This window comes from Thermodesulfobacteriota bacterium (genome assembly GCA_040754335.1).
Lineage (GTDB): Bacteria > Desulfobacterota_D > UBA1144 > Nemesobacterales > UBA2774 > 2-12-FULL-53-21.
Genome location: JBFMCV010000002.1, coordinates 346,028 through 403,698, shown reverse-complemented (window position 1 = coordinate 403,698; position 57,671 = coordinate 346,028). Strand labels below are relative to the sequence as shown.

The 57,671-nt window shown below is 56.5% G+C and carries 53 protein-coding genes (2 of these 53 running past the window's edge); 15 read left to right on the top strand and 38 right to left on the bottom strand.

Going from position 1 to position 57,671, the window contains the following annotated elements:
* The 12 genes from AB1598_05255 to AB1598_05200 form a co-directional block, all read right to left on the bottom strand.
* On the bottom strand, positions 1 to 929 hold the 5' portion of the coding sequence (locus AB1598_05255; protein ID MEW6144408.1) for an MSMEG_0565 family glycosyltransferase. It extends 286 nt beyond the left edge of the window; the window shows 929 of its 1,215 coding nt (coding positions 1–929); the start codon lies at positions 927 to 929; the stop codon falls past the left edge of the window.
* Positions 916 to 1,914, bottom strand: coding sequence for a DUF2877 domain-containing protein (locus AB1598_05250; GenBank protein MEW6144407.1), 999 nt, complete (start codon positions 1,912 to 1,914; stop codon positions 916 to 918). Before AB1598_05250 ends, AB1598_05255 begins: the two co-directional genes overlap by 14 nt.
* A gap of 41 nt (positions 1,915 to 1,955) precedes the next feature.
* Complete coding sequence (locus AB1598_05245) at positions 1,956 to 2,204, bottom strand: hypothetical protein (protein MEW6144406.1); 249 nt, start codon at positions 2,202 to 2,204, stop codon at positions 1,956 to 1,958.
* A gap of 91 nt (positions 2,205 to 2,295) precedes the next feature.
* Positions 2,296 to 3,645, bottom strand: coding sequence for an FAD-dependent oxidoreductase (locus AB1598_05240; protein MEW6144405.1), 1,350 nt, complete (start codon positions 3,643 to 3,645; stop codon positions 2,296 to 2,298).
* A gap of 133 nt (positions 3,646 to 3,778) precedes the next feature.
* Positions 3,779 to 4,900 (bottom strand): MSMEG_0568 family radical SAM protein, encoded by a 1,122-nt coding sequence (locus AB1598_05235; GenBank protein ID MEW6144404.1) that lies wholly within the window; start codon positions 4,898 to 4,900, stop codon positions 3,779 to 3,781.
* A 131-nt stretch (positions 4,901 to 5,031) separates the two neighbouring features.
* A complete protein-coding gene (locus tag AB1598_05230; protein MEW6144403.1) occupies positions 5,032 to 5,523 on the bottom strand; it encodes an MSMEG_0572/Sll0783 family nitrogen starvation response protein in 492 nt (163 codons plus the stop codon).
* A 194-nt stretch (positions 5,524 to 5,717) separates the two neighbouring features.
* Positions 5,718 to 6,656 (bottom strand): carbamate kinase, encoded by a 939-nt coding sequence (arcC, locus tag AB1598_05225; protein ID MEW6144402.1) that lies wholly within the window; start codon positions 6,654 to 6,656, stop codon positions 5,718 to 5,720.
* Between the two features lie 12 nt (positions 6,657 to 6,668).
* The gene (fdrA, locus tag AB1598_05220) at positions 6,669 to 8,231 is read right to left on the bottom strand and encodes an acyl-CoA synthetase FdrA (protein ID MEW6144401.1); all 1,563 of its coding nucleotides are present in this window, start codon (positions 8,229 to 8,231) and stop codon (positions 6,669 to 6,671) included.
* 62 nt (positions 8,232 to 8,293) lie between these two features.
* Positions 8,294 to 9,586 (bottom strand): DUF1116 domain-containing protein, encoded by a 1,293-nt coding sequence (locus tag AB1598_05215; GenBank protein ID MEW6144400.1) that lies wholly within the window; start codon positions 9,584 to 9,586, stop codon positions 8,294 to 8,296.
* A gap of 24 nt (positions 9,587 to 9,610) precedes the next feature.
* Positions 9,611 to 10,198: an XRE family transcriptional regulator gene (locus AB1598_05210; protein ID MEW6144399.1), complete on the bottom strand. Its 588-nt coding sequence runs from the start codon at positions 10,196 to 10,198 to the stop codon at positions 9,611 to 9,613.
* Positions 10,188 to 11,174: a sll0787 family AIR synthase-like protein gene (locus AB1598_05205; GenBank protein MEW6144398.1), complete on the bottom strand. Its 987-nt coding sequence runs from the start codon at positions 11,172 to 11,174 to the stop codon at positions 10,188 to 10,190. Before AB1598_05205 ends, AB1598_05210 begins: the two co-directional genes overlap by 11 nt.
* Before the next feature lie 30 nt (positions 11,175 to 11,204).
* Positions 11,205 to 11,708 (bottom strand): MSMEG_0567/Sll0786 family nitrogen starvation N-acetyltransferase, encoded by a 504-nt coding sequence (locus tag AB1598_05200; protein ID MEW6144397.1) that lies wholly within the window; start codon positions 11,706 to 11,708, stop codon positions 11,205 to 11,207.
* Positions 11,709 to 11,979: 271 nt separating this feature from the next.
* Between AB1598_05200 and AB1598_05195 the strand changes: the two genes are divergently transcribed.
* The 4 genes from AB1598_05195 (at position 11,980) to AB1598_05180 (ending at position 15,072) form a co-directional block, all read left to right on the top strand.
* A complete protein-coding gene (locus AB1598_05195) occupies positions 11,980 to 12,357 on the top strand; it encodes a zinc ribbon domain-containing protein (GenBank protein ID MEW6144396.1) in 378 nt (125 codons plus the stop codon).
* 87 nt (positions 12,358 to 12,444) lie between these two features.
* A complete protein-coding gene (locus AB1598_05190) occupies positions 12,445 to 13,299 on the top strand; it encodes an amidohydrolase family protein (GenBank protein ID MEW6144395.1) in 855 nt (284 codons plus the stop codon).
* Positions 13,300 to 13,472: 173 nt separating this feature from the next.
* A complete protein-coding gene (locus AB1598_05185; GenBank protein ID MEW6144394.1) occupies positions 13,473 to 14,075 on the top strand; it encodes a 2OG-Fe(II) oxygenase in 603 nt (200 codons plus the stop codon).
* 397 nt (positions 14,076 to 14,472) lie between these two features.
* The gene (locus tag AB1598_05180) at positions 14,473 to 15,072 is read left to right on the top strand and encodes a hypothetical protein (GenBank protein ID MEW6144393.1); all 600 of its coding nucleotides are present in this window, start codon (positions 14,473 to 14,475) and stop codon (positions 15,070 to 15,072) included.
* A gap of 79 nt (positions 15,073 to 15,151) precedes the next feature.
* On the opposite strand, the gene AB1598_05175 is transcribed toward AB1598_05180, so the two are convergent.
* Positions 15,152 to 15,973 (bottom strand): O-antigen ligase family protein, encoded by an 822-nt coding sequence (locus AB1598_05175; protein ID MEW6144392.1) that lies wholly within the window; start codon positions 15,971 to 15,973, stop codon positions 15,152 to 15,154.
* 587 nt (positions 15,974 to 16,560) lie between these two features.
* Here AB1598_05175 and AB1598_05170 point away from each other — a divergent pair.
* Positions 16,561 to 17,787, top strand: a complete 1,227-nt coding sequence (locus tag AB1598_05170; protein ID MEW6144391.1) for a hypothetical protein — start codon at positions 16,561 to 16,563, stop codon at positions 17,785 to 17,787.
* Between the two features lie 168 nt (positions 17,788 to 17,955).
* On the opposite strand, the gene AB1598_05165 is transcribed toward AB1598_05170, so the two are convergent.
* On the bottom strand, positions 17,956 to 18,402 hold the full coding sequence (locus tag AB1598_05165; GenBank protein ID MEW6144390.1) for a carboxymuconolactone decarboxylase family protein: 447 nt from the start codon (positions 18,400 to 18,402) through the stop codon (positions 17,956 to 17,958).
* A gap of 251 nt (positions 18,403 to 18,653) precedes the next feature.
* On the opposite strand from AB1598_05165, the gene AB1598_05160 reads away from it, so the two are divergent.
* The 3 genes from AB1598_05160 to AB1598_05150 all read left to right on the top strand — a co-directional run bounded on the left by AB1598_05160 (position 18,654) and on the right by AB1598_05150 (position 22,302).
* Complete coding sequence (locus tag AB1598_05160) at positions 18,654 to 18,836, top strand: DUF1059 domain-containing protein (protein ID MEW6144389.1); 183 nt, start codon at positions 18,654 to 18,656, stop codon at positions 18,834 to 18,836.
* 321 nt (positions 18,837 to 19,157) lie between these two features.
* Entirely contained in the window at positions 19,158 to 20,720 is a 1,563-nt protein-coding gene (locus AB1598_05155; GenBank protein MEW6144388.1) for a choice-of-anchor tandem repeat NxxGxxAF-containing protein, read from the top strand.
* Between the two features lie 25 nt (positions 20,721 to 20,745).
* The gene (locus AB1598_05150) at positions 20,746 to 22,302 is read left to right on the top strand and encodes a choice-of-anchor tandem repeat NxxGxxAF-containing protein (protein MEW6144387.1); all 1,557 of its coding nucleotides are present in this window, start codon (positions 20,746 to 20,748) and stop codon (positions 22,300 to 22,302) included.
* Positions 22,303 to 22,359: 57 nt separating this feature from the next.
* Here the strand turns inward: AB1598_05150 and AB1598_05145 are convergent, their stop codons facing one another.
* Positions 22,360 to 22,599 (bottom strand): hypothetical protein, encoded by a 240-nt coding sequence (locus AB1598_05145; protein ID MEW6144386.1) that lies wholly within the window; start codon positions 22,597 to 22,599, stop codon positions 22,360 to 22,362.
* Positions 22,600 to 22,920: 321 nt separating this feature from the next.
* Here AB1598_05145 and AB1598_05140 point away from each other — a divergent pair, with 321 nt between their 5' ends.
* A complete protein-coding gene (locus tag AB1598_05140; protein ID MEW6144385.1) occupies positions 22,921 to 25,245 on the top strand; it encodes a heavy metal translocating P-type ATPase in 2,325 nt (774 codons plus the stop codon).
* Positions 25,246 to 25,254: 9 nt separating this feature from the next.
* Here the strand turns inward: AB1598_05140 and AB1598_05135 are convergent, their stop codons facing one another.
* The 3 genes from AB1598_05135 to AB1598_05125 form a co-directional block, all read right to left on the bottom strand.
* Positions 25,255 to 25,863: a hypothetical protein gene (locus tag AB1598_05135; GenBank protein ID MEW6144384.1), complete on the bottom strand. Its 609-nt coding sequence runs from the start codon at positions 25,861 to 25,863 to the stop codon at positions 25,255 to 25,257.
* A 375-nt stretch (positions 25,864 to 26,238) separates the two neighbouring features.
* Positions 26,239 to 26,493 (bottom strand): hypothetical protein, encoded by a 255-nt coding sequence (locus AB1598_05130; GenBank protein MEW6144383.1) that lies wholly within the window; start codon positions 26,491 to 26,493, stop codon positions 26,239 to 26,241.
* 340 nt (positions 26,494 to 26,833) lie between these two features.
* On the bottom strand, positions 26,834 to 27,187 hold the full coding sequence (locus AB1598_05125) for a hypothetical protein (GenBank protein MEW6144382.1): 354 nt from the start codon (positions 27,185 to 27,187) through the stop codon (positions 26,834 to 26,836).
* 333 nt (positions 27,188 to 27,520) lie between these two features.
* On the opposite strand from AB1598_05125, the gene AB1598_05120 reads away from it, so the two are divergent.
* Positions 27,521 to 29,599, top strand: a complete 2,079-nt coding sequence (locus AB1598_05120) for an ATP-binding protein (GenBank protein MEW6144381.1) — start codon at positions 27,521 to 27,523, stop codon at positions 29,597 to 29,599.
* A gap of 746 nt (positions 29,600 to 30,345) precedes the next feature.
* On the opposite strand, the gene AB1598_05115 is transcribed toward AB1598_05120, so the two are convergent.
* The 4 genes from AB1598_05115 to AB1598_05100 form a co-directional block, all read right to left on the bottom strand.
* Complete coding sequence (locus AB1598_05115) at positions 30,346 to 31,653, bottom strand: hypothetical protein (protein MEW6144380.1); 1,308 nt, start codon at positions 31,651 to 31,653, stop codon at positions 30,346 to 30,348.
* A 57-nt stretch (positions 31,654 to 31,710) separates the two neighbouring features.
* Entirely contained in the window at positions 31,711 to 32,046 is a 336-nt protein-coding gene (locus AB1598_05110) for an Hpt domain-containing protein (protein ID MEW6144379.1), read from the bottom strand.
* Positions 32,047 to 32,132: 86 nt separating this feature from the next.
* Entirely contained in the window at positions 32,133 to 33,746 is a 1,614-nt protein-coding gene (locus tag AB1598_05105; protein ID MEW6144378.1) for a DUF4301 family protein, read from the bottom strand.
* A 74-nt stretch (positions 33,747 to 33,820) separates the two neighbouring features.
* Positions 33,821 to 37,804, bottom strand: coding sequence for a PAS domain S-box protein (locus AB1598_05100; protein ID MEW6144377.1), 3,984 nt, complete (start codon positions 37,802 to 37,804; stop codon positions 33,821 to 33,823).
* 297 nt (positions 37,805 to 38,101) lie between these two features.
* On the opposite strand from AB1598_05100, the gene AB1598_05095 reads away from it, so the two are divergent.
* From AB1598_05095 to AB1598_05075, 5 genes are all read left to right on the top strand, one after another.
* Positions 38,102 to 38,602 (top strand): hypothetical protein, encoded by a 501-nt coding sequence (locus AB1598_05095; protein ID MEW6144376.1) that lies wholly within the window; start codon positions 38,102 to 38,104, stop codon positions 38,600 to 38,602.
* Positions 38,603 to 38,765: 163 nt separating this feature from the next.
* Positions 38,766 to 39,626 carry a neutral zinc metallopeptidase gene (locus AB1598_05090; GenBank protein ID MEW6144375.1) on the top strand — a complete coding sequence of 287 codons (861 nt, stop codon included), beginning with the start codon at positions 38,766 to 38,768 and terminating at the stop codon, positions 39,624 to 39,626.
* A 179-nt stretch (positions 39,627 to 39,805) separates the two neighbouring features.
* The gene (locus AB1598_05085; protein MEW6144374.1) at positions 39,806 to 40,096 is read left to right on the top strand and encodes a hypothetical protein; all 291 of its coding nucleotides are present in this window, start codon (positions 39,806 to 39,808) and stop codon (positions 40,094 to 40,096) included.
* Between the two features lie 312 nt (positions 40,097 to 40,408).
* Complete coding sequence (locus AB1598_05080) at positions 40,409 to 41,011, top strand: hypothetical protein (GenBank protein ID MEW6144373.1); 603 nt, start codon at positions 40,409 to 40,411, stop codon at positions 41,009 to 41,011.
* A gap of 159 nt (positions 41,012 to 41,170) precedes the next feature.
* Positions 41,171 to 41,521 (top strand): hypothetical protein, encoded by a 351-nt coding sequence (locus AB1598_05075; protein MEW6144372.1) that lies wholly within the window; start codon positions 41,171 to 41,173, stop codon positions 41,519 to 41,521.
* A gap of 19 nt (positions 41,522 to 41,540) precedes the next feature.
* Here AB1598_05075 and AB1598_05070 read toward each other — a convergent pair whose 3' ends face one another.
* From AB1598_05070 to AB1598_04995, 16 genes are all read right to left on the bottom strand, one after another.
* Complete coding sequence (locus AB1598_05070; GenBank protein ID MEW6144371.1) at positions 41,541 to 41,765, bottom strand: type II toxin-antitoxin system HicB family antitoxin; 225 nt, start codon at positions 41,763 to 41,765, stop codon at positions 41,541 to 41,543.
* 1 nt (position 41,766) lies between these two features.
* Positions 41,767 to 41,844: a hypothetical protein gene (locus AB1598_05065; GenBank protein ID MEW6144370.1), complete on the bottom strand. Its 78-nt coding sequence runs from the start codon at positions 41,842 to 41,844 to the stop codon at positions 41,767 to 41,769.
* Positions 41,845 to 41,875: 31 nt separating this feature from the next.
* A complete protein-coding gene (locus tag AB1598_05060) occupies positions 41,876 to 42,676 on the bottom strand; it encodes a hypothetical protein (protein ID MEW6144369.1) in 801 nt (266 codons plus the stop codon).
* Positions 42,677 to 42,842: 166 nt separating this feature from the next.
* Entirely contained in the window at positions 42,843 to 44,471 is a 1,629-nt protein-coding gene (locus tag AB1598_05055; GenBank protein MEW6144368.1) for an aminoglycoside phosphotransferase family protein, read from the bottom strand.
* Positions 44,472 to 44,751: 280 nt separating this feature from the next.
* Positions 44,752 to 45,861, bottom strand: a complete 1,110-nt coding sequence (locus AB1598_05050; protein MEW6144367.1) for a glycosyltransferase — start codon at positions 45,859 to 45,861, stop codon at positions 44,752 to 44,754.
* A gap of 112 nt (positions 45,862 to 45,973) precedes the next feature.
* The gene (locus AB1598_05045; protein MEW6144366.1) at positions 45,974 to 46,975 is read right to left on the bottom strand and encodes a hypothetical protein; all 1,002 of its coding nucleotides are present in this window, start codon (positions 46,973 to 46,975) and stop codon (positions 45,974 to 45,976) included.
* A gap of 184 nt (positions 46,976 to 47,159) precedes the next feature.
* Positions 47,160 to 48,164 (bottom strand): glycosyltransferase, encoded by a 1,005-nt coding sequence (locus AB1598_05040; protein MEW6144365.1) that lies wholly within the window; start codon positions 48,162 to 48,164, stop codon positions 47,160 to 47,162.
* Complete coding sequence (locus AB1598_05035) at positions 48,161 to 49,825, bottom strand: glycosyltransferase (protein ID MEW6144364.1); 1,665 nt, start codon at positions 49,823 to 49,825, stop codon at positions 48,161 to 48,163. The genes AB1598_05040 and AB1598_05035 overlap by 4 nt, the downstream gene beginning before the upstream one ends.
* A gap of 165 nt (positions 49,826 to 49,990) precedes the next feature.
* The gene (locus tag AB1598_05030) at positions 49,991 to 51,127 is read right to left on the bottom strand and encodes a hypothetical protein (protein ID MEW6144363.1); all 1,137 of its coding nucleotides are present in this window, start codon (positions 51,125 to 51,127) and stop codon (positions 49,991 to 49,993) included.
* Positions 51,128 to 51,298: 171 nt separating this feature from the next.
* Entirely contained in the window at positions 51,299 to 52,540 is a 1,242-nt protein-coding gene (locus tag AB1598_05025; protein ID MEW6144362.1) for a glycosyltransferase family 4 protein, read from the bottom strand.
* Between the two features lie 4 nt (positions 52,541 to 52,544).
* Positions 52,545 to 53,300 (bottom strand): polysaccharide deacetylase family protein, encoded by a 756-nt coding sequence (locus AB1598_05020; GenBank protein MEW6144361.1) that lies wholly within the window; start codon positions 53,298 to 53,300, stop codon positions 52,545 to 52,547.
* 105 nt (positions 53,301 to 53,405) lie between these two features.
* Positions 53,406 to 54,983: a hypothetical protein gene (locus AB1598_05015; GenBank protein MEW6144360.1), complete on the bottom strand. Its 1,578-nt coding sequence runs from the start codon at positions 54,981 to 54,983 to the stop codon at positions 53,406 to 53,408.
* A 172-nt stretch (positions 54,984 to 55,155) separates the two neighbouring features.
* Entirely contained in the window at positions 55,156 to 56,148 is a 993-nt protein-coding gene (locus AB1598_05010) for a phytanoyl-CoA dioxygenase family protein (GenBank protein MEW6144359.1), read from the bottom strand.
* A gap of 96 nt (positions 56,149 to 56,244) precedes the next feature.
* A complete protein-coding gene (locus tag AB1598_05005) occupies positions 56,245 to 56,595 on the bottom strand; it encodes a hypothetical protein (GenBank protein ID MEW6144358.1) in 351 nt (116 codons plus the stop codon).
* A gap of 9 nt (positions 56,596 to 56,604) precedes the next feature.
* Positions 56,605 to 57,492: an MqnA/MqnD/SBP family protein gene (locus AB1598_05000; GenBank protein MEW6144357.1), complete on the bottom strand. Its 888-nt coding sequence runs from the start codon at positions 57,490 to 57,492 to the stop codon at positions 56,605 to 56,607.
* 32 nt (positions 57,493 to 57,524) lie between these two features.
* Positions 57,525 to 57,671 carry the 3' end of a hypothetical protein gene (locus AB1598_04995; GenBank protein MEW6144356.1) on the bottom strand. 843 nt of this gene lie beyond the right edge of the window, so 147 of the gene's 990 nt are visible here — the last part of the coding sequence; the start codon falls outside the window, past its right edge; the stop codon is at positions 57,525 to 57,527.

Below are 57,671 nucleotides of genomic sequence, written 5' to 3'. Positions count from 1 at the left end.
CCGGAAGCGAGCGCCTCGAGAACGACGAGCCCCCAGCCCTCTTTAACGGAAGGGAATACGAAGACGTCGGCCGCGTTGTAGAGGGCAGGGATCGAGTCTTCGGAAACGCTGCCCGGGATCAATATATCCTCCCCCGTGACGAGGCCGAGCCTCCCCGCCTCCGAGAAAAACTCGTCCCTGTAAGACCTGTAGTCAAAGAGCGTCTCCCCGCCTCCTATCACCCACACGAGCGTTTCGCCTTTGCTGTGAAAGTGCTTCCTCGCCGCATAGAACGCTCTCAGCGACGTTAGCGTGTTCTTCCTCGGCTCTATGCCCCCTATGCTCAGCATCACCCTCTTGCCGGAGAGAGAGAATTTCTCCTTGCACGCGTCTTTCGATTCCCCGTCCGGGAGCGGGCGGTATTTACGCGTATCGACGCCGTTGTTGATGACGGTCGAGGGGACCGAATACGCGGACGAGAGCTCCCTCTCCCACGCCCTGCTCACCGTGATTACGTGGTCGGGCTCGAGGACGCTCTTAAGCTGGCACTCTACGAGCGATTCGGAGGTGAAGTCGTCAAGGTGGTGCACGGTCCTCACGAAGGAGTCGATAAGCCCGCTCTCTCTCAGGTTAAGGAGCGCGTTCGCCGAAATGCAGTCCTCCGCGTGGAATATGTCGTGTGCAGTGCGATGAGTTGAAAGATATTCCGTATAAATATTAATGTAGTCCCTTATCTTTTCGTCCATGCCTCCGTATTCCTTCTCAGGGCACGGTATGAGCGTATGGGGCACGTCCACGCGCCTGAAAAATTCGCTCCCCCCTGAGGAGAGCGAGTACACGCGCGCGCTGTGCCCGAGGCGGGCGAGGCTTTCGGCAAGCGACAGCGTATGGACGACCCCGCCCCTGGGCTTCGTCGAATACGTGAGGAGCGCCACGTCAAGCGGTCTCATAAAGCGCCTCCGCTTCGCGCAAGGAATTGAGAAACCTTACCCCGTAATAGATACCAACGGCGATGTCCGCCCCGGTCGTAGCTCCCATGCCAAGCAGTATTTTCGCCGACGCAGCGGTTTCTTCGGGCGAGCCCGTGAGGAGGCTTTTTATGAGGTCCGTCGCGGCCCGCGGCCCTTCCCCTCTCCGGGCGTCGCCGATCAGACAAACGCTGTAAACAGTCGTTTTTTTCTCGGCCATTTTCAGCATCTCGTCTCCGGCTTTTTTAAAGAACCGCGCGCGGCCGTCCCCGTTTCCGTAAAAAGATTTCCCCGCGAAACCGAGACTCAGAAAGAGACCCGCCAGGAAATCGTCGCACGAAGGGGTGAGCCCGGGCCCAAGGCCGAGTATCGCGCCCGCGTTATCGGCCACGGCCGCGGGGTCGCCCGCATATAACCCCCACATGAGCCTCTCTATGTGGGGCCTCGCCGTCTCCGCCACGCCGCCCCCGAGTGGCTCCAGAAAGAGCTTCATCGGCCCTCTAAGCTCGACGTTTTCGAGGAGCGGTACGAGCCCTTCCCTCCCTGGGTGAGTGTAAATGACGTCGCGCAGTATCCTCAGATTGAGCGCGGCCGATTCCACACCGGCTAGGGATTCTCTAAGTTTTTCCTTCCTGTATATATGCGCGCGGGAGAGGTCCACGCGCAAGGGGCCGTCGCCTGAGGCGAGACAGCCGCCGAGGTACGACACGCGCGCCCTCTTCTCGAAGCCGAAAGAGCTCATAGGCGCGGCTCCGTCCTGTTTAATGAGTATAGAATACGGGCTTAAGAAATCTTTATTTCGTATCAGTTTTACAAGTCTGTTCTTTCCGGCGGCAATATAGACCGCGTGGTCGAAAACACTGTGGATTTCAAGCCGTCCCCCTTTTTTCCCGAGGACCTTTAACGCCTTCTCCCCAATCGATTCCGCTTCGAGCGAAACTGTATCAATACTTTGCGACGTTCTCATTATATAATGCTGTAACGCTGTCCCGTACCCGCCGGCGCGCCTCAACCGAACTTCTTCCAGCTGGGCCGCTTCCCTCCGGGATAAGACGTAAAAAGAATAATTTTTCTCCTCACGGGCCAGGGTATCGCCAGGTAGACGGGGACGAACACGTTCTTCCAGAAGAAATGCGCGAGACCTTTCTCCCTGTAGGACTCGGCACAGTATTCGGGATAACGCCTGGCCACGCTTTCCTGAGCCGCCTCCATGAGATACTTTTCAGCGTTTTTCCTGAGCCACGATCCGAAAGCCATTTGAATCCCTCTCGTAAAATTCTATCAAATTATTATTCCGCGACACATAGCAGCTCCCCCCGCATGGAAATACGCGCCTGATATGCCGGACTCACTTATTCTTCGCGAGCTCCGCGAGGCCCGCCTGAGCAGCGAGCGCGATCGGCTCCATTAGGGCGCCGATCGGGGGAGAATATACGTTCTCCATCCATGCGAAGTCCTCGATCGTGGCCCCGCGCTTTATTGCGAACGCGAGGAAGTCGGCCCTTTCCTTTATCCCCTCCCCTCCCGACATCTGCGCTCCGAGAACCCTGTGCGTCACCGGGTCCGCTATCAGCTTCACCCTTATCCTGCTCACGCCGGGGTAATACCTCGCCCTCGATATGCCCGTTGCGGCCGCGACTATATGCGGTATGCCGAGCGCCTTGTGGAGCGTTTCCCCGAGCGACACCCCTCCCATCTGCACCTGCCCCCCGACCATCCCCCAGGGCACGAATACGGGGTCGTACGCGCGGTCGGCTCCCGCGGCGTTTGCTCCAGCCACCCGCCCCTGAGAATACGCGTGGCTCCCCGAAAGCCCCTGAATCGGTATGTCGGTCACTCCGTGTATGATCTCGCAGCAGTCCCCTGCCGCGTAAACGTCCTTGACCGAGGTGCGCATGTGGTCGTCGACCACGATGCCCCCGGTCGAGCCTATCTCGATCCCCGCTTCTCGCGATATGCGGTTGTTGGGCTTCTTGTGGGTCGCTATTATGGCCACGTCGCACTCTATCTCGCGGCCCGTCGTGACGACCGAGCTCACCTTCCCGTCCCTTCCCCTGAACTCGAGCACCTTCTCGCCGAAGTGGATTATGGTGCCGAATTCCTCGAGCGACTTCTGGACGGGCTCCATGATGTCGGGGTCGGCCACGTCGGACATCAGCCAGGCTCCCTCATCGACCAGATGCGTCTCGATCCCCCTGTGGGCGAGGTTGCCCGAGATCTCTATGCCTAGGGGAGTCGCAGCGACGACGACGACCTTCTTGACGCCGTCTAACAGCTTGTCGAACTCCATCGCGCGCCTTATGTTTTTTATGTAATGTAGGCCCTCCAGGTTTATTCCCGGTATGTCGGGCTTGTCGTATTCCCATCCCGTCGCTATGATGAGCCGGTCCCACGGATATTTCTCGGCGCCGACGCTCACGGTGCGGCCCTTGAGGTCGATACCGGTGACGGCCGTCCTGAGCCTTAGGTCTATTCCTATAGAAGCATAATGCTCCGGGGTCTGGAGGAAGAGGCGCTCGAAATCGGGAATCTCCTTCCCCAGCACGAACGGTATCCCGCACGGGCTGTAGGCCACGTCCTCGTATTCCGTGAACACCGTAACGGATGCGCCGGGAGCGACGGTCTTGGACGTCGACGCGGCCGATATGCCTCCCGCGCCGCCTCCAATGATTATGATCCGCAAATTATCGCTGCTCATCTGAAATCACCCCTTTGCATCTTGTCTGATATCCGTCCCGCGCGAGGCGCAGAACTGTTCTTCGCGCGGCGAAAGCCGCCTTGCCTGCGCCCTGTCCGCTTATGTTGAAGCCAACCCCTTCCAGTTCCTCGGTCTACTGTTTCGTAAACTTCGTGAGCCTGACCCTGCCCGCGCCCAGGGATTTTTCAAAATCGTGGAGCGCCGAGCACTCGCCGCAGCTCACGCACCCCGCCTTGCTGACCTTGTCGACTCCGATGTCGTACCCGGAGAGTATTTTCGCGGCCTCCCTGTAGACATATTCCATTATCTCGGGCTTCGGCGGAGCCGAGTTCTCCATGGGCGTGCCCGCGATAGGCCTGAAGGGGACTATGAACGGGTAAACGCCCAGCTCGGCGCAAAGAGAAGCTCCTTCGATAACGGTTTTGAGCCTTTCGCCGAGACCGACGAGTATGTACGTGCTGACCTGCCACCTCCCGAAGACCCTGACTGCTTCCTTCCAGGCGGCTATATATTTGTCGAGCCCGATCCCGGCCTTCCCCGGCGTGACCGTCCTGAACACGTCGGGGTCGAAAGTCTCTATGTGAACGCCGAGCGAATCGACGCCCGCCTCTTTCAGCCTCCCCAGCCACGAGAGGTCTTCGGGCGGTATAATCTGGAGCTGTATGGGGAGGCCTGTCGCCAGCTTCACCTCGCGGCATATCTCCGCGTATTTCGCGAGCGCCTTCTCCTCGTCGGGGGCAACGCCCGAGGTAAAAACCACGTTCGTTATACCGTCAAGCTCCTTTGCGAGAGTGAGCGTCTCGACAAGGCTCTTCGCGTTCTTGAATCCTACAGTGCTCCTGTCCTTGAGGGTGAGCTCGATGCCGCAGAACTTGCACCTCCTCTCGTCTTCCCAGAAATCGCACGTCTGCAGCAGTGTAGTCGCGAACGTCGTAGGGCAGTGGAGGAGCCCTATGCGCTGCATGGGGATGCCGGCCGACGTCTTGTGCTCGTGGAACCTGGGCCCGCCCATAAGCTCCACCTGCGCCACGGCGACGCCGTCCTTGAATATCCAGTACTCCCCGTTTATCCGGTCGAGATGGTAGGGAGACGAGCGGACGAAATCGCCGACGACCGGGATGTTCGCCTCGCCGCCGGACACGATCTTGAGATGGATACCGCCCGTAGGGCCGGCGCCCCCGCTCCTGACGTCCTTCGCATCGGGAATCCTCAACCCGTAACTCTGCAACTCCACCTTAAGGGTTATTGAATCCATAACGTGCCCCCTTTGATTGGTTAGACAAAAAACCGCTTGCAGGCCCGCCCTCGCTAACCTGTACGACTGCCGCCTCAAGGAATATAAAATAACTCCTCACAGGCGAATGGAAAGTATAAAGTCCGAAAACCTTATACCGTCCACGTGCTGAATATCAAAGCCCCCGCCCTGTGGTGCTCGATGACTATGTCGAGAATGTCGGTCGGGTGGATCGGCGTTACGCCCTCTATGAAGCTCGACTCGTTCTGACCGAGGAGAGCCGCGGCAGAGAAACGGCATGCGAGCACGTTAATGCCTTCGCTCAGCATCCTGTTGACGAGGTTCGGGTAGAGCTGTATGCCCGCGCCATAGCCGTCGTCCCCGACGTTCGGCCAGCCCCTGTAAACGGGGATGCCCGATGCAGGCCCGTAGAACAGCACCGTCGTATCGTAGCCCTTCTTCTTCGTCCTTATCGCAGTAAGCATGTTGATGCCTGCGACCGACCCCTCGTAAGGGACCGAGTGGATCAGGAACAAGGCTTTCTCCCCCGGCTTCGCCTTGTGGTCCGGATAGAGCTTCTCCTCGTAATTAACCAACGCTTTACCCTTCTCGGGCTTATCCGCTTTTACTCTGTCTACTGCCATGATAAATTACCTCCTGTAATTTATTTAGAATCAAACTCCGGGGTAAACACCCGGGCTTTATTCCCGATGTTATGAACAGCTTGTTGTCCCAAACCCCTCAACCCCATGATATTCTAAAAAACCGACATAATCAATCATTCGAGCGCATCTGAAGGCCTCCCGGCGCCGTGATCCGCCCGCCGTCAGCCGCCCGTTCAATGCGTGATCTCGGTCCCCCCCTTCCCGTTAAGCGCGGAGTCCATCTTCTCGGCGGACGTGATTATCGCCTTTTTTCCTCCCGCCCGGAGGAAGCTTATCGCGGCCTCGATCTTGGGCCCCATGCTCCCCGGCGGAAAATGCCCTTGGGCGTAATACCTCTCCGCCTCCTCGAGCGTTATCCTCGTCAGGTATCTCTCCTCGGGCTTGCCGAAATTCACGGCGACCCTGTCGACAGGGGTGATGAGGACGAGCATCTCGGCTCCTATCAGCGTCGCGAGTTTCTGCGCGGCGAAGTCCTTGTCTATGACCGCGGCCACCCCTTTCAACTTCCCCTTCCTGTCCCTGAGCACGGGGATGCCGCCCCCGCCGCATGCTATAACGACGTATCCCTTGTCCGCCATTTCCGATATCTCTCTCTTTTCCACGATGTCTATAGGCCTCGGCGAAGGGACTACGCGCCTGAAGCCGCGCCCCGAGTCCTCTTTCATTACCCAGCCTTCTTTCTTCCGGAGCTTATCACTCTCCTCCTCGTTGAAGAAGGGTCCTATGAATTTCGTCGGGTTCCTGAAGGCCGGGTCGTTTTCCGATACCACGACCTGCGTCACGAACGCGACGGTCGGGTTCGACATCTTCTTCTCCGTGAACAGGTTCCTGAGGCGCTGCTCTATCATGTATCCGATCTGCCCCTGGGTCATCGCGTTACAGACGTCGAGCGGCATCGGAGGTATCGACGATGAGAGAGACTCCTGCTGCATGAGGAAGTTCCCTACCTGAGGGCCGTTGCCGTGGGTTATCACTACCCTGTAGCCCATGTCGAATAGGCCCATCAGCTTCCTGCACATCTTGTCCGTCTTCATTATCTGCTCTACGTAAGTGCTTTTGCCTTTGTGGTCCATCAGCGCGTTACCGCCGAAGGCTACTACCGCTGCTTTCATGTGTTCCCCCTGTCAGTTTCCAATATCCTTGCCCCCGGCGGTTATCCATCCCGCCGCCTTCGCCGCAAGAGCGTTTGTCGGGAAGACCATAACGCCTTCCTTCCTTAGCTTCTCTTCCTGCTCATTGAGTCCCTGCGGGTCACCGTCCGTGCCGCACACGTGGGAGACGAAGGCCAACGGGCGCCCCTTCTTCTTCGCGAGTGCCCCGGCCGCCTTTATCGCCGGAAGGAGGTCGCCCGCGGGGTCGGGGCTCGCCACGTAGCCGAGCACGACGTCGAAGAGAATAACGGCGACGTCCGGCCTCCCGGCTTCGCTCAGCAGCCTTTCGTTCCTGAGCGTCGAGTCTATCATCGGGTGAGGGCGGCCTACCGTGAATTCCTCCTCCCCGAGGTCTACGCACGTGTTTCCGACGCTGACGTTCGAGTCTTTCAGCCTGTTCTTCCTGTCGAGAGGCGCGTTCGAGTATATGTCCCCGAGCGTCTCGGCGAGCACCTGCTGCGCCTCGTAGCAGAGAGTGCCGCCCGAAAAGAGCCCGCGGAGGTAACGCTGCCCGCGCTTCCGCGCTCGCAGGTATTTCCCCGCCTCCTTCTTCCAGCCGTCGTCAGCAGGCAGGGCTCTCTTCCTGCCCTTTCCGGCAGCCAGCGCGCACGCGGCGTACGCGGCTTCTTCGAGCGTGGAGACGAGCTTGATTTTTTCATCAGCGGGCGCGCGCATGCCGTGTCCGAGGAAGCAAACGACTGCGGGCTTCCCGGTCTCCCTTATCTCGTGGAGAACCTTTTCCGCAACTTTCCTGGAAGGAGGCTTCGAGACGACGAGCAAGACCCTGGTGCCTTCATCGCCGCCAAGAATCTTGAGAGCGTCGAGCGTCGTTATCCCGCCCACTTCCTCGGATAAGTCTCTGCCGCCGACTCCTATGGCGTGCGTTATGCCCGAGCCCAGATTATTTACGAGGCTCGTCACCTCCTGCATCCCCGTCCCGGCTGCGGCTATCACGCCTATGGGGCCTTTGTTCACCACGTTCGCGAACCCGAGCCCCGTGCCGTTTATTATCGCCGTGCCGCAGCCCGGGCCCATGACGAGGAGCCCGCGCCGGGACGCCCTTTTTTTCAGCTCGATCTCTTCCTCCATGGTCACGTTGTCGCTGAAGAGGAAAGTGTGAAGCCCGTTTTCTATCGCCTTCGCGCACTCGAGCTTCGCGTATTCCCCCGGCACGGAAACAAGAGCTATGTTCGCGCCCGGAAATACGCTAAGCGCCGCGTCGAGGCTCTTTACGGGCTCAGCCGCCCCGCCCTGCTTCTGCGCGGAGGGTGCGATGAGCGAATCCAGCATGCCTAACGCCTCCTCCGCCTCAGCACGAGACTCCGCCTCCACGGCGACTATGAGGTCGCCCGCTCCGGCCGGTTCCGGCATCTCCCCGATGAGCCCGGCTTCACGGAGCATTTTAAGGTTGGCCTCCGTCGCCATTATGGCCGAAGCCTTGCTCACGCCGGGGAGCAAGCCCAGTTTGCGGCTGAGCTGCATGAGCTTGAGCGAGTCCTGGTAGTGGTTCTTTTTTATTACGCTCGCTATCGCCATATTATTTCCTTGAGCGGCCGTCCGCCCGCGCGGTATCGATCCCTCTCTTTATATAAGCTCCGTTAAGCCGCAAGGTCATACCTTTCTCCGAATTCCTGTATAGCCTTCACGAAACATTCGTACGGCGCCCTCACTATCCCCGCCCCAATCTGTCCCGCGCCCGAGCTCTTGTGAACGACTGCGCTGTTGATGCTCGGCAGTATCCCGGTCTCGACGACCTTTCTTAAGTCGATCCCCGTGGGCGTCCCTTCGAAATCGAGTGAAGGTATGCCGAACTTGGGGTTCTTGAGCGAAGTGATGAGCTGCATTTTCCTCGTGATGCCTATCGACTCGGCGACTCCTCCCCCCGCGAAGGACGCCATGGATGGCGAGGCCGCTATGGCGAACCCGCCGAGTCCCATGGTCTCGATTATGGAGCTGTCCCCTATGTCGGGCGCTCCGTCCTGAGGGCCGTAGCCCGGGTTGTAGAGCGCGTCCAGCAGATAAGGAGCCGGGGCAGTGAACCACGAGTCCCCGAGGCCGCTTACTCTGATTCCGAAGTCGGTCCCGTTCCGTGACATGGCGGTGACTATCGTCGAATCCTCCATGCCGTCGGCCGCGTCCATCGCGAGCTTGCACGCCGTCATCGTTATGTTGAGGAAGAAATGGCTGTTCCCCGCTATGAACCTGTACGCATCGAGCGCGGTCTCACTGGGGAGATCAAGCTTGAGCAGGTTCTCGGCGATTATCTTGAGAAATATGTTAGTCGAGGCCGCATGCCTGTTGTGGCACTCGTCCCCCATCTGTATTCCCTGCGCGAGTATGCTCCACACCGGTATTCCGCCAGTCATGGCCAGAGCCCTCTTCATTATGGGCGCGAAAACTTCCTTCATCCACCTGAGGCGCTTTATCGTCTCCCCGCCTACCGAGCCGAACCAGAGCACCTTCCCGCCGCCCTCGTTGAAAGTCGAATAGGCCGCCCTTCCGCGCGTCAGGTCCTTCGTAACTATTACGGGCATCGACGCTGAGATTATCCCCGTCATCGGCCCTACGGAATCGTGGCGGTGGTTAGGTGAAAGTTTTATTTTCTTCGATTTGATCAGCGCTTCGGCGCTCTCGCCGTCAGCGGCCAGGCCCTCGAACACAAGCGCGCCCCTCACGGCCCTCTTCATCGGGTCGCACATCCTTTGCCACGTGATAGGAGGCCCCGCGTGGAGTATGGTATCAGGGGTCATCCCCGGTATGACGGAGAGCGCCGTGTCTATATCGGTGAGGACAGGCTCCGTCGCGAGCAATTTTTCCAACGCCCGGGAGTTCGCCTCCCTGATGCGGTCGCCCATGTATGCGCGGCCCTTCTGCAAGTTTTTCTCAGGCATCCCTGCGCCTGCTCCTTCCGCCCGTCATGAGGGCGGGACTGCGAGTATCCAGAGCAATCTGGCCTTGCTCTGGCCCACGTTTCTCCATTTATGCTCGAGGAGCGTCCTGAAATGTATGCTGTCCCCGGGGCCGAGCGTGTAGGTCCTGTCGTATACCTGGAACTCGACCTTCCCGCTGATGCAGTAGACGAGCTCCTCGCCCCTGTGCTTCATGGGAGTCTTGCCGCTCGACGCCCCGACCTCGAGCACCGAATAAGCGGCCGTCATCATGAAGTCCCCGTACTGCTTCGCCGATATGCCCTGAAGCTCGAGTCCCTTCTTGAACGTGAGAATCGGCTCCCTCTCTTTTGACGAAACGAAGACGACGTCGCTCAACTCGGCCTTCTCTTCTATAAAGTGGCTCACCTTCTTCCCGAGCGCGTCCGAGATCTTCATCATCGTAGTGATCGTGGGCGTTATGCCGTTTGATTCGATCTTGTGGATCGCCGCCGCCGATATGCCCGACTTGTGGGCGAGCTCCTTGAGCGAGAGCCCCCTTTCGGTCCTCATGTTCTTTATCTTCTCGCCGAGTCTCGATACTATGTGGTCTATCTGATTCTTCTCAGTCGCCATTTTCCACCTTTGCCGTGTAATCGGGGTTCACCCCTATCAAGGGCTCCCCGTTAAAATCCCAGAATATTTCTTTTTCGTTCCAACCCGCAAAGTAAACCCTGCTGTCGTCGGTCACACTTCCTATAGTCTCGCACGCGAGTCCCGCGTCCCTGAACCTGTCCTTTATGTATTGCGTCTTTCCGGGCCTCGAGGATATGACGAACCCGTAGCTCGGGAACGTAAGCAGCCATTTCTGAAGCGGCACGCCTTCGGGCGCGGGGATGCGGTCGACGAATATCTCGGCGCCTGTTTTCGAGCCCTCGAGCATCATGAGCGCGGAGCCTATCAGCCCGGCCATGCTCACGTCTCTCGCCGCGTCGGCCAAGCCCGATTCCGCAAGCCCTGGGAGTATCTCGAGCTGCCAGACGAGGTCGCTCGCCGATAGCCCGCTCGACGAGTCCCAGAAATTAAACGCCGGATAGAACTTTCCCTCAAGGGCCGTTGCCAGGAGAATGTCGTCGCCCGGCCGCGCATTAAACCCTGAAAGCAGCCTTTCGGCCCTTCCCAGTATGAATACGGACAGCGAGCCCGATTCGGCGTCGAGCGTCGTGTGACCGCCCACTACCGGGACGCCGTAGCGCTCCGCGTTGTCCCTTATGCCGCGGAGCACCTCCCCCGCGCTCTCTTCGTCCCTGGAAAAAAGCACGTCTACGAGCGCGACCGGTCTTCCGCCCATCGCATATATATCGTTCACGTTCGTAAGCACGGAAGTCCTGCCCGCGAGGTACGGGTTTGAGCCGAGGAGGGGCTGGTAAACGCCTTCCGCCGCGAGCAGCAGGTAGCCGTCACCCGATTTTATGGCCGCGGCGTCGTCGCCCAGCAGTATGTCGTTCCCGTCTATGCGCGGGGAAAGAGGGAAATACCGCCAGAGCCCCGCGAGGTACTGCTTCTGGAGGAGCCTGGTTGATGATTTGAGTGTCCGGATGAGATTCTTCACTCGATATTCCTTTACTCTTTTTCTCTATAGTTATGCGGACCCGAGGTCCGCTTCCATCAGCTGATGCGTTATGCCCTCGTATTCGACAGGCTCTCCCACCGGCTTCCAGTCGAGCCTCTTGAAAAAGTTCACGTTCTGGGGCTGGACGTAGGCGAGGAATTTCCTGCACCCCCTCGACTTCACGGTCTCTACGGCGAACCTTACGAGCCCCGAGCCAACGCGTCCGTTCCTGTAGCCGTTAGCCGCCGTGAGCCTCCCCCCGTACCACGTGCCGCCGCCCGTCGTGTAACACCTCACTCCCCCGACCATAACGCCTTCAGCGCCCTTGAGCGCGATTATATGTATGGCGCCACGGTCGCGCTCGTCGACGTCCGTGCCGCTGAATATCTTCTGCTCCTCGACGAAGACCGCGTGGCGGAGCCTGAAATACTCGTCGAGCTCCTCCGGGCTCTCCGCGATCTTGAACAGGTAGTCCCCGGATTTGCGGACGTGCGCCTCCCCGGTCTCTGTAGACGTATGTATCGGCAAGCTCATAACAAGCGCTCCTTCATATCTCCCGTATGTGCGCGCTTCCCGGCCTGTGCTGAACGTGCACGCCCCGCCGCGGGCGGGTGGAACGTACACTATACTTGACACTATATCTACTTTAGTAAATGTAGTCAAGATACTTTTACGGGGCTTGCGTCTTCGTACCCGCGTGATCCGGAAGGCCGTGTTTACCGCGCCTTACAAACGCGCCACCTTTCCTTGACTAGCGCCCGTAAATTTCCTATAATGTACGATGCGTATACTATAGGAAAATAAAATGCCCATCTACGAATACCATTGCACGCAGTGCCGTAAAGACGTAAGCATCTTTTTCCTGACTCTCTCCGAAGCGGCTGAAGATAGCCCCGCATGCCCCGAATGCGGGCGCAGGGAGCTCGTGCGCGTGATCTCGAATATATCGGCCGTATCGAAACCGGATAACACGGACAATAAACACATGCCCGAAAAGAGCCCGGCGGCAAGGGAAGACACGGCCGCCCTCGCGAGCGTCATGCGCGATGAGGGACGCAAGTCGAAGACGGGCTACGGGGAGCAGTTCAGGGAAGTGGCGGCGAGGCTTGAGAAAGGCGAGTCTTCGAAATCGATAGAGAGGTCGCTCAGAAAAAGGGCCGGCGAGCCGATGGATACGCCGTAACGGATAAACGATTATCAACCGGGGCGGCGGCATTAACTACAGGAATACCGGAGCAATGACAACCACAAAATTCAAGGAGGCGGTAAAATGAGCATAGTAAAGAGAAAAAAGATTTTCGATAACCACTCCCACATAGGGCCCGTGCCCGGATTCGCTTATTACGGACTGCCGCAGGCGGTAAAACCCACGACCGATTACGACAAGACCGATGACTATATAAAAGGCATGGACAAGCACGGCGTCGACCGCGCCCTCGTAATGTCCAACTACGGCTACCCGGATTCGGCGCAGCCCTTCACGCTTAACCCGCTCGTCACCGACAGCGTGCAGAAATCGGACAGGCTGCTCGGCGCCATATGGGTCTCGGCCCTGCCCAAAGACAAGGAGAGGACGACAGAGGCGCTCAAGCTCATCGGCGAGAAGGGGCTTGTCGCGCTCAAGACGACGTGTCTTCTCGGAGGCACCTTCAACCCCGAGCAGTGGGACAAGGACTCGACAGAGCTCTGGGAGATGATATTAAGCGCGGCCGCGGAGCACGACATGCCCTTCCACATACACACGAGCCCGGGCGGCGGGTCGGATATAGACGGCGCTCTCGCGCTCATCAGAAAATACGGGAAAAAGGTCAAGGTACACGTCGTTCACATGGGCGGCGGAGTCAGCGGACACATCAAATTCGTCCCGAGGTTCTTCGAGCTCGTCGAAGAGGGCTACCAGGTATACACGGACTCCTCGTGGGCCGTCGGGTTCGGCTCCACCTGGCTTCTCGAGGAGATAGAGAAGCGGGGCGTGGGCGGAGACCGATTCCTATTCGGCTCGGACATACCGTGGAGCGATTTCGCCGGCGAGTACTGGAAGATAGAAGGAGCCGATGTTTCCGAAAAACTGAAAGAGGATATATTCTGGAACAACGCCGAGAAGCTCTACGGCAAGTTCTGGTGATGTGAAAGTATCACGGGCCCTGCGGAACCCTTTGGCAGCGGCCGCGGTGAGCCCGAATCGTCAGGCGCAAGCGGCACCCCCGGAGACACCCGGTTGACTCGGGAAGGGCAATTCGCTACTATTTCATTTATGTCATACGCGCCTGCCCGAATGCGCTTCCCGTTTCACCGAGCATGACACCCGGCACTCACTCCTCTTTCGGCCTCTTTTCAATAAAGAATTTCCTGAGCGGTGAAGAATGCGCACGGATCGTGCGCGAGATGTCTTCCTCCGAAGGCAGCATGGCGTGCGTCGCAAAAGCAGACGAGCGGCGCCTCGACGAGAGTTACCGGCGCACCGTGACGAAAAATGTATCCGAAGAGACGCGCAGTCTGATAAGCGAAAAAATAGCCGGGCTGAGGGGCGATCTCGGGGCATATTTCGGCGTCGAGCTCTCTCGCCCCCAGAAGCCCGAGTTCCTTTACTACAGGACCGGGGACTTCTTCAGGTGCCACACGGATAAAGGCACCAGCTCCCAACACCCGGACGAAGTGAGAGACCGGCTCGTTTCGGCCGTCGTGTTCCTCAACGACGAGACTGACGAGCCCGGGGACGGCGCTTACACAGGGGGCTCCTTCATTATATACGGGCTGCTGAAGGACCCGCGCTTCGAGGGGCAAGGGTTCAAGGTGCGGGGAACGGCAGGAACATTGATAGCTTTCGGGTCGGAAATGTTCCACGAGGTAACTCCCGTTACGAGCGGGGTCAGATTAACCGTGGTCAGCTGGTTCGTTTGAGCACTACGGACGCTCGTATCACTGCTTTTCGCGTGTATCCCGACAGCCGTCGGGACCCCCGGCGCTTACCCGCTGGTATTATTGCATACTAATACTTTTTCAGTAACCCCGGCACCATCATACATACCTTGGTATGACAAATTATTTATACCGTCGTCCGATTGTTGAGGCAAATACCCCCGGTTATTCTCAAACTGCGTTAAAAAAAATCCCCCGAGAGGGTGGTCTCTCGGAGGACTTGACGCCGATACCTTTGGTCGGGACCGGCATTGAGTTATAACTCAAAGCTAAAAGTAATTTCAATACGGATTCGTGTCAACAGCCTCTGTTGGCAGGCATCCGGCAGGCCATGGCGTCCGGTCTTCCCCGCCTCTCGGCGAAGAGAAGGGGAACGAGTATGGGGGTATTTACGGACGGAGGTCCGGGGACCGGACGCCGTGGGTTTCTGGCGGTTATGATTGTCGCGGTTTACATGCTCGGCTGCGGAGGCGGCACCGGAAGCGAGAACGACTCGGCCGGAGGGTCCGGCGACAGCGTCATATCCTCAAACGGCGTAGAGTTCAGGCACAACGGCTACTACACGGACGAAGAGCTCTCCGAGGCGCTCCCGCTCGTGGACGAGTATTTCGGTCTCGCGCTCGAGTGCGCCGTCGACGTCCACCCCGAGCTTGCAGGAGTCATAATGTCGCTTCCGGGGAGCGAGCTCACCGTGAACGTCGTAACCCCGGATAAATACGACCCCTCCACCGGGCGGGAGGGTTTCTCCTGCAAGTTTTCCGAGAAGGGGTGCGCCGGAGAGTTCCATCTGGGGAGTGCCAGGATAGACGTACCGCCCTCGCTCGACGCGCTCGGCCACGAGATTGCCCACTGGGTGAACTACATGCTTTTCGGTGATACGCACGACGATGACCCGGACGACCTTTCCAATATCTGCGAGATACCGTCCTACTGCCACCTGTATTCGGAAAAGAGGAACCTCATATCCTGCCGGGAATGACCCTGAGAACTAATAAGCTATAGCCGGGGCGCGAAGCTGCACTCTCCTGATATGCACCTTTCCCTCCAAAGCGCCCCTGCTATTCTTTCCTTGTGATCCCGGCACCGGCCGCGGCGCCGCCGTCATTTTGAGACCCGCTCCCCGCCCCCGCAGATAACCCCACGAGGAATGCGAAGTAGAGGCCGTTCGAGGGTATCTGCAGTCCGAAATCGACCAGGCTGTGGACGAGCATCGAGAATATCCCCGTGAGCGCGCCCGCGAGAACGAACAGCCTGAAATAGTCCTCATCCCTGCCGAGACTCGCGAGCGCCCTGAGCGACGAGTGAAGGAACACTGCGAGCGCCGCCATTATGGACGCGAACCCGAGAACGCCTGTCTCTATAAGCAGCTCCAGGTAATCGTTGTGCGCGTGGAGATAGACGATGGGTTTTCCGACAGCGAGCTTGTAGAGTGGATACGCGTAGCCGAAGGTCCCCAGACCCGACCCGAAGAGAGGGAAGTCGCGGACAATGGCGGCCGCGTCCTTCCAGAGCTCCGTCCTCGAAGGCAGGTTCTCTCCCACGTGGAGGAATCTCTCCGCGACCGGATAGATCCCTATGAACAGGCCGAAGAACACCGCGACCCCCACTACGGTGTAGACCATCCTCCCAAGGCCCTTCCCCGACCGCAGAGACCGCGAGCTCAGGGACGTGAAGAATACGAGCGAGACGAGGACGCTGAAAATACCCATCCTCGACCTCGAGAAGAGCACGGCCAGGAAGGCTAACCCGAGGAGAAAGAGGAACAGGGCCTGCTTCTGGAGATTCTCGGAGGAGAGCAGGCGGCTGTGAAGCGGCCTCCCCGAGGCCCCCCTCCAGCCCCCGAGCGACAGCACGTATCCGAGCGCGACCGGGAAGGTCATTTCGAGGAACCCGGCGTAGTGGTTCCGGTTAAAGAACGATCCCGTGGCGTCTTCCGAGCCCCCGCTCCCCAGGCCTCTCTTTTTTTGTTAATCCGAACGAAAATCTTAAACGGTTGGATCTGGAGACATCAATTAGCTTTTTGTTTCTTACTTGTAAAAGTTGAATCTCAAAGGAATATCCCTCATCTTCTTTCAAGGTTTGTGGTTAGGGGTGTGGATTTGGGGTAGATGACCTTGCCGTTATCCTCAATACAATACGTAACACCTATTTTTTTCGCTATAAAAACCCAAAATTTCTGTTTGACATTCATATACGAAATCAAATATAATCACAGGTGGAGGGATCGATTAATATGGGGTAGTCATTATCTTATCTAGCTGTTATCGCTTACTATCCACGGCAAATGCAGTTTTCCTGAAAACGCACAATTTTTAATGTTTCTCGCACATTCCAAAAGCATCTAAGAATCATATTTTATCCACCTAATATTGCACACTCCTAAGAAAGTCTTTTGGATTCACTTTCTCATTGCTTTTTCAAAAGACCACCTCCAGAGTTCGAAAAGGAAGTAAAGGAGGGAGATCATATGGAAACAAAGACAGCAATAACGCGTCTTCTGTCAGTCCTTGCAGGATGGAGAAACAGAGACGGCTTGAAGAAGGGAAGTCGCATTTCCTTCACGATTAACCCGGCAAGCAGCATGTTCATAACGTTTATGCTTGCCATAATGGTCTACTTCTGTGCCTTACAACCAACCAGTGTACGTGCCCAGATTAGTGCCGACGCCAGCGTTAACGGTAAGCTAAAAACAATTATACAAAGTAAGCAAGTAAAACCGGGGGTAAATGGCGTTTCAATCGCTGCCGGAAAAATTTTTAACCCGGTAAAGGAAGAATACCGAGTCAGCAGAAAGCCAAAAGGGGCCCCAAAAACGGGCGAACTCGTAGACGATGGCAACAAACCGGCAAACACTGATGAGGTAAAAAACCTCCAGGGCCTGATCGACGCAATCAAGGGAGGGATATTAGGGACAGATGCGCTCACAACAGAGATAAGGGACAAAACCAAACCTACCGATCGTCCCGAGCGCTTCCAAGAGGTCTCTAAGAAAACGTTCCCGTTGCTTGCCGAGATCCCCGATCTGAGTAATCCTGCTGCCTTAGAAGAAGCGGAGGCCTCCGCAGGCATGAAGGGTACACTTACAGGCGCTACTTTTACACTGGACGGGAAGTCAAACCCGCATACCAGAATAGTGAAAATGGCGGCCAGAAACCCCATGGCCGTGGCTCTTGCTGTAGATCGGGATCCGCTCGCGGTCAAATGGAAGACGGTGTCCGATCAGGAAATCACCATAGACCTGTCGGAGGTATCGCTTACGGCAAAAACCACGGGAAGCATGACAAGCGCATTCGCGCTTTTCAGTAGTGATATGTCGTTTATCAACAATAGTCTTAATATCAATTTATCCGAAGAACAAGCTGCACCACTCTATGAGTTGTTGATATCCTTTACTTCAACCAACGGCGATCCACCCGTTCTCGATGTTCTGTTGGACGCTTTTGAGAACGAGATATCCGATAGTTTAGGAAACGTGGGAATTGACGATGTAATAGAGGGACTAATGACTCAACTTACCCTAACAGGCGAAGGTTCGATCGGGTTTGATTCTTCGTATTCTTTCACGGTAACGGTTCCTGAGAGCCCCTCCAAAAGTGTTCTTTTTTTGCGGGACATCGCAGTTGCATCGGTGACGGCAGAGGAGGAACCTACACCCACACCAACGCCCACTCCTGCTCTTACGCAAGGGCCATAGGTCGCTAACAACCTAGTTACGCTGGAAACGATCGAATCGATTCTCACCTACACTCCTGTTCCGACTGGTTGCTCAGCTGGATTTGGTAAAAAATATAGTTTTGATGAGATGTTTCAATCAAGCGATTTAATTGTTTTATTCGATGAGTTTGGTCACTACCCCTTCCCCTCACCCCCTCTTCCCCGGAAGCCTCCTGAAGCTTATGGCGACCCGGTTCCAGAGGTTCATGTTCGCGATGACGAACGTGAGATCGACGAGCTCCTTCTCCGTAAAATGCGCGCTCACGGCTTCGTACGCGGAATCGGGCGCGTGAGTGTCCTTTATGAGCGTCACGGCCTCAGCCCAATCGAGCGCCGCGCGCTCCCTCTCGTCATAGAAAGGCACTTCCCTCCACACGACGAGGCAGTCTAGACGCTGCTGCGTCTCCCCTTCCCTCCTGAGCTGGTTTGTATGCAGGTCCACGCAGTAGGCGCAGCCGTTTATCTGCGATACGCGGAGCTCCACCAGATACCTGAGCCTGGGCTCTATCGACGAGCTTTCGAGATAGTCCGCTCCCGCTGAAAACGCTTTTATCGCCTCGGGCGCCGTCTTTATGTAAGAGATACGTTTTATCAAGTAACACCTCTGTCTAGCGGAATTTTCTTAAAGTATCGAATAAGACGGCTCGATCCTCAAGAACATTCTGAAGAACCGTTCGCGAATGAAAACTCTCCCGGAATCCCGGCGATGCAGCAACGGATAAAGAAATCTACCAGTTGGATACAGAGATTGACTCACTACCGAAAATAACAATTGACAACAAATGATGACCTATAATAAAATTTGATTGTAACATCCCGGAAACCTCATGGGGGAGGTAGAAAACGATGGGTGAGAGAAAAGTAATGGACTGCAGTAAGAATCCGAGCAGCACCAACTGCACTCTCAGGATAAGCGGAAGAGAGGAAGAGGTAATGTCGGCTGCAATACACCACGCCGTCACGGTGCACGGCCATAAGGACACGCCCGAGTTCAGGCAGCAGCTCAAATCAATGCTCGAAGACGAGTAAGCCTTTAGGACCGTCTAGAAATAGCGGCTAACAGCTTGATAACATAGAATATTTCTTGGAATTGGTCGAGCCGACCATCCGGGGTTTAAATCTTTTATCCACTCAATCCGTAATCACAGCCCTTGCCGGGTTAGGGAATTGGCATACCCATACAGGCAGCAGCATTAAAAGCTTCTTTCATTTCAACAAATATAATCCGTGTAGCATAAAACAGCCGTAGAATTAATGTGATTTCTAGTGGTCGGAATCGCATATTTTATCGAGCTGTCTATGTCCGCTTCCGGGGCTGAAATGCAGCTCAAGCGATAAAGGAGGAATTGGATGAAACGCATTAACAGCATTGCAAGTTTTTTAACGCTTGCGTTAATCCTATCGTCTTTCATGACGTCCGGTTGCAACGATAACAACGGAGATGGCGGCGGCGTCACATTCCCTCCCCCCAATCCGCAATTAATCAGCATAGCCCAGAGGGGGCAGATGACGCCCGACGGACAGGCGACGTTTCTGCAATTGGAACGGCCGGTAGGGCCGAGCGATACAGGCCGGGTTGCCTTCAGGGCTGTAGAGCGCGTTAGTGACGACACGCTGAGATTGGTTCTTTACACGGGCGACGGTAACGTACTTTCGGAAGTGGCGAGGAACGGAGACTCCGCGCCCGGCGGTGGAACGTACGCGGACTTTCCGCAGAATATCGGAGTGAACGATCAGGCGCAGCTCGCGTTTGTCGGCTCGACCGCAGAATCGCCCGACGAAAAGTTCGGCGATACCGACGGCTACTATCTGAACGGTGAAGAAGGAATCGAGGCGCTCATCCGCGAAGGGGACGCAGTACCCGGCGGAGGCACGGTATTCAAGCTCTGCATACCCGGATTCCTCGGCTGCTTTTATCAATACGGAAGTCTCAACGAGAATGGACTGATCGCGTTCGCGGCAGTGCTGACCGGTACGAGCGAAGACATGGCGTTATTCCTCGCGGGGACTGACGGTCTTACGGAGCTCGCGCGTAAAGGCGACACCGTGCCTGACGGGAACGGCGTGTTTGACGGCTTCTTCAGTATTACGGGGCCGAATGAAAGCGGGCAGGTCGCGTTTATCGCCGGCATATCAGGAACGTCGGGAGGAGAAGACGACAACGAAGGCATATATATCGCGGACGAGAGCGGAGTGACGCTTCTCGCGCGCGAAGGCGACACAGTGCCGGGCGGCAACGGCACATTCGGCGACTTAGATTTCGTGACAGGAATCAACGACGGCGGGGAGGCGGCGTTCAGAGCCGTACTGGACGGCACGTCGGGGGGAGATAACGATAATCTGGCGCTCTATATAGCAAGCGGGAGCGGCATAACGGAGCTCGCGCGCATAGGCGATCCCGTGCCCGGCGGAGGTGGCGGGATCATAGACAGCATTTATCCTACTAATCCAAACGAGAGCGGCGAGGTCGCATTCGCGGCACCGATCATAGACGGCGACGAGGGCATCCCGAATGACTCGGGCATCTTTCTCGCGAGCCCTTCCGGCATTACCAGGCTTATCCGAGTCGGCGATTCCGGACCCGGCGGAGAGGGCCGCTTCACGGGGCTCCTCCCCGGAGGGCTTAACGACTCGGGCGAGGTGATATTCAGGGCGGGGCTGTTTCGGGAGGATATGGAGGAGCCATTCGCTAAAACGCAGCCGGGCCTCTACCGTGTAGGTCCGGGGGAAAGCGTAAAGGCGCTAGCCGAGGCTTTACAGCCCGTGCCGCCCGACGGCTCGAAGCTCATACAGACGATAGAAAACAGGTTCCGGGGCCCGAACAACGGCGGTCTCGCGCTCTTCCAGTCTATTCTCATGAGCGCGGATCAGCTGCGCACGAACAGCGGTTTCGGCATCTTCGTTGCCCAGTGAACGCAAACTTAAAGGGAGCGATACAATGTATACATTCACCAAAACGGTTTTTGTCGTATTAATTTCAGGCCTGCTGTTTATATCGACAGTCGGTGGCTGCGGAAACGGCGGAGGAGGCGACGAGCCCTTCCCTCCCCCGAACGCGCTCGCAATCAGGCTCGCCCAGAGGGGACAAACGGCGCCCGACGGACAGGCTACTTTTATCGCCTTCCTCCGGCTCGCAGGCCCGAGCAAGGGGGGAGTTGCGGCCTTCCTGTCTCTAGAGAGAATCACAGAGGACGTAAGGAGGCTGGTCCTGTACCTGGCCGACACTAGCGGGCTTACGGAAGTGGCGAGAAACGGTGAACCGGCTCCCGGAGGGGGCATATTCAGGGGCTTCCCGCAGATTATCGGAGTGAACGACCAGGCAGAGATCGCGTTCATCGGCAGGGTAGCCGAATCGCCCGACGATGAGTTCGGCGACACGGAAGGATATTATCTAGGCAGCGAAGAAGGGATCAATGTCCTCGTCCGCGAAGGGGACGCGGTTCCCGGCGGAGGCACTGTGTTCAAAATCTGCTTACCGGGATTTCTGGGATGCTTTTACAATTACGGCAATCTCAACGAAAGCGGCCAAATCTCGTATGTCGCAGCGCTCAAAGACACGCCAGGAGGCGACAGCGATAACAGGGCATTATATATCGCCGATTCTTCGGAAGTCACAGAGATCGCGCGCAAAGGCGACCCCGTGCCCGGCGGCAACGGCGTGTTCGAGGACTTCTTCGATACGGCGGGTCCGAATGAAAACGGCCAGGTCGCGTTCATCGGACGCATATCGGGCTCATCGGGCGGCGAAAGCGACAACGAGGGTATCTACCTCGCCGCCGAGGGCGGCATCATAGAGCTCGCCCGCGAGGGAAATGCGGTGCCGGGCGGAAACGGCATTTTCGGTAATTTCCAGCTGCTGTCAGGAATAAACGACAGCGGGCAGGCCGCATTCAGCGCGCATCTCGACGGCACGACGGGAGGCGAGACCGATAACGAAGCGATCTACCTCGCAAGCGAGGAAGGATTAACGGAGCTTGTGCGTAAGGGAGAGCCCGTTCCGGGCGGTGGCGGGGACGTAATAGACAGCGAATTCTATCCCAGAGGTCCGAACGAAAACGGCCAAGTCGCGTTCGGCGCGGGAATAAGATCAGGCGACGAGGACGTTCCCATCGACTCGGCCTTATTCCTCGCGGGTCCTTCCGGTATTACGACGCTCATACGTCACGGAGATCCCGGTCCGGGCGGAGTCGGCCAGTTCGCGCAGTTCGGGCTCGCCGGGCTGAATGACTCGGGTCAGATCATATTCAGGTCGAGGCTTTTCGAGGGCAAGAAATCAGCTCAGGGCCTCTACCGCGTGGGTCCGGGCGAGGAAGTAACAGCGCTCGCGCAGCAGTTCCAGCCCGCGCCGCCCGACGGCTCGAAGCTCTTCCGTTCAATCGAGGACAACAGGTACCGCGGCCCGAGCGAAAGCGGGCTCGCGTTTTTCGTGGCAGGCCTCATGAACGCCGACCGCTCGTACTCGATCCAGGACACGGGCATCTTCCTGGCGGAGTGAGGTATTTAAAATTGGAACGGAAGGAAACGGGCAAGACAGGAGTCCCGTTCACATGGGTTAAAACAAATCCTGCTGGGCGTCTTCAAGCAGCACTTTCTTCAGCAGGCTCTTCGCGTGTATGACGGCCTTCTCCTTTATCTCCTCGAGGTCGCTCGATTCGTTCGCGAGCGGGAAAGAGAGCGAGATGAAAACCGATTCCGAGTCGGACTCGTAATCCTCCATCTCTATCGTCATGTCAATGAGGAAAGCCTGCTCGTCGTCCGTGAGCGTAATGTTCTCGACCTTGTATTGAATCATGGAATGACCGCTTCCCGTCTTTTCTTTATACGATGCAGTGCGGCAATCAAAACTGAAATAAAACCCGAATGAGGCCCCCTGCTCTCTTTGATTATATAAGGCGATTGATAAATTTTCAATTAAGGCCTCGTAAAATATCGATAATACCCCGCCTGAAGCCGGACGTCCGCGCGAAAAACGCTCGCGCCCTGCGAAGAGGTCCCGCTTTTTGCTCTATATATAGAGTGGTGTATTATTTTCGGGAAGTGGTAATACCTCGTTCCCGGCGCGGCGTGAATCTGAAAGTCCTTGACGAACTAAATTCGGAGCTTGGGTCCGGCCATGCGTGATACCCGTTTCATAAACCGGGTAGTCCTCGCCATCACTATATGCGGAATTACTGCGGGTCTCGCGGCGCACTTCCTGAAAATACCTGAGATAGCGGACTGGGCCTGGGCGGGATCCACCGCCGCGGCGCTCATACCCCTCACATTCGTCGTCGCGCGCGCTTTACTTGCGGGCAAGCTGGGCGTGGACGTGATCGCGCTCATAGCGATGGCAGGCTCCCTCTACCTCGGACAATATCTCGCGGGCGCCGTGATCGCGCTCATGCTCTCGGGCGGCCAGGTGCTGGAAGGGTACGCCGAATCGAGGGCGCGGAAAGAGCTCTCCGCACTAATAGCACGCACGCCGCGGACGGTCAACAGGCTCGACGGGGACACCGTAACCGCGGCTCCGATAGAAGAAGTGAAGCCCGGGGACTTCCTCATGGTCAAGCCGGGCGAGATCGTGCCCGTCGACGGCGTCGTCATAGGCGGCTCCGCCGTGCTCGACGAATCGGCCCTTACGGGAGAGTCGAAGCCCGTCGAGCACAGGGACAGGGACCAGGTCCTGAGCGGCACGGTGAACGCGTCCCGGTCTCCCTTCAAAATGAGGGCGACCGTTACCGCCCGCGAGAGCGTGTACGCTGGGATAATAAGGCTCGTCGAGCAGGCCCAGGCGGCCAGGGCCCCGCTCGTACGTATGGCCGACAGGTACGCGATATTCTTCCTTCCCGCGACCCTCGCCGTCTCGGCGTTCGCATGGATAATCTCGGGCGACCCGGTGCGGGCCCTCGCCGTGCTCGTTGTCGCGACCCCCTGCCCTCTCATACTCGCGGTTCCGGTAGCGATAGTCTCCGGGCTCTCGCGCGCGGCCCGGCGCGGAATCATCATAAAAGGCGGCCTCGCGTTAGAGACGCTCGCCCGGGGGAAGGTTCTCATCCTCGACAAGACCGGGACCATAACGAGGGGCGAGCCGATCCTGAGCGGAGTGGAGAGCCTCGGGGACTGCGACCCAGATGAATTGCTCAAGCTCTCAGCCTCGCTCGACCAGGTGTCTCCGCACGTCCTCGCACGGCCCATAGTGAATGCCGCCATAGACAGGGGGCTCTACCTGAGCTTCCCCGAAGACGTAACGGAGGCGTTCGGCTCGGGCATAACCGGCACGGTGAACGGCAGGAGAGTGAAGCTCGGCAGAATGAACTGGGTGCTGAGCGGCATGCCGTCAGACCCGAGGGCGCGCAGACTCCACCGGAGGTCCTTGCTCGACGGCTCTTCGTGCGTGTTCGTGTCTCTGGACGGCGCGCCCGCGGGGGTGCTGATACTGGACGACCCGGTGAGGCCCGACGCGCCTCTCACGATACGCGCGCTCAAACGGGTCGGGTTTCAGAGGATTGTAATGCTGACGGGGGACCACAAGGACGTCGCAGTTTCCGTAGGCGCGGCCATAGGCATAGACAAAGTGCTCGCGGAGCGCTCGCCCCAGGAGAAGGTGGACGCGGTGGTTACGGAGCGCTCCGAAGGAGTCACGGTAATGGTGGGGGACGGCATAAACGACGCGGCGGCTCTCGCGACGGCCGACGTCGGCGTGGCCATGGGCGCGAGAGGTGCGACTGCGTCCTCGGAAGCCGCAGACGTCGTGCTCCTCGTCGACAAGCTTGACCGTCTGATAGAAGCCGTACGCATAGCCAGGAGGTCGAGGTCGATCGCTTTCGAGAGCATTGCAGTCGGAATGGGCCTCTCGATAGCGGCGATGCTCGCCGCGGCAGCCGGCTTCCTCGTACCGGTCGCCGGCGCTCTCCTTCAGGAGGTAATAGACGTGGTCGTCATACTGAATGCGCTCAGGGCGCTCAGGGACGGGCCGCAGAAGAATCATATAGACCCGGACGCAGCCAGGATCGGCCTCCAGTTCCGGGACGAGCATGAGAAGCTCATGCCCGAGGTCAAGCACATAAGATATGTCACCGACAGGCTCGACACCATGCCGCCCGCAACGGCCCTCAGGGAGCTACGGGAGATACATACGTTCTTGTCGGAGCGGCTTCTGCCGCACGAGAAAGCCGAAGACGCCGTCGTCTACCCGCTCGTGGCCGACATAATAGGGGGAGAGGACCCGACCGCCACGATGAGCAGGGCGCACATCGAAATAAGCCACCTCATCAAGGTATTCGGTCACGTGCTGGAGGAGCTGCCGGAGCACGGCCCGGGCCCGGAGGACATCAGGGAGCTGAGGAGGATACTCTACGGTCTCTATGCGATACTCACCCTCCACTTCGCGCAGGAAGAGGAGTCCTACCTGGCGCTGATAGAAGAGCGAATGAAATCGGACAAGGACCGGCAGGACTAAAAAGGCGCGTCATTCGTTAGGCGGCGATTGAGACGATTCGCTGTCCTGAATAGTCTTCTTGATGAAGAGCTCGACGCTTTCGAAGGTCACGCCGTGACTGCACTTCCCGTCTTCGCCGCTGAGGTTCTCCCTTATCACGGTCACTCCGTCCGACCACATCGTGGAGTATACGAGCTTTCCGGCGCAGACCGACTCACCGAACAGGGCCGGGTCCTGCACTTCCTCTCCCTCGTCCCAGACCACATTGTCCTCGGCCGGGCTTCCGTAACTCTTTATGAGAGACTCCTTCACCTTGTCATAGTCGCTTATATACGAATTCGGGTCTTGGTACGAGCCCCGCATGAGATATCCGGCTCTCGCGAGCTTGTCGCCGTCGAACACGTATCCGATTATGACGGGTATCCCCTCGAACTCCCCCCTGTACGTAACTACCTCGGGCCTGTCCCCGGTCGGCTCCGTGTCCTCGGACGCTTTAACCTGCTCGCGGCTCATCCCCCAGGTCGTCTTCCTGAAATTGAATTCCCCGCCGTCCTTGGTTTTCGAGTCACTCCCGTCCCTGCACGACACTGCGCCGATCCCGAGTGCCGCCGCGAGCGCCACCAGCAAAAACCTTTTCATTAATCGTACCCTCTGCACATGATCGTTCCTGAAGAGCATAATAAGCTATGTCACCTCGTCGCAGTAGACGCCCGTATCACAAGCGCGAATACTTTTGAGATACAATATTACACGATTTTCAGATTACGGCGACGGGCGCCGACAACGCCGGACGACCAGGCGGAGAGAGAGCGGGCATGCCGTGTATACCTGAAGCCCCGGACAACTGCTCCCGGCAACGAATCCGGGCGGGAAACCGGCTTATCCCGGTCGATAACGCGGAAGCCGGCCAACCGGAGCGATGAGGAGCCTGAATCCAGCATAGAAGCGGTCGCTGCTGGAAGATGCAGTCGCGCCGCTTTTCTTCGGGAAAGAATTACGCGCCCTGCCCGCGCTTCAGTAATCCGAATTACCCTTTCCGAATTCCTGAAGCACCTCGTTTATTACGTCGTCCGAGGTGGCTCTCAGCAGCTCGTCGTAGTACTCCTGGAGCTGCTCGCGGCTTATGACCCCTTTTTCCTCAAGCAGCTTTTCGAGAGCGGAAATCTTGATCCTGTCCGTGACTATGGCCCTTACGAGGTCGAGGATCAGCCTCCACTGCGTATCTCCCGCCAACAGCTCGTAAAGGGGCTTTTCTTCGCCCTTCTCCAAATCCAACCCTCCCTTGACTCCGGGTGACCCGTTCGTCTCCAGCGGCTAATTTTACTGCCGGCCTTCGCTCAGGGCAAATAAAAGGAGACCGCAGGACGACCTGAAAGAATTATATATACGAAATCAGATTCGGGAAAGTGCGTCAGACAAGATCGAAAGACGCCCGGACTCGCGACTCAGGTTAATGCTTGTTAAGCCTGTAGAGAGCGGTGGAAGCAGCTATGGCGGTATGTATCCTGCGGCACCGCAGGTGAAGGGAAAACAACAGAGCCTCGCTGTTCTTTTTCCGGCAGGGAGAGCCCCCGGAACGTTAACGGCGGAAGACCGCGCCTTCCGGGGATCAGTACTTCCAGGCGGCCAGGCCCTGGCAGACGACGGTAAACCAGTTCTGCGGGTACTCCCTTTCGAGTTTCCAGCTCATATTGAGCACGGAGTTAGCCCCGACGAGTATGGCCTGGTCCCTGAGCGCGTCTATGCACTGGCCCACGTACATCTCTTCGTTATACTCGAACTCCCACGCCTCTCTGAAGTGCCTCTGGCTCTTGCCGGTGACGTATTCGACTGAGTCGTATTGCTCGATCTCGTCGGGCGCGCCCATCTCCTCGAGGAAAATGTACTCGCGGAGGTTCTCCCACGCGCCTGCCATATTCGCGCATGTGAAAAAAAGAAGCAGTGCCGCAATGAATGTCCTCATATCATCGTCCTCCATCCGTGTATGTAAAGATTCGACCCTTGAGCGGTAAAATGACCCCGCGCATCTATATTATATACCCGATATACCCGATTGAAAATACAGCCCGGCGGTTTCCGTAAATGCGCTTTGACGCGTTGAGTCCCCGTCCCGCCGCTGCCTCACCGCGGGAGTGTTCTTATAGCCGGTCCCGGCGGCATTTAACCTTATCCATTTGCCGTCTCTTCCCATGTCCCTGTATAATTTAAATAATTTTTTTTGAAAAGAGAATGTGCGCCCGCGTTCGCGAGCTCCGCGCATGTCAACCGGACGCGGCCGGAAAGAGTCGGGGATTTCATGATCAGGAAAGCTGTATTCAAAGAAGATTTCGACGAGTTTATCGACGATACCGGCATACAGATAAAACACAGTGGCGGGAGGAGCCCCTCCCTCCGGGATATATATATATTCCCGGACGTCGACGTGCTTAGCCCCGGAAACCTGGCGGGCGCGGGGCCGGGCAGCAGGAGAATAAACTCATCCGCGCTTATCGACGCCGCGGAAGAAGGCGGAGGTGTGCTCGTATGCGGCCCTGAGGATTCGGGAAAGACGTCCCTCCTCAAGGTCCTCGCCCGGCGTTTCGCCGAATCGGGATTCTTCCCCCTCTATGCCGACGGGAAGAGTCTCCGCATACCGCGCCCGGAAGAAACGGCCGAATTCTTTCTCGGGAAATACGGGTCGCAATATACGGCTGAGAGCTGCGGGCTTATAAGAGCGGAGCCCCGGGAAAGGAGGATACTCCTTCTCGATAACGCCGACAGGATAAGGACGGGGTCAGCCGAGCTCGGCTCTTTCCTCCTCGGTCTGAAGGAGCATTTCGGCGGAGCGGTCCTGACGGCGGTGAACCCGCCCGAATTCACCGGCCTGCCCAGTGGATTGTCCGTTTACGGGGTGCCCGCCGGATATGCCGTGTGCGGGATAGCGGAGCTCGGACACGCGCTCAGGGAAGAGCTCATCTCGAAATGGACGGGGACCGGAAGGGCGGAAGACGATAAGACGGCCGCTCAGAGGAAAGACAGGCTGAGAGGCGCAGTGGATGCGGTCCTCGCAAGAAACCTCGTCCCTTCCTACCCGGTATTCATATTGACGATACTGCAGATGGCCGATTCCGAAGACCAGGAGGGGCCGGGCGCAAGCTCATACGGGCAATATTACGATTACCTGATTACAAAATCCCTCAAGGACGCCGTACGCCGGGAAGACCTGCCCTTCTTTATGAGCCTCCTTTCCGGGCTCGCATACAGGATGTTCTCCAGGAGGAGCAGGTGGATATCGGGGGAAGACCTGGAAGCCCTCATCGGCGAGGTCTCGGCGGATTCCCCGCACCCGCCGGAACCCCCCGCCTCCGTGATAGCCGCGCTCCTCGGATCGGAGACCCTCGCCGGCAGGGAATCGGGTTACGAATTCAGGTACGGGTATATATACCACTACTTCGCCGCCCTTTACTTTTCCAGGAGCCTGCACGATGAAAACTTGAAAGAGGAAGTGAAAAGGCTCGCCGGGAGCCTCGACGATGAGGAATACGCCAACATAATGCTGTTCCTCATCCACCTCTCCGGGGACCCTTTCCTTCTCGAGCAGATCGCCCGCAACGTCGAGTACGCCGCGGTCTCGGAAGAGCACTACGGAAACGAGGAGGAAGAGACGTACCTGGACGACCTCCTGAGAGAGCTCGACAGGCTCATGGACAAGGACAGGAAGCTTAAGGAGATAAGGGCCGAGTACCTCACGCCTTCACAGGCGGAAAAGCAGCCCATCGGGTTCCGCACGAACGGCGCGGATATAAGGGTCAGGAGGAGAAAGGAAGCCGCCCTTTACGGCTCGGCGCGGAAGTCGCAATTCGTAGACGCGCTCCTGAGAGTCTCATCCGAGCTGCTTTACGGAGAACCTGCCACGGGCCCTCGAGATGTCCCCCGTGAAATCGGCGAGAACGTTTATGCACTCTGGCTCTCGTCGCTCAAGAGAAGAAAAAGAGAGGCGGACAGGATGAGGGAAGCTGCCGAGGGGATGGAGGAGCACGTGATCGAAGTCGGCGGGCCGGGAGAGGAGATCTCCTACCTGACCGCGCTTTACGGTCTCTACATGAGAATATATTTGCTTAGCGTGAGGCGGCTGTCACTCCTCACGGAGGCGGGCTCTCCCGAATACGAGGACACGATCCCTGACGAGCTGATGAGGATTTGCTCGGGACTATTCCGTAAAGACCAGCCGCCCGACATAGACACTATCGGCAGGTTCCTCGACGCGAATAAAGAGAGGAGATTCGCGAGAGAGCTCGTGAGGGAATGCGCGTCACTCCGCATCTACATATTCGGAGACGATTCCGATTACTCCCGGGAGCTGAAAAAACTGCTCGGCATTGTAGATGTTAAATAATCCGGGGCTAAAATTCTCTAAAAGTTTCCCTCCCCCATTTTCAAAGGGGGAGGGACAGGGTGGTGGTTTACCTTAGTATTCAATCAATCAAGAAAGTCTTTCCCGACATTCACAAACGATTTCGAACTAGTGAGGAATCGGTCGCTCTCACCTAAAGTCAAGATTGCAACTTTCTCGGCTCAGATATCTTGTACTGGCAAGCCGGCGGCACACAATGTGTGCTCATGTACGATTCTTCCGAATCTCCTATGCCTGACCCACATGTGACCCCTACCCGTTCGCCCTTCCTTATAATGATTCCTTCCCCCTAGAGGGGGGAAGGGTAGGATGGGGGTGATAAACCAGTTCGTGCTGATTCCGGCGCGTCGCCCAATGGCTATGAGCCGTAGGGGGATTAGCGGAGTCCGAAGCGAAGCCGGAAGCATGTCGAAGTGCGTATATTTAGCCAGGTTTCTGTGCGGGTGAGCACCCGCGGGCATACTGTCCAATTCACCGGCTCTGCTCAAACAATCCCGTTCGTCCTGAGGCGCAGAATCTGCGCTCATATATAATTGCTCCGTTACTCCTCAGCATTCGCCAAATAACGGAGCAAGGACAATATTGATCTGCGAGCCTGTCCTGAGCGAAGTCGAAGGGTCGAAAGACGGTAACCGAAGACATACGGTCTCTAATCTCCGCTTCCGCTCAATTTCTACGATTGTTATGGGCATGGGCAAACGCAGCTGAGCCCGCAACAATCAAGACGATCACCCGAAGCGAGTCACGAAGTTGTAATCGATTACGTGAGGAATGTCAGTGTCGGCGATCATGCGCTTAAGCGCCTCCGGGCACCCGCGCGGGAGACCGTCCGTGTCCTCGACGCCTAACCACCCCCAGCTGTTGACGAACCCTCTCGCCCTCGTTTCGTTCCCGTCGGCGAAGAGCCTGACGAGGTCCCACGCGAACTCGTCGACCACCCTCTCGAACCTCTCGATATCCACGATGAACTTCCCGCCCCAGGGGTCGTGCCTTATCGCCCCCATGTCGCTCAGGTGCCTGTATGCCAGGTATGCGGAGCCCGTGTCCGGGTGCTTTACGAACCCTTCCCTCCTCATGTACCTGAGCATCTCGGCTACGGCGAGGAGGTAAGCCTTATGCAGCAGCCCCCCGCCGAGGAGACTACCCGAGAGGTGCTTCATATTGCTGAGAGCGATCATGTCCGACTTCAGCTCGTGGAGCACCATGTAGTTGCTGTCAAACTCGGACATCACTCTGCCGAGCCTGTCAGCCCCTATGAAATGCCCCGCGTCGTGTCCCCTGAGCCATATCAGCAGGAGCCGCGCCGTCTCCTCGAGCGAGAGCTCGGCGAGCGCCTCCGCGCCCGCGAGATAACGGAGCGCGATCGGCTCGGTGAGAGCCTTGAACCTGGCCGCGTAGAGGTTTATGAATACCGTCATGCGGGAAAGGGACGACACGTTCTCCTTCGTCCCCCCGGAGAAGAAAACGCATATAGGCTTGTGCCGGGCGTTGAGGCCGCCCGCGAGGGAGAATACGTCAAGGCACTTTATCTGCGGGAGGTCGCCCTGAAAGACCTTGCCCTTATATCCCCTCGACAACATTAGCGCGTCCGTGAAGAGCCCCATGTTATCGTCGTACTCGCGCAGGAGCGGGTCGTATCCGCGGTTCTCAGCCCCCGCCGCGCCCGAATAATAGCTTTCCCCGTCCCCTTCGGGCGAGAACACCTTGCCTATTATGAGCTCGATCCCCTCGTTTCCGTTCCCGCTCCGGGCATCCAGTGGAAAGAGGTCGAATATGCCCCTCTCGAGGGCGTTCACGCCCGACTCGTAATTCCTGCGAGCGTCGCCCGAGAGGGATGCCGCGCACTTCTTCAGATTCTCGGTAATCTCGTGCCAGAGGCTCTTTTCGAGAGAGAGCGTGAGCTCCTTCGAGAGCTGCTTCCCGTAGATCTCGTCTATGAGACCGAGCGAGCCTTTGAAGGAGTCGGCCGCGCCTTTCAAATCCGGGGGCAGCGTGACATGTATGTACTCGGTCAGGGTCTTTCCGGCGTCCGCCATGACCCGGTATTTTAACCGGTATTGTATGCGGATTTAAGCGCAACCCGGGGAAATTTCTCAGTCGAGCATCTCGCTCTTGCCCGGGAGCACCTCGACGACGGACAGGTATTCGGCCAGCATGTCGAGCGCATTCTCTATCTCGCCGGTGTCGCCTGACTTCGCGGCATCCTCGATGCTCTTCCCTATCCTGCTAATCTCCTGGAAACCGTACCCGCCGCCCGCGCCCTTCATGCCGTGTCCCAGCCTCTGCGCCTCTTTCAGGTCCGCCTTCGCCACGCACTCCCTGATGTTGACTATGTCCTTGTGCCTGCTTTCGAGAAAGAAGGGTATAAGGTCCATGAAATCGGGGTCCACGTATACTACCTCTTTTTTGGTGTATCGTTTTTCAGGCATAAGCGGATGTCCCTCCGGGTGCTCATCTCAGCTAATAATACACCCTCCGGGGCTTCCGGGTAAACAGCGCGCCCGCTGGGCGGGGATTACAGCTTCGGCTGGTGCTCCGGCTTGAGAAGGTCGAATACGGTCTTGACGGGGTTGAACGTCACTAGCGGGACTTCGACGAAAACGGTGTTCCAGAAGGCCATCGCACCGTTCCAGAGACCCGGCAGCTCAAGCGCCTTGAGGTCTCTCCCGTCCTTCGATTTGACGGATATGAACCCCGCGTCACGGTCGATGAAGGCGTGGAGGTCGTAGGGCCGTCCCCTGTTGTCCTTGAGACCGCAGACGATGTCCACGGGGTTGAAGTGCGTCGAGGACTCCCAGACGGCCTTTTGCCCCGGCGAGCTCATGTCCGCCTGCGCGGATTCAACGATCTGCTTCGTGAGCCTGCCGTCCTTCCCCCTCACCCAGAACGGCCCGCCTCCCGGCTCGTGCTCGTTCCTCACCACCCCGCACACCCTGAGAGGCCTCCTGAGAGCGGATACGAGGTGAGCGGACACCTCCTCGCCCGTAGCGTTTTCCATCCCTGCGGGGATGACGATTTCGAGCCCCATGCGGGAGAGTTCCCGGAGCTCCCCGGCTGCGTCCTCGCGCGAGCCCCCGCCCTCGAGCTTCCCGAGCGCCATGAAGACGAGGCTTTCAAGCGCGAGCAGGTATCCGCCGAGCGCCTTCTTCCATAGGTACGTCTCGCCCTTGAGCCTGTCGGGCACCACGTTGTCTATGTTCTTTATGAATGCTATATCGCAGCCGAGCTCGCCCAAGTTCTCTATGAGTGCGCCGTGCCCCGCGGGCCTGAACACTGGCTTCCCGTCGTCCCCTATGAACGGCCTGTTCTCCATGTCGACGGCAATCGTGTCCGTGGACGGTTTCTGCACCGAGTATCCGATATCGAGCCTCTCCCCTTCCTGCTCGTAGAATCCCCTGACGGCGTCTATATGCGCGCTCACGATCCCGACGTGCTCGGGCGACAGTGTGAAATGGACGCCCGCCCTGCCCGAACCGTCTTTCGCGTAAGTGAGCGCCTCAGCTAAGTGCTCCTCGAAAGCGGTCCTGTTGCGGACGGGATATTTGTGGAACTCGATCAGCCCTTTCGGCAGGTTCGAGTAATTGAGGCCCTTCTCCCCGAGCGTGTGGCCGATGATCTCGCCGTATTCGCCGGCCGCGAGGAGCTCCCTCATCCGGTATCCGTTTTTTTCGAGCGCCGATTCGAGGCTGTCGTGGAAGGCGAACTTCCCGAGCTCGTCCACGAACCTGAGCACGGCCTCGGCGTCCCTGTCCCCATCTCTCGCAGCCCTTTCGAGCCTTCCCCGCTCGAGTGCGCCGCCCTGGGCCGCCGCCAGGAGCTCCCTGAACATCCTGCTCGCGGCCCCTGATGCCGGGACGAACTTGACAATCTTCCTCCGGGAGGATTCGGTCTCGTAGCGCCGGGCATAAGATTCCGCACTGTCGGTTATCGATATTATCCCGTCCCCCGGCGTGCACGGCCTGACGAGATCTGAAGGGGGTATGCCCCTCGCGAATGTTTCTATCTGAGACAATACCGTCCCCGGGTCGATGCCCCTCGCTTCGATTTCTCTCAGTATCCTCGGGTCGAGTTTCCGTGCGCTCGCGTTCAAGTCCGAATACACTCCGGCGGTTATAATTAAATCCGGCAATATTCTATACGGAAAAAAACGCGGCCCCAAGGGCACGGTCCGCCTTGCGTGGAAGGAACGCGTTGCGAAGGGGGTCAGGCCCCCAGGTCGATTCCGGGAGAGCCGCTCTCGGCGCCGCTCCCCTGCCTGTCGAGCCACTTCTTCACCATATCGAGGAGGAACTTCTTGGTAAGCGGCTTCGTGATATAATCGTCCATGTCGTTCTCGAGACACTTTTCCCTGTAACCCATGAGTGCGTGGGCGGTGACGGCCACTATCGGCGTCCTTTCCATCTGCTTCCCCTTCTCCCAGTCCCTGATCATCCTCGTAGCCTCGAACCCGTCCATGACCGGCATCTGTATGTCCATCAGTATCAGGTCGTAGTCGTTGCTGCACGCGGACTCCGCCCCTTCCCTTCCGCCCGAAGCGACGTCGACCTCGTATCCCCCAAGCTCGAGGATCCTCTTGGCCAGGTTCTGGTTGTCGGGCGTGTCGTCCACCACGAGAATACGCGGCTTGGCCCTCTGCTTCGCCCTGGCCGATTCGAACGGTGAGCCCGCGTAACGGTCCCGCTCCCTGTCGCTCAAATACCGGTCTTCCTTCACGAGCCGGGACACCGCCTCGTAGAGCTTCGTGCTCTTGACAGGCTTTACTATCGTCTCGTCGATCCCCCTGTCCTTTATATCCGAGAAGTTCATCCCTCCCCACGAGGTGAGGAGGAGTATTTTTATATCGCTCCCGATAGAGTTCCTCACGTGCTCCGTGAACTCTATGCCGTCCATGCCGGGCATCTGCTTGTCCACTATTATGAGAGGCGGCTTCTTGTCCATATTGTGGAGGAGAGACAGCGCCGCCCTGCCCCCGCTCGATTCCATCACTTCGAACCCCCAGAGAGAGAGCATCTTCCTGAGCACGAGCCTGTTGGTCCCGTTGTCGTCGACGATGAGTACGGGCGTGCTGCGGAAATTCGGCTGCACCCTGGCGACCCTGCCCTCCTTCTCCCAGTCGAGCTTGAGAGGGAGGCTGAAGTAGAACGTGGTGCCTTTCCCGACCTCGCTCTCGTACCATATCTTTCCGTTCATCAGCTCCACGAGGGACTTGGATATGCTGAGGCCGAGACCCGCGCCGCCGAACGTCCTCGTCGTCGAGCTGTCGACCTGCGAGAATTTCTCGAATATCCTTTCCCTGTGCTCTTCCGGGATGCCTATGCCCGTGTCGGTCACCCTGAACTGGAGCTCGACGTCGTCCCCGTCGACGGGCCGCATGTTCTCGAGGTTTATCAGCACCTCGCCCGCATCCGTGAACTTTATCGCGTTCACCACCAGGTTCACGAGCACCTGCCTTATCCTGGACATGTCACCGATCAGGCGGTCGGGCACGTTGTGGTTGATATAGCATACGAGCTCGAGCCCCTTCTCGAAAGCCCTCACCGACAGCGAATCCGCGACTCCCTCCACGAGCTCCTTCAGGCTGAAAGGCTCTTCCTCGATCTCCATCTGCCCGACTTCGATCCTCGAGAAATCGAGTATCTCGTTTATCAGGCTGAGGAGCGCCTCCGAGGAGGACTCTATCACCCTGAGGGTCTCCTGCTGCTCGTTTGAGAGCGCGGTGTCCATCATGAGCTCCGTCATACCGACGATCGCGTTAAGCGGCGTCCTTATCTCGTGGCTCACGTTGGCGAGGAACTCCGACTTCGCCTGGCTCGCCGCTTCCGCGGCCTCTTTCGCGTGCTTTAACTCCTCTTCCGCCTTTTTCATTTCGGATATGTCCATCAGGCTCCCCAGTATCGCCTGCCTGCCCCTGTACTGTATCGAAGTGCTCGTCTCCATCACCCATTTCGTCTCGCCGTGCTTGTCCACGACCCTGTACTCGTAGGGCAGCTTCCTCTCCCCGTCCTGCATCTGCCTCGACTTCTCCCTCACTTCGTCGCGGTCGAGCGGATGCACCAGCTTCCAGGGGTTCGCGCCCAGGAGCTCGTCCTTGCCGTAGCCCATGAACTCCTCGAACTTCGGGTTCACGAACTCGAACCTCGAGTCCTGTATGATGAACACCCCGATCGGGGTCCCAGTCGAAAGCGTCTTGAACAGCTCTTCGGCCTGCTTCTTTTCCGAGATGTCCATGAGCGTACCGAGCACCGCTTCCTTTCCCATGTACTGGATCGACCTCACGACCTCCATCGACCACATCACGGTGCCGTCCTTCCTTACGGTCCTGTATTCGTAGGGCGCGTTGACCTCGCCCTTGAGCATCCTGATCGCGTTCTGTCTCACGGACTGCCTGTCTTCCTCGTATACGTACCAGATGGACTTGCTCCCCAGCATCTCCTCTTCCGTGTAGCCCGTGAATTTCTGGAGCTGCGGGTTTACGAATTTGAATTCACCGTCCTGGGCTATGTATATGCCGATAGGAGAGCTCGTCGAGAGGGTCCTCAGCATCATCTCCACCCTTCTCCTCTCCGTGATGTCGGCCACGCTCCCGAGCACGGCGTTCCTGTCGCGGAACCTTATCCTCGTCACGGTCTCGGTGAGCCACCTGATCTCGCCGTCCTTGCCCGATATCCTGTATTCGTAGGGCTCGGCGCTCCTCCGCTCGAGCATCTGCCTCGATTTCTCCCTCACGGTCTCCCGGTCGAGGTAGAGGACCAGCCTCTCGGCGCTCGTCCCTATGAGGTCATCTTCCCCGTATCCCGTATATTCGCAGTACTGCCTGTTCACGTACTTTATCTCCCCGTCCTGGACTATGTAGATGCCGAGCGGGGAGCTCGTGGAGAGGGTCCTCAGCATCTCCTCCACGTGTCTCGCCGAAGTGACGTCGGCCACGCTCCCGAGTATGGACTCACTGCCCATGTACACGATTCTGGACGCCTTCTCCGAAACCCACACCGCCTGCCTCTTCCTGTTTATGATCCTGTAATGGCAGGTATCGGCTCCTGTTCCGTCGAGTATCCCCTGTCTGAACCCGTCGCGCATCTCCCTGTCCTCGGGCGACACGAGCGCGTCCGTTTTCGACCCTATGAGCTCCTTTGCCGAATAGCCCGTCAGGCTCTCGAAAGCGCCGTTGACGTATACGAACCGTCCGTCCGTGGCTACGTAGGCCCCGCAGGGCAGGCCCGCCGCAAGCGCGCCGTGGAACTCCTCGGACGCCTTAAGCTCCTTGAGCTTCTCCTCGAGCCTCCCGACAGCCGCGCGGTTCTCGGCCGCGAGGCCCGCGAGCCTGGATTCATTATCCCCCGCCGCCTTAAGCGCGTATTTTTTTTCTTTGTAGTTCCTCGAGTACTCGAGCGTAAGCCCGATGAACGGGATGAAGCAGGCGAGCGTCTTCAGGAAATCGGCGTAGAGGAAATGCTCGCCCGGGAAGAGCGACGAGACGAGCGTCACGAATATCTCGGAAGCGAGGAGCGGTATAAGCGTTATTTCGAGCACGTAGGAGAGGAGCGTCCTTCTGGCGCTCGTATAGTATTCCGTAGCGAGAGCGGCCGCGATCACGGACGCCATGGGCGTGAGGCTCCATATAAGGGCCGGAAGCGCGCGCGCGTTCGGAGCGCCCGTCTTGGGGCCCGATTCCGCGAGCACGTAAATCACTCCGAGCGATATGCCCATTAGGACCGAGCTCGCTATGAGGTAGCGTCCAGTCCTCTTCTCGAAGTCCTCGTCAGATTTTTTTCTGAGGAGAATCAATGCGCCTGCAAGTATCAGGACCCCCGGGAAGAGGTCGACTGCGCCCGAGGATACGTTGATGAAGAATTCCCTGTAAACGCCCTCCCCGAACATGAACGACGAGAAGAGCTGGAACCCGCTGATTACTGCCGTGCCCAGGAGCGACACGCCGAGGATGAAAGTAATCCGGCTCCTTTCGAGTGAATAATGCGCGAGGCAGAGCGTGCCAGTGAATATGGAGACGAGTATCGTGGCCGTGACCGTGATCCTGAACGCCTCCGTCACTTCCAGGTACCTCATCCTGAAATCCGCCCCGAGGAGGGACAGCACAAAAGGAAGGACGCTCAGCGAAAGGACTGTGATGAAAAGCCCTTTCGGAAACTGCGCTTCATCCCGGATTGTAGCCCGAATTTGTAAACTCATTACAGTGCCCGGGCGGCAGGCATACCGCCTATGCCCTCCCTGCTGGAATGAGGCAATTCCTATGCCACCAGGTATGATATGCAACCTCTCGGTATTGATGGATAATTTGGCGAAATTCACCGCCTTCCAACGGCGGAAATGACAATTATTGTCACCACGCTATCAAAATTGCGGGAAATAGCGAATTTTTGAAATATCAACGACCGCTTGAATTCGGCTTTACGGTCGAGTTATAATTAATTATTCGATTACTTAACGGCTGCATTTCCAAAGCAAGCCGTCAATAGGGGGACGGTCATGAAAAACAGAGGGGACGCACTGATAAACCGCGCCGCGGAGATGATAGTCATTATTTCCTCGGTAGCAGTAATAGCCCTAATGGCAGTGGGAGGGTGCAATAACGGCGGGCACGGCGAACCCGCGCCGACGGGGTTTCCTCCCGAATGCGAAGGCACTTTCGACGTCGACCTCAGCTGTCCCGCGACGAGCCTGGCTGGGTCTGTCTGCCTCCCGTACTCGTGTGACGTTATAGACGACGGCGTAGAGCCGCCGATGGTGATCGACAGTATCATAATCGTCTTCGGCGACCATTGCACGGACACCGACTGCTTCACGCTCGAGTGCCAGGACATATCGGTGATCGGCGCAGATTCCGCGACGATCATCATAGAGAGCGTGAGCGGCACTCCCGTCGGAGAGGACGTCGAAGGCAGTGTTTTTCAGGGACTGCCTGACGGCAGAATTATAATCGACGGTGAAGAGTTCGCCCTCGACTGCACCTCGATCATCACCCCGTAAAAAATATGCCGCGCCTTCTCCTCCGCAAAATCTTTCCTCGCCCGCGCTCGTATTATTGGAGGTACTTTTATATATCGGCACAGGGTTATTGATTTTACATCCGGGATTAATATAAAATCGTCCTGTGGCGTCCATACGGAATTCGAGAAAGGGGTTGACGGGCTTGTCTTTAAAAACCGGAATAAAAATTCTTCTATTGACGGCGTCCGCGGTCTCGCTATTCCTGGCTATGGAGGAAATGAATCCCGCCCGCGCGCAGCAGGACATCGACAAGCTCACTCCCGAGACCCTAGACGACCTCATCAGGATGTACGAAAAGAACGTTACGCGGGAAGACGTACTCAGGGTCGAGAAAATAATAAACGAGAACCTGCCGGAGATAAAAAAAGTATATGACCGGTACGCCGCCGAAGTCGGGCTCGAGTTCCCGATGCCCGCGGTCAGGCTCTACGGCTACCAGGGCATCAACCCGCCAAGCGGCTGCGGCGAGCTCGTGCTTGAGAACGCACTCTACTGCGTCCCCGATAACGCGATCTATTACGATGTGATTTTCATCGCCTCGCTCTTGAAGACAGTCGGCGGACAAACGGGGACGGACGGGATGTACGCCCCTCTGACTGCCATAGGACACGAGATGGGACATGCGGCTGACTATATGCTCAAGTGGGGGCCGATGCCTTCCGTATTCGACGACGGATCGATCGTGGTCACGGACGTGTCGGTGTTGAGGCTCATAAGGGGGACGGAGAAGAGAGCCGACTGCTTCGCCGGCGCGGCGGTGGCCGCTATCGTGAAAGACAAGACGGCGGGTGACGATTCTCCCGCGAAAGAAAAGGCGAAAACCGACGCGCTCGTCGAAGGGGGGCTTACGCTGCTCGCCGTTCAGGGCGAAAGGCCTGACGAATATTACCTCTCGGGCAAAAAAAGGATGGAGCTTTTCAAGAAGGGTTACGAGAACGGCGCAGACGTTTGTCATGACCTCGGCAAGAGTATGGCGGAGGATATGCTGGAAAGGACGGAATGACCCGTCAGCCGAATCTCCGGGACCCCGGCTGACCGCAAAAAATGCGAATCGGAGCGACAGCCTGCGCCCGGCACCCTTCACGCTTTAGGCCCCGTATTTACAAGCCCCGTCCCCGCTGTATTATTTCCACAGGAGGGACCGTTATAGGAAAAAGAATCTCATGGTCGAATACCGCAGTCATGATCTCACTGGTTGTTTTGGCGGCCGCGTGCGCTCAACCGTCTGCCGAGACCGGCAGGGTGTACGACCCTGGAGAGGTGTCGGCGAATTGCTCGAGGAGCATGGGGCTGACAGCGGCTGCCGAGATGTCGCTCGCCGCCGCGTTCAGGCAATCGAACGGGCAGATCACCCAAGAGTTCAAAGAGAAAGCGGCAAGGGACATAGCGGAGTCCGAGAACACTCAGCCGTCCCAGGACGACCCGATATTCCAGCAGTACATATCTTGCCTCGAAAGCTCTGTAGCGCAATAGGCACAGGCATACCTCCCACAACCGAACGCTAAACTGCTATCATACGCTTAACAGCTTTACTTTGTAATTAATAAAATGTATAATGCGTAAATGGACAAACTACACGCTGGGAAATATATAAACATTCGTCTGCTCGGCCGCTTTCTTTTCATACTTACTACAGTCATCTTATGCTCCTGCGACAGCGGTAATGATGAATGCGTCGGCACGACGGGTGGTTTTCCATGCGGGTCTACCATGTTGAGGTTTACCGGGCAGGGCGGGATTGGTTGTGAGCAGTGTACTAGCGACGGGAGGAGCGGCGAATTCGCAATGAGCATAAATGCGGATGTTCTGCCAGGCGGCGGTATTGGCAGCGTGATAAACATTTTCGATCAAACTTACTTTATAGAACCGTTCGAGGACGAGAGGTGTGAGAGCCTGGAGCTTCTGACAACGGACGACCTCTCACCGGCGGGAACACTCGATAATATCATTATCACGGACCCTGACGACATTGCATTCAGCGTGGAAATAACGGGACAGGAGACGGAGGAGGTCTCTTGCGGTTTTTGCTGGACATTCGCTAAACCGCTCTGTGCCGAGGATAGCGATAACGGAGGCGGACCATGTGTCCCGTTCGATCCCGAGGAGCTTCCGAACATAGAGTGCCTCGCTCAATTCATGCTCGATTCCTGTACTCCTATAAGCTGCGGTAGTGAACTGGGCCATACTGCCGCATCGGACAGAAATTGTGAATTCGCAGATTGCGCCACACTCTCTTGCGAAAGAATACAATTCATTGCCAACAGCTTCGTCGCAGTTAGACCAGGCACTTTGACAAACATTCACCTTGATGAAAACGGATCGATTGTTGCTACTACGAACAGGGACGGGCAGACAGCCCCGGCCACGTGCAGTATTGTAGTACCTTAATCGACAGTCGGCACCTAGCACCGCCGTTCCGATCAAAACCGACGGTGCCCGGTTAACTCACAAAGCCTAGTTGGTTCAGATATGAATAGCTCCAATGATTGATGCGGCCTCAAGATAATATGACCTTTACAACTTCCGGGATTTCTGTAGAATTGGACTATGAAAATCAAAGACCTGAAAAGACCCGCCATGCTTTTTTTGCTCGTCTTGACATGCCAGTCCTTAGCGACAGGCTGTCTCTTTAAAGGAGACGAGGTCAAATTCGCGAAAGTCCCGGACGCCGAGAGCGCGTCCGCAGGCTGCGCTCAAAGCCAGGGGCTCGACCCCGAGCTCGCAAAACAGCTCACGGAGGCGCTCAAAGACTACGGCGGCGTGATAAACGACGAATTCAAACTCAAGGCGTCGGCGCTTGTCACGGAATCCGACAGCGTGCCCGCCCAGCAGAGGAACCAGGTATTGAAGGAATATTTCTCGTGCCTGTCCGCCTCGGCCCCGGCCGAAAAAAAGTAGCGCTGCAGCTGATGGGGGATTACGATGCTTCCCTGTAGGTAAGGTAATCCGCGATTACAGCAGGTTCAGGAAGCGAAATCCCAAGGGCTTGCATTTCCTCTTTATATATTCCTATTGCTTCCATAGCACGCTGCATAGTCTCTTCCAAAGTCTTTCCAGTGACCAGGATCGTCGGAAGGTCGGGCACATGGGCCGCGTATCCGGTATTGGATTTTTCAAATAGCACTAAATATGTTTTCTCCATTTTATTTCAATCCCGCCTGTCTTTTAATAGCACTTAAAGTACCTTTTGGGACTTCGTCACCTAAATTACCTGATACAATAACTATACCTTTTCTGGTCGGACGGAAGTTCTCAATTCTTCCCGGGCGGAGAGACCTTCTCCATCACTATCGAGCCCGTGAGGCACACGTACTGGAACTGGAGCTGCCACGAGGGCGAGAGCCACGGCCCTTCGAGCGCGGTCGGTATCGTCGTTATCTCGGCGAACACCTGCCTCATCACCCTGGCGCCAGGCCCTCCGGGCCCGCTGTAGTCACCCGCGAAAAGCTGGTCGAGCTTCTGCAACGCCTGGTTGGCGGCGTTATACGCCCCCACCGCGATCCGCTTGTTCGCGAACGCGCCGCTCTTGAGGGGCCCGAGCTTGTCTATCGACCTTATCAGAGCCCTCGCGGAGTTCCTCGCTTCCGTCGCGAACTTCTTGTTCTCGGTCTCGTCCCCTCCCCCTGACTGCAGGATATTGAAGCTGATCCCGTAGACCTTCTCCCCCGCCTCCCCGAGCGCCATCCTGTATATCGAGCCCTTGCCCGCCCAGGCGGCGTCCATGTTCGGGTTATCGGTGAACGCCTTGTACGTGCCTGCGTAGAACACGCCGAAGACCTCGGCGAGCTTGGCCGCGTCCCCGGTGAGCCCCTGTATCGGGAATTTGTAGAGGTTCTCGAGCTTGGGGTCGGCCGCGACCTTGTCCCTCCACATGCCGTTAGCGGCGTTCGTACCCTTGGGCAGGTTCATGTTCGAAAGCTCGTAGAGCCTGTAGAGGAGCACCTGGAACCTCAGGTTTATGTCCTTTACGGCCTTTGCCTCGTCAGGCGTCTGGGCCGGAGCAGCTGCGGCCCAGAGCATGATAATCATCGGCACGATTAACACTCGTCTCATTCTGATATCCCCCTCTCTCTGCGATAGGCGAACAATGCGCCCCCAACAGATTACATTAAAACAAATTAATCCCCGCTAGTCCAGAGGGTTTATCGGTACGGGGGATTTATCTGTATTGCCGTGAGAGGGTGAAAAATTTAAAGGAAACGATACATAAAGGACAACATTAAGAGCCCGACATTTCATACTCGATCAGTCTTAAAAACAAGCTCCGTGCTTCATGGCTTGCTTCGCCGTAATACAGATTTTCGTCCTCGAGACGGCTGGATACCGAGGCAAGGTGCGTGGCCCATGTCATAATGCGCAGAGGCTTATACGATTGCGGGGATAATCCGACCTCGTTTGCATACGAGTTAAAGCTGTCTCGGCACATTCTTCCCAGATACGTATCGCTGTCCAGCATTTTCTTGTAACATTCAAGGGCCTTCTCCGTCGTCCACGCTTCTTCGATGTAAATACAGAGATAGGTTAGAAAATAAATCAGGTCCAAACCCGGAATTCCGTCCATCCTGGATGATTCCCAGTCGAGTACGCCGAATTGTCCATCCGCCGTGAGTAGAATGTTCCACGGGGCGAAATCCCTGTGTTCGCAGACGAACGCCGGTATCTCGAGGCTCTTGATCGTATCGACGGCCTTATCGACTATATTCCTATCCGTAGGATCAGGCATGGCTCTGTCAAGCACTTCGGCTAACGGGCTTATATGGGCGTTTCTCCAATCCACCGGCATACGCGCAGCGGTTTTTTTAGCCAAATCAATAAGCCAATCGGTCAGCTTTTTAGCATAACCCGGCAGTTTGTTTACGTCGCGGACCTCCCCGAGGAACCTGCCGTCTATATAGGTTTCGCCGACGGAAAAAAATCCTAATCGATGATCGCTGTACAAGACGCGCGGTATTCCATTCGTAAATTTGTGCTCGTCCGTCAAGGCCCTGAGCGTTCCTGCTTCGCCTACGAGCGCGGATTCGGAATCCCCGGTCCTGGGAATTTTTACGATAAACGAAGGCTTCGGCGAGTCTCCGCTGAAAACGACCAGAACGACTTTGTTCAGTCTGTGCATACCGCCGCTTATAATCATTGTACTGAGCTCCGCGGAGCGATCGCCGCGGCTATCGTCAGGCAAAAGCCGCATGACTTCCGCGAGCCTGCTTTTAAATATATTCTTTACATCTCCTCCGTCTTTCTTGCCGGGTTTACTCGCAATCGAACAAACAGTCAGCCTTCTGCGTCCGGAGCTTATGAGCCACGGGAACTTTATGAATACAGCGGGGCTCAGCGACCACAATGCGTTGAGAAACATCTTCCCGGTGCGCCGCGATGCGGGTTGGGCTTTGTAGTTGCTGTTTAACAAGAAATTAACGGCTCCGTATGATTCGAGAGGGATCCATATGCCGGGCGGCGTTATATCGGGGTTGGGCTTCGGCATGTAATGCTCTACGCTTTCGAATCCTGCGGTTTCCAATTTCTTTGTTATGGCGCTCGGGGAGAAAAAGACGCCTACGTCCCATTCGACGTAGCAGCAAGCTCCGGGCTTCAGAATCGAGATGGCGTATCCGAGCTCAGCGTCATCGGGATTTTTCAAAACCGCCAGGTCATAATCGCTGTGACCGGCGTCGTTTCCCGGATATAGCGTGGTTTCGCTGAACAGCTGAACCGTTCTTGCCAGAGTTCCGTCGACCAGGCATATGGTATTCCCGGGAAAAGGATTCGGCAGTAAAAAACGCCAATCGGCTCTTGAAATTCCGAGATCGGCGCTCTCTGCGCTTCGTTGCCGGGCGGGATAAAATAATGGCATGTTCTCTGCGGCCGTTATGCGGCGAGCTCCTCTACTCAGTTATACGGCGGGAATTAAGCCGGCGATTCCTCATACGGAGCATGGGAACAAACAACGGCAGGCTAATTGCATTGTTAAGAATATATGACATATTTTATGCATTTATTACATATAATGACATACGACACATTCATATACAATTATCATTATAATAATTATACATACCGATTTCACGATTTGTTGATTATTTCGATAAGCAAAGCGACCTGCCGCTCATTCGCCGGAAGAACCCGCCGACATTTCATAACCGGCGTTTTCTGATGCGGCTGCGGATAGTTACCGGCACTTTCGTCCAAACAAAGCCGGCGTGGTACTTGAATCTCGAGGCAAGGCACTTTGAGATAATCGATAAAGTTATATTACTGAATAATATAGTCCGGTCGGTACCACAGGCACGCGCGATATAACGAGCAGTTCCCGAAATGTCGTGCCTCGAGGCATAGACGCCTGCGATTTTCAGGTAAATCTTCGCGAGGTGCGCGCCTGACTGTTTTTTGCCCAGCCCGTGCTTTGCCGAAAACGCGGAATGCAGCCTGACTATCTCTCCGGCGGTAGCATCCAGGTCTTCATACCGCAAATTCTTCCCGTCCATGAAGAGCATGGAATGCATATTGCCCGCCTTCCGGTAATAGTCTTCAATTTTTCCCGACGTGTCCGATCCGGTGTAATAGCCGACGTTCATTGCTCTTATTTTATCGATCTCGCTTTGAACGACGGAGCCGTAGGTATCCGTCATCGAACGGGAATGCAGCCTGTACTTAACGAGACACTCTCCGACGTTCACGACCGTGTGAGTCCTTGCGATCTTCGAATAGAGCTCCCAGTCCTGGGCATACCTGAACGACTCGTCGTAGAAGCCGACGTTATTTAAAACGCGCTCCCTGCGGAATACGACCGTGCTGAATGAACAGTAGAATATGGAATCCCAGCGTATCTGAAGGGGTTCGCACGGAAGCTTATATTCCCGTAACGGATTCCCGCTCTCGTCGATTTCAAGATACCAGCTTCCGATGAGCGTTGTTTCCCGGTCCCTTTCCAGGATCGATATTTGTTTTTCCAGCCGCTCCGGCAGGGAGACGTCGTCCGCGTCCTGCCTTGCTATGTATTCGCCGCCTGCCAGCCTGAGGCCCCGGTTTAGGCTCGCGGTAAGCCCGATATTACGCTCGTTGTCGACCAGATTGATTCGGGGGTCTTTGTAAGACTCTATTATCTCGCGGGAACCGTCCGTCGAACCGTCGTTAATTATCAAGAATTCAAAATCCCGGAAGGTCTGGCTCAGGACGGCGTCGATCGCTTCTTTCAGGAACTTCTCTCCGTTATAAACCGTCATGAGCACGGTGACTTTAGGCATTATAACCCCCTGATACCGGACACGTTCATGGCCTCATGAGAAATTCTTCGAGTAATGTCGCTCCATGTATTCTTGTACTTTTCCGGTTTGAATCGGAGCATCGGGAATCAATTCATTGTCGCCCCCTCAAGAATCTCTTGATCCTCTTCCCGGCTTTTAATACGGATTCCCAGTTCTTCTTTTCGGCGTATCTGTAGAACGGGCCGCATAAATTTTTCGCCAACCTGTATACCGGGTTCCCGGCACCCGTCACCTGAACGTCCCCGGAACGCACAGATTTGGCGACCGGATTCCTCGTCACGCCTCCGTATCGTTTATCGATCAGGTCAGACAACCCGGATATCCTGTCGTACTGGTGGACGATAACGAACGGAATATCGTTGAGATTGAAGACTATCCCGCGATCGTCTATTCTCGGAGAAGGCTCCAGCAATTTCGGCCTGTACCTCTCGATCGTGTTCGGGTCCATGACTGCGCCCAGCTGCGTGCACCAGCCGTCTTCCTGCTTTGCGAACTTAACGAGCGGCTTAATATGCTCCAGATTTATCAGTATGTTTAAAGCCGGCTGGTCGGATTCCGCCGCTTCCGCCGAGAGGCCGAATTGGTAGACGTTCAGAAAGAAATCCCTCATCGCCTTGAACTCCCCCGCGATCGTGCCCGCATTATAAACTATATTACGGGAGAAGTCGTCGTACAGGTGGCCGTAGCACGACTTTAGAGTCTTGTTGCCCCAGTCTTCGTCGGCGAACCTTATGCATTCGGAGCTGGCCATTATCCTCTTGTCACCCAGATTCCGTTCGAGCCACTCGGACGGGTTCGACTGGAAGATCACGTCGCGCGTGTCAGTCGCTATTATGAATCTATAGTCGGAAGCGTCGAGGCGCTTGAGTATATTCCACTGATCGTAGAACCTCCGGACAAAAATGTGGCTCTCTTTGAGCTGGCATTCGTGGCAATGGAATCCGTTGTCACGGAGATACTTCATCACTTCTTCGGAAAGGTTGTAGCAGAGGGCCCTTTTCTCTCCGGTGAAGCCGGAAACGTTTATAGAGCCGACCCAGTTCTTGATATTGTCGACGCTATAATCGGCGATACATCCGATGATCATGTCCATTTCTCTATCTCCGCCGTCTCCTCAGGCTCACCCGTTGAAATCGATATCCGGCGCCTCCTCCGTCATATTTGTCCAGCCGTAGTAACGAAATATACGTCATATTTCTTTAAAGCCGGCAATCGCGCCCCCGCCCCGAACCCGGCTCCCGGACATTCCGCGCGATACGTTCCCGCGACGGGCGTATTCAGGATCTCCCCCATGACTTGATCCTGCAATCAAGACCGCCCCCGCTCTTGTCCTTCCTGATCGCCGACCATACGCCGAGCCAAAACAGGTAGTCGAGGCCGAGGGAGTAGAGTCTTTCCTGAACTCTCCTGCCGAACCTCTCGGATAGTCCGATCATCATTATCACGGCGTCGGTCGTCGCAGGGACCAGCATGCTCGACCGGATCAGGAACATGCGGAGCGCCCTCCACTTCCATCCCGTCAGGTTATACTCGGTAAGCTTGAGCTCTTTGAATGCGTCCGGGTAAAGCCCGGCCACCAGTACTGCCGTCTTGCCTTTGGAGATCGTATCATAAGCAAGGCCCTTGAAACCTTTTTCGTAGTTCTGAACGCAGAGCGCGTCGGGATCGTAAACTAAAACGATCCCTGCTTTTAGCAGCCGGTACGCGAGCTCGACGTCTTCATTGCCGTATATCGTGAACTCTTCGTTATACATGCCGTGCTCTAGCATGTCCTCCCTGCGTATGGAAAAATTGCCGCTGTAAAAATCCCTGATCCTTATCCTGTAACCGGGGATGGAGAGCTTCCTGAGATGAGAATTGAATTTCTCCCCGACGTATCTGATCACCGGGGTCGAAGCCGAGTCTACAGCAATCGGAACGGCCCCGATCACTCCGAGCTTGGCCCCGCGCTGATGGGCGGCGTAATGAGCCCTGATCAAATCGCGCGAGGGTTCCATATCGTCGTCCAGGATTATTACTATTTCGCCGCGCGAATCTCGTATACCCCTGTTGCAGGCGGAGGCTCTTCCCGAATTGGCGTGCCAGACCGCTCGAAGGTCGTAATCCGATTCGTACTTATCCACCATTTCCCTGGTTCCGTCACGAGAGCCGTCTATCGATACGACAACTTCAAAATCTTCGGCTGGAAACGTCTGATCCGATAAAGAGTCGAGCACCCTCTCCACCGACACCGAGCGGTTGTACGTGGCTATTACCACGCTGACTTTGTAATCTCTGCTCATGGCTTGACCGCTTTCACAGTGACGACGATTTCGTATCTCGGGTCGTGATAGCCGAGCTCTTCTTCCGTCAATTCTTCCGCTGAAAGCCCGTACAGGAACCCGGCGGCAGAGATCAGGTTGCCGTAAGCCCTCACTTCCACGTTCTCCGGCGGGAAAAACTCCCTGAACATATTCTCGGCCGAGAGCACGGTGAAGTTCCAGCACCAGTATCTGCTCCACGTAGTACCGCTGGTCGGACTGATACCGGGAAAAGTAGCCAGGAGAAAACCGCCGGGCGCCAGTATTCTGTAAAGAGCCTCGACGGCTTTTTTATGGTCATATATGAACTGGAGGGTCTGCGTGCATATTATGCAATCATACGTATCGGAAGGAATCTGGGGAGCATTCACGATATCGGCTGCAATCGACGTTGCGGGGTTTGCTTCTTTGTTCAAATTTATGACGTCTCTCGCCGATATGGCCGGGCTGTGAAACTTCTGCGTATACCTGTCGTCCCCGAACTCAAGGACGCGGCCCTTGATCAGACCGGAATTCGAGCCTATGAAGCCTTCGATATAATGCCTGTCGATCGGGAGGCCCCTGTCCCTCCCCCAGCGCTCGCTGAATGGTTTCAGCCTTCTCATGTCGCCGAAGCGGACCCATCCTGGGGGAGGATTGTATTCCTTATTTTTCAGTCTCGTAACGACGAAGCGTCTCACGGGCTTAAGGAACGAATAGCCGGGCGTGTTCCTGACCAGTTTGTTCAATGCTTCCGGAACGATTCCCCCGACCCTCTTGAGCTTCGACAGGAACGGATGTTTCATGCTCCATTCCGCATTTCCGTATCTAAGTTTCTTATTGCGCAGCGCTTCCCGGAGGCCTTCGTCGTCGATGCCGCGGTCCAGCAGGTATTGTTCGAGCCATCCCAGAAAAAACAACCCCGCACGGTATTTTTTGCCGGACTTCGTTATTTCGGAAACGAGTGAACCGGGGTGTTGGCGGTAACGGTCCCAGCAGCGGTCCGATACATACACGGGATACCGGACGTAAATTTTGGACAAGAACGCCTGATCTTCGTATAACTGGTATATGCCGGAAAACTTTTCCTCAAAACCCCCTACGTCCTCCAGGATGTTGCGGCGCACCAGTATATCGGACGGACATGGCGTCGGCGCTTCAGACTTCAATGCCAGCGTCAATAATACAGGCGGGTTTACCATGCCATTCGGCTTAACGCCGGGCTCGGTCCTGTAGTCGCTTCGCTGACCGTGCGTGTCCCCCAGCCAGCTGTACCAGTATTCGGAAACGCCGTATACCATCGCCGCTTCTGGTTCCGATTCCAGTATGTTTACCTGTTCCTCCAGTTTATCGGGAAACCACACATCGTCGGCATCGAGCAGCGCTATATATTTTCCCTTGCTGTTTCTGAGACCTAAATTACGCGACGAAGGGAGGCCGAGATTCAAATGCTTGTCATGTTCGAGATAACGAACCTTGCCAGGATTATCTTTTTCGTATTTGAGAGCGATTTCAGTACTGCTGTCACTTGAGCCGTCGTCAACGAGCAATAGCTCCCATTCTTTGAAAGCTTGAGAAAATACGGACTCTATTGTCTCCCGTATAAACCTCTCGGCATTCAGAAAAGGTACAATAACGGATACAAGCGGCTTTTCCGTGCCCATTCTGCGACTGTCTCGGATATGCTTTTATAGTTTTATATACATATATAACTCACCTGTATAATGGCATAATTTGTATTATTATGTCAATTCACGGCTCGCTCATCGGTCAGTCATCATGGCTCCGCGGGGGCTTCCCGGACATTCACCCCGCTTCCCCCCCGGCTGCTAGGAGTGCTGCAGCAGGTAGACGATCCTGTCGCTGCTCCGCATGAATATCTCGTATATCGAATACCAGATCAATATATACAGGACCGGGAACAGGAACTTGGCCGCGGTGTTTCCGTAGTTCCACACTTTTATTTTTCCGTGGTGCCTGAACAAATCGAAACTTATAACCGAAATGATCGTAAGCCCGCACATCAAATAACCGGTCAATATTATCGCATCCAGAATCGTTAGATAAGACACGTTGGGGAAAAAACCCGAAACAACGAAATTGAAAGCTACGGCGGTCAGAGCGAAAGAGACGACTATGCTGACGCGCCTGTCGAGCGACTCCCTCTTCATCCAGAACACGCACGTAGACAGCAATATAAAAAAACAAAACGGAAGAATTATTCTCCACACGTAATATGCTGTCCTTCTATGTACCGGCACGTGAAAGCTTACGTACGAATAGCTGTCGGATTCGGATTCCCACAGCCTCCTGATACCCGCGGTAGACGACATTTCATGGAGAATCCACTCGTCGTTCTGAAAATTCGGGTTGACGCCCGTCCTCTCGCTCCAGACTTTGTAATCGAGCTCGTCCTTGGAGAACGAAAACGATTCGAACTCGACCCTGACTATCTGTCTGTCGAACGGGAATTTTCGGAACTCGAGAGTCGTCGCCGTATCCACCACAAATATCGAGGAATAGATCACATCGCCGTCGGGACGTACGAGGAGCCTCTTGCTTATTTCCGTCACGGCGCCAAGCTGATTGGTGATCTGCGGGTCGGGCCACCACATGTATTTTATGCGCTCGTCGACCTCACCACCTATAACGATGTCCGGTTTGTTATCCGTACTCCCGAACGCCGTCCTCGGGTCTTTCCAGTGGAGTGACAGTGCGTATCTGGCGCGGAGCGTCTGTTTCGGCTGATCGAGGTATATAAAATCGAGAAGATAGAGCCCGATGTCTACCTTAGTCGGCCCGTCCTTATCGGGCGGGGTGTTGTACTCCTTATGCTCCTGGGAAGCGGCGCCTGTAACGGGTGATAGAAGGAGACAAAAGACGAAAAGCGCGCAGGTGATATTGAACCAGGCCGGAACGGTGATGCGTCTATCATCAATCGCGGCTGCACTCGTATGGGTCGTCACGGGAAGCCCTCTCTGCTCTAAGCTCGAATAGTCACTGATTGTCGGCCTGTGCGTGGTAATCGGCGAGACAGATAATTGTACATCCGAACCCTGTCCGAATGCAAAACCGTGAGGAAACCGGCGGGGAGCCGGAGGAGCCCGACCCGTTGCCTCGGGTCCATACGAACGAAATCAAGCGCCCGAGTATTTCGCCCCCTGCCTCAATTTAGTAATCAGCTCCAGATACGATTTCAGATGGGCATCCGCGTTCCATTTCTCGAGATACTTTTCATGCCCCTTCCTGCCGAGCTCGTCTCTCAACCCGGGCTCTTCCAAAATCCTGTCCATCGCGCGAAGAAGCCCGCCCTCGGAGCCGTACACGAAACCCCCTCCGCTCTCCTCCACGAGCTCGGGCAGCCCTCCGATGTCGTTTACGATAACGGGCGTCTTCTCCCTGAAAGCCTCGAACACCACGAGGGTCGAAATCTCGTACGCGATCGACGGCACGATCAGGGCTGTTGCATCCCTGTAGAGCTTCCCGAGACGGTCGCGGGACAAATGGCCGAGGAAGCGTATATTATCGGCTCCTTCGGCGAGCTTCCGTACACGGGCTTCATAATCTCCCTTGCCCGCGATAAGAAGGTCGGCTTTCCCGTATCCCCTGAAGGCCGGTATCAGCGTTTGAATGCCCTTCAGCTTCTCGATCCTGCCGACGTAGAGAAAGTAGGGCTTCCCGCTAGAGGCTCCGATCCCGTTCGGGTCTTGTCCGGAAGCATCTGCGGAGAGCGGGGCGAAGTGGGGAATATGAAATATTGGCGTGTTCAGGCCCGAATCCTCGTGAAGCTTCTTCGTGAACCTGCTCGGGCTTATTATCGCGTCCAGATGGACAAGAGAATTTTTCATGAGATTCGTGTAACGCCATAGCTGCGGCGGTCGCCCGTGCACAAGCTGGCAAGCGAGGCAGCTGGGCTCCGTGCACGGCGCCCGGTTGAACTTCATGAGCACATGGGTCGGGCAGAGGAGCCAGTACTCGTGCGTCGTGTAGAGCTTGATCCCGCTCCCGTATTCAAGGATTTTCGGCCCTCCGACGAGCGAGATGTTGTGGAAGTGGATGATGTCGAACCCGCCCGAGAGGATATCCCGTATCCGTCCCGATTTAAAGAGCGGGTATCCGGTCTGCTGCGTCGCGAGCGGGGACAGGAAGCCGTATCCGCTCCTGAGCCCGTGGACCTCGACGTTCGGATGGCTCTCGTACGTGGAATCGCTAATGCCTCCGGAGAGAGCTTCGTATGAATCGACGCAGTGGATCACCGTCACGTGATGTCCTCTGCGCGCGAGCTCGTTCGAAAGCTGCCAGACGTATTCCCCGTCGCCCCCGAAGCTCCGGGGAGGGTAGAACGTCGTTATCATGCAGAATTTCAGCCGCTCCGTCATGCCTTCATCTCCTGCGCAGACTTCGATTCATCGCTCTCGGTATATTGCGGAGAAATACATAGAGCGGGAATGATTTTGTCATCATCAGTCCGAAGAGCGTCTCCCGCCTGAGATAATAAGAGTCCACGCGCTCGAGAGCATAGAGACCGCTTTCCATCGTCATCAGGCCGAGCTCGTCCGAGCAGGCGCACTCGAAATTTCCCCGGGCTATCTCGAGGCTCCTCGCGTCATATTTCCCGTAGGGATAGGCGAAAGACGATACGGATGCGCCCAGCTTATTCTCGATTATTTTTTTCGACCCCGTCATTTCGTTCTCGATTTCAGATGTCTCAATCTTGGTAAGGTCAGGGTGCGAGATCGTATGGGCGCCGAAATCGATCCCGGCGTCTTTCATCTCCCGTATCTCCCCCCAGCTGAGCATCTCCCGCCCGTTGAGCGGCCTCAAGCGCTCGTCTGCGCCCGCCCTCGCCGATCCGCCCGTCGTTAGGAATACGGTCGCGGTCATAGAGTACTTGTTCAGGACCGGAAAAGCTTCGTCGTACACGCTCCTGTACCCGTCGTCGAAAGTTATCACGAACGATTTTTCAGGCAGGGGTTTCCCTTCGCGCACGAGCCCTGCGGCGTCGCTCAGCCTGAGGGTTCCGTATCCGTTCCGGTGGAGTTTTCCCATGAAGCGTCCGAACAGCTCAGGCCTGAAAGAGATGACAGACCGGCTGTCCTCAATTGCGTGAAAAGTCAGGATCGGTACGTAGTCAGCCATGTTTATCGAACCCCGCCGCTCATGTCCGAGGGCAGACAATAGTATCTAGCAACAGGCGTACAAAGGCAATAATTGCGGCAGGGATAGGGCTTTCTCTAGCGAGCCTCAATTTCCCTTGAGTATGTGGAGCGGGAGTATTTTAGCGGAAGCCGTCGTATAAGGCTCCCTCCTGACGACGCGCAGCATTCGTCCCTGCTGCCACCGCTCGGACATAACGTCGCCTCCGGGATAGGGCAGCAGGGCCCGGTACACGGTATTTATTACTGTTTCCTCATCCACGCTGCCCACCCTCGGACTCACGACTATATTCACCCTGGGGAGTCCGCCCACTTCTTCTTCCGCAAGCTGATAGTCCGTGGGATTCCCCCCGAACCTCCCCGGCAGCACCTCCTCGATGAGTCTCAATAGTTCGGTCCCCAGAAATGTCACTCCGCCGCTCGTCAGCTTCTCGTAGCTGCGTATGCCTGAAAGGTGCGTCGTAAACCCTAGCTCCCCGAACGGGCACCCGCAGCTCCTCACCTGGAGAGAGCCGTAGTCGTCGCTCTCCACATTCAACATGAGCTTGGGACAGCTCGGGAGAACGGTTGTATATACGAGGGCACCGACGCTCAGGTCGCCCTCGCCCAGGGTTTTACGGCGCTGGATCACTGCGATTTTGTCAGTGAGAAGGTGGTTGTCGTCGACATCGGACGGTGCGGGGCAGGCCATGCCTACGTTACCCAGCTCGGCCATGGAGTAACGGTTTATAGCCCGGCACCCCGTCCCGTTTATCACCCCGGCCTTGGCTTTGGTAAAAGGCTCCCCGCCGAGACAAAAGCACGTCCCCGAGATATCGAGTCCTGCCTCACCCGCCGCGATGCAGACTTTCACGCCCGAGCTCGCCTGCGTGTCGAAAAACGCGGGCGCTCCTTCCGCTTTTTTCAATGCAAGCCAGCGCGCCACTTCCAGGGCGTCTTCGAGAGGCGCGTATTCGGGCGCTGGCAGCGGCCTCGACAAGACCCTGCTCGCCCACACTGTGTAATACGTGAAGAATAGGAACTGGAGCGATTTCGGACCCCTCCATATCCTGCTCGTGGAAAACCACTTATCCACTTTCCTCCCCAGTTTCGTCAGCCGCAGCACGACGTTCATCCCCGTCGTTACGGGAGGCACCTCCCGCCAGATGCCGATGGGCACGTCCCCTACGCCGAATCCTTCGAGCATGAAATGATTGCACGCGGCGTCGTGCTCGAGGAGGTCGAGATCCATGATGACGCGCGTCACATTTCCGCGCGAGCCGCTCGTCCGCGAGCTGTAATGCCTACTCAGTATCGGGTTATCAAAATCGTGTGGTCCCGTTTCGAATTCGAGCCCTGGTCTGCGAACCGGGGTGCGTCTCTTGAACTCGTCGAGACGCACGTATATGCCGTGATCATACAGCTGCTCGAGGCTGCCCTCGACCCCGTGCCGGCTTACGAGCTCGGCGAAGTCTCCGTAATCGACCCCTGCGTGCCGGAGCAGCTTGAGGTAGGGGCTCCTGGGGTTCGAATAAATCCCCCTTTCGACCATGCTCAGGAAATTCCGTTCCCTCGACTTCAACCGATCTTCGAGCATGTGCCTGCACTCGGCCGGGGTCAGCGTATGCCGGAGGAAACCATTCAGTCCCCAGGCGTATCTCGCAGCCATCTTTATTCCGTCGAGCATCGGTTATCCCTGTCGCAGCGCTGCCGAATCCCGTCCAATAATATTCCGGAATTTATACGGATGTCAGGCGGCAATCCGGCGTTCTTCAAGCTTGATTTAAATAATGAGTCGTGCCCCCGCATTGCACCATGCGCCGTCTCGGCGGCAGTGCGGCAAGACACGGTATGCGGCGTTAACCGGTATATTCTCTCCTGAGAACCATTTTTCTGAGCCGGGAATCGTTATCGCGGACGGGATACAATTTCCTGTCGAGGAGCACCTCCGTGAAATCCGTCCTGCACGGAGAAACGAACGCATACATGAGCGCATAGCGCGGCTTCACCGCGTTACGGCTCCCGAAGTGGAAACACCTGCTCGGGTCGAAGAACAACACCGTCCCTGCGGGATAACACACCTTTATCAGCTCGCTTTCGGGAACGACCGAGTAAACCTCATCGTCGGAGAGCCTGTGCGGTTTCCTCCACTTCCTGTATCCCACGGCCTTTGTCACCTTCTGCGAAACCGAATCGGGCATAAAACAGAACGGCCCGTTTTCCATCGTTATATCGTTCAGGAGCACGATTACATAAGCCATGGGGCTGTCGTGATAATCGATATGGAAGAGCTGGCTCCCTCTGAAGTATCCGGGCGGGGCGTCGTCGTGCGCGGCCCAGGATTCGTTGAACCTGAGGCCGTGCGGGACAGCGGCCGAGAGGACGGGGATGAAACCCAGGTGCTTGCAGACGGTCGAAAGCACGTCCGATGACGTCGCGAAGTCTAGAAGAGAAGGATACTTGTCGAATAAATCGTCGATCGGGAGCTCCTGGAACCAGGGCCTTCCGAAATCGGTGCGCTTTACGCCTCCCCGTTCCTTGATGATCTCTCCGGCGTCGAGCAGGAGCTGCTTGAGGTGAGGGAGCGTCCCGGATGTGTCGAGCGCCCAGCCGTCCTTAATCTCGTTCATCAGGAGAACAGGCGCGCCGTTCTCGCGGGTCAGCTCATCGAAATGACGTAGGTACTGGTCCTTCCTGAATTCATAGTACCTTCCATAGACGAGGCGGTTGTATGCGCGCGCGATCTTCATCGTGTTGTTCGTGCCGAGCGGTTTCATGGGTTTTGCAACGTAATCGTATTGCAGCACCCTTGCTATAGGCGATATCGCCGTATCTATATATTTTTCAAGCATGTGATCTACCCCCGTTGTTTACAACGAAACCAGGTTTCAAATGGCGATGTCATAGTTCCTAGGCATCGTTCTCTCATTTCCCGCTCCTCAAACACCCTAGCCGGATTTATCATCGTCGGCCAGTGGCACAACCGCGACAAGCACCGTCTCATCCCCCAGCACGCGGGTCGTATGGCCATCGCCCGTCGTATCCACGAGCACCCTCACGTCCCCCGGGCCGAACGTACGCCTGCTCCCGTCGCGGAACCCGTGCTCGAGCCTGCCGGACAGTATGATGACGATCTGTCTCCGTGGGGCGGGATGCCAGTCGAGGAAAGTGCCCGGCGGGAATTCCTTTAAAAACATAGTCGAAGTGGTTTTGACCGATTCCCAGAACGGATCGTCCGATGAAAGTCCTTCGATATGAGACCTATCGTCATCGCCCTTATAAATCCTGTATATGCCCATACGTCGAGTTTATCCTACCGCCCGGTCATCATGTTTATCCCGTCTTACAAGTAGCCGTTCGGGATTATCAATGCCTTCGACCACCTCGAAGGAATCGACACTCGGCCCGAGTCCCATCGACGCGACGCGTGCGAACATTATTTTCATCGCCTCGCGGACGTCGTCGGGAATGCGGAGGAAGTCCTCGATTCTGAACATCTCGATATGCTCTTTGGCCATGCCCCTTCCGAATTTACTGGCGTAAGAATAAACCTCTCCGGAATTCTCGAATCCCCAGAGGAGCGACGATTGGCATGTTGCGGCTATATCGCGCGCGAGCTCCATGCCGAGCCCTTTGCTCACGAGGTTGAGCCCCACAGGCAGAGGAAGCCCCGTGTCCTCACACCATGCGGCCCCAAGGTCGCACACGCAGCCGAGTCCCCGCTCCTGGTAGTGAATGAGCTCCTCGTGGATCATTACCCCCGCGTCAGCTTCGCCGCTGACGATCGCGTCCACTATCGAATCGAACGGCATCTCCACGAGCTCGATTCCCGGACAGTACATAAGCGCAAGCCCGCTGCCCGTCGTCGGATGTCCGCCTACCCCGACCCTTTTTCCTCGAAGCTCTTCTACGGACTTGTAGCGCTTAGAAACGAGCACGGGACCGAAATTCCTGCCAACGCTGTTCCCGACGCAAAGTATCCAATATCTATCCGCGACCCTGGGGTAGAAGACAGACGAGACGGCGACCACGTCATAGAGCCCTTGCTCCGCTGCGTAGTTCAGGTCGATGATATGGTTCCGATGAAAAACCGGCTCGTATCCGCCGACACCGAGTTTAACGTGCCCTTGCTCCCACGCGTAGAAGTTGAACACGTCGTCGCTGTCAGGGGTATATGCAATTGACAGTTTCTTCACAGTCGCTCCTTCCTCACACACTCAGTATTGTTTCACACATATTCCTTGTCCAGGATCATCCGCCTCAGCTGAGAATCTTCTTTTTTAACCGGGTACCTCATGTTCCTGAGCACGATGTCACCGAAATCGGTCCTCCAGGTGGAGACATACGCGAACATCATCAGGTGCCGCGGCTTCAC

What these genes read in the sequence shown, in the direction of transcription:
- AB1598_05250 (MEW6144407.1), bottom strand. Translation starts at nt 1,914, where the DNA reads ATGAGAACGTCGCAAAGTATTGATACAGTTTCGCTCGAAGCGGAATCG.
- AB1598_05215 (MEW6144400.1), bottom strand. Translation starts at nt 9,586, where the DNA reads ATGCCTGAGAAAAACTTGCAGAAGGGCCGCGCATACATGGGCGACCGC.
- AB1598_05210 (MEW6144399.1), bottom strand. Translation starts at nt 10,198, where the DNA reads ATGGCGACTGAGAAGAATCAGATAGACCACATAGTATCGAGACTCGGC.
- AB1598_05035 (MEW6144364.1), bottom strand. Translation starts at nt 49,825, where the DNA reads ATGGGCACGGAAAAGCCGCTTGTATCCGTTATTGTACCTTTTCTGAAT.
- AB1598_05140 (MEW6144385.1), top strand. Translation starts at nt 22,921, where the DNA reads ATGCGTGATACCCGTTTCATAAACCGGGTAGTCCTCGCCATCACTATA.
- AB1598_05190 (MEW6144395.1), top strand. Translation starts at nt 12,445, where the DNA reads ATGAGCATAGTAAAGAGAAAAAAGATTTTCGATAACCACTCCCACATA.
- AB1598_05015 (MEW6144360.1), bottom strand. Translation starts at nt 54,983, where the DNA reads ATGCTCGACGGAATAAAGATGGCTGCGAGATACGCCTGGGGACTGAAT.
- AB1598_05120 (MEW6144381.1), top strand. Translation starts at nt 27,521, where the DNA reads ATGATCAGGAAAGCTGTATTCAAAGAAGATTTCGACGAGTTTATCGAC.
- AB1598_05070 (MEW6144371.1), bottom strand. Translation starts at nt 41,765, where the DNA reads ATGGAGAAAACATATTTAGTGCTATTTGAAAAATCCAATACCGGATAC.
- AB1598_05045 (MEW6144366.1), bottom strand. Translation starts at nt 46,975, where the DNA reads ATGGACATGATCATCGGATGTATCGCCGATTATAGCGTCGACAATATC.
- AB1598_05060 (MEW6144369.1), bottom strand. Translation starts at nt 42,676, where the DNA reads ATGAGACGAGTGTTAATCGTGCCGATGATTATCATGCTCTGGGCCGCA.
- AB1598_05110 (MEW6144379.1), bottom strand. Translation starts at nt 32,046, where the DNA reads ATGCCTGAAAAACGATACACCAAAAAAGAGGTAGTATACGTGGACCCC.
- AB1598_05175 (MEW6144392.1), bottom strand. Translation starts at nt 15,973, where the DNA reads ATGACCTTCCCGGTCGCGCTCGGATACGTGCTGTCGCTCGGGGGCTGG.
- AB1598_05180 (MEW6144393.1), top strand. Translation starts at nt 14,473, where the DNA reads ATGGGGGTATTTACGGACGGAGGTCCGGGGACCGGACGCCGTGGGTTT.
- arcC (MEW6144402.1), bottom strand. Translation starts at nt 6,656, where the DNA reads ATGAAAGCAGCGGTAGTAGCCTTCGGCGGTAACGCGCTGATGGACCAC.
- AB1598_05050 (MEW6144367.1), bottom strand. Translation starts at nt 45,861, where the DNA reads ATGCCTAAAGTCACCGTGCTCATGACGGTTTATAACGGAGAGAAGTTC.
- AB1598_05235 (MEW6144404.1), bottom strand. Translation starts at nt 4,900, where the DNA reads ATGGATTCAATAACCCTTAAGGTGGAGTTGCAGAGTTACGGGTTGAGG.
- AB1598_05245 (MEW6144406.1), bottom strand. Translation starts at nt 2,204, where the DNA reads ATGGCTTTCGGATCGTGGCTCAGGAAAAACGCTGAAAAGTATCTCATG.
- AB1598_05185 (MEW6144394.1), top strand. Translation starts at nt 13,473, where the DNA reads ATGACACCCGGCACTCACTCCTCTTTCGGCCTCTTTTCAATAAAGAAT.
- AB1598_05240 (MEW6144405.1), bottom strand. Translation starts at nt 3,645, where the DNA reads ATGAGCAGCGATAATTTGCGGATCATAATCATTGGAGGCGGCGCGGGA.
- AB1598_05115 (MEW6144380.1), bottom strand. Translation starts at nt 31,653, where the DNA reads ATGGCGGACGCCGGAAAGACCCTGACCGAGTACATACATGTCACGCTG.
- AB1598_05080 (MEW6144373.1), top strand. Translation starts at nt 40,409, where the DNA reads ATGAGCATAAATGCGGATGTTCTGCCAGGCGGCGGTATTGGCAGCGTG.
- AB1598_05200 (MEW6144397.1), bottom strand. Translation starts at nt 11,708, where the DNA reads ATGAGCTTGCCGATACATACGTCTACAGAGACCGGGGAGGCGCACGTC.
- AB1598_05195 (MEW6144396.1), top strand. Translation starts at nt 11,980, where the DNA reads ATGCCCATCTACGAATACCATTGCACGCAGTGCCGTAAAGACGTAAGC.
- AB1598_05145 (MEW6144386.1), bottom strand. Translation starts at nt 22,599, where the DNA reads ATGATTCAATACAAGGTCGAGAACATTACGCTCACGGACGACGAGCAG.
- AB1598_05085 (MEW6144374.1), top strand. Translation starts at nt 39,806, where the DNA reads ATGATCTCACTGGTTGTTTTGGCGGCCGCGTGCGCTCAACCGTCTGCC.
- AB1598_05005 (MEW6144358.1), bottom strand. Translation starts at nt 56,595, where the DNA reads ATGGGCATATACAGGATTTATAAGGGCGATGACGATAGGTCTCATATC.
- AB1598_05125 (MEW6144382.1), bottom strand. Translation starts at nt 27,187, where the DNA reads ATGAGGACATTCATTGCGGCACTGCTTCTTTTTTTCACATGCGCGAAT.
- AB1598_05100 (MEW6144377.1), bottom strand. Translation starts at nt 37,804, where the DNA reads ATGAGTTTACAAATTCGGGCTACAATCCGGGATGAAGCGCAGTTTCCG.
- AB1598_05170 (MEW6144391.1), top strand. Translation starts at nt 16,561, where the DNA reads ATGGAAACAAAGACAGCAATAACGCGTCTTCTGTCAGTCCTTGCAGGA.
- AB1598_05055 (MEW6144368.1), bottom strand. Translation starts at nt 44,471, where the DNA reads ATGCCATTATTTTATCCCGCCCGGCAACGAAGCGCAGAGAGCGCCGAT.
- AB1598_05230 (MEW6144403.1), bottom strand. Translation starts at nt 5,523, where the DNA reads ATGGCAGTAGACAGAGTAAAAGCGGATAAGCCCGAGAAGGGTAAAGCG.
- AB1598_05150 (MEW6144387.1), top strand. Translation starts at nt 20,746, where the DNA reads ATGTATACATTCACCAAAACGGTTTTTGTCGTATTAATTTCAGGCCTG.
- AB1598_05095 (MEW6144376.1), top strand. Translation starts at nt 38,102, where the DNA reads ATGAAAAACAGAGGGGACGCACTGATAAACCGCGCCGCGGAGATGATA.
- AB1598_05160 (MEW6144389.1), top strand. Translation starts at nt 18,654, where the DNA reads ATGGGTGAGAGAAAAGTAATGGACTGCAGTAAGAATCCGAGCAGCACC.
- AB1598_05075 (MEW6144372.1), top strand. Translation starts at nt 41,171, where the DNA reads ATGAAAATCAAAGACCTGAAAAGACCCGCCATGCTTTTTTTGCTCGTC.
- AB1598_05135 (MEW6144384.1), bottom strand. Translation starts at nt 25,863, where the DNA reads ATGAAAAGGTTTTTGCTGGTGGCGCTCGCGGCGGCACTCGGGATCGGC.
- AB1598_05155 (MEW6144388.1), top strand. Translation starts at nt 19,158, where the DNA reads ATGAAACGCATTAACAGCATTGCAAGTTTTTTAACGCTTGCGTTAATC.
- AB1598_05040 (MEW6144365.1), bottom strand. Translation starts at nt 48,164, where the DNA reads ATGAGCAGAGATTACAAAGTCAGCGTGGTAATAGCCACGTACAACCGC.
- AB1598_05025 (MEW6144362.1), bottom strand. Translation starts at nt 52,540, where the DNA reads ATGACGGAGCGGCTGAAATTCTGCATGATAACGACGTTCTACCCTCCC.
- AB1598_05020 (MEW6144361.1), bottom strand. Translation starts at nt 53,300, where the DNA reads ATGGCTGACTACGTACCGATCCTGACTTTTCACGCAATTGAGGACAGC.
- fdrA (MEW6144401.1), bottom strand. Translation starts at nt 8,231, where the DNA reads ATGGCGATAGCGAGCGTAATAAAAAAGAACCACTACCAGGACTCGCTC.
- AB1598_05010 (MEW6144359.1), bottom strand. Translation starts at nt 56,148, where the DNA reads ATGCTTGAAAAATATATAGATACGGCGATATCGCCTATAGCAAGGGTG.